Annotated in this window: 53 protein-coding genes, 1 tRNA gene and 1 riboswitch (2 of these 55 cut by a window edge); of the genes, 48 read left to right on the forward strand and 6 right to left on the reverse strand. The window is 45.3% G+C overall.

Going from position 1 to position 57,671, the window contains the following annotated elements:
- Positions 1 to 1,363, reverse strand: the 5' portion of a protein-coding gene (locus tag FZC78_RS16310; protein WP_148941186.1) for a spore germination protein. The gene continues 167 nt to the left of window position 1, outside the view; 1,363 of the gene's 1,530 nt are visible here — the first part of the coding sequence; its start codon is at positions 1,361 to 1,363; the stop codon falls past the left edge of the window.
- A gap of 159 nt (positions 1,364 to 1,522) precedes the next feature.
- On the opposite strand from FZC78_RS16310, the gene FZC78_RS16315 reads away from it, so the two are divergent.
- From FZC78_RS16315 to FZC78_RS16340, 6 genes are all read left to right on the forward strand, one after another.
- Positions 1,523 to 2,107, forward strand: a complete 585-nt coding sequence (locus tag FZC78_RS16315; RefSeq protein ID WP_148941187.1) for a hypothetical protein — start codon at positions 1,523 to 1,525, stop codon at positions 2,105 to 2,107.
- A complete protein-coding gene (locus tag FZC78_RS16320) occupies positions 2,100 to 2,690 on the forward strand; it encodes a peroxiredoxin family protein (RefSeq protein WP_148941188.1) in 591 nt (196 codons plus the stop codon). Before FZC78_RS16315 ends, FZC78_RS16320 begins: the two co-directional genes overlap by 8 nt.
- 180 nt (positions 2,691 to 2,870) lie before the next feature.
- Positions 2,871 to 4,004: a trans-sulfuration enzyme family protein gene (locus FZC78_RS16325; RefSeq protein ID WP_148941189.1), complete on the forward strand. Its 1,134-nt coding sequence runs from the start codon at positions 2,871 to 2,873 to the stop codon at positions 4,002 to 4,004.
- A 1,522-nt stretch (positions 4,005 to 5,526) separates the two neighbouring features.
- Positions 5,527 to 5,639: riboswitch (SAM riboswitch) on the forward strand.
- A gap of 111 nt (positions 5,640 to 5,750) precedes the next feature.
- The gene (locus FZC78_RS16330) at positions 5,751 to 7,049 is read left to right on the forward strand and encodes an O-acetylhomoserine aminocarboxypropyltransferase/cysteine synthase family protein (RefSeq protein WP_148941190.1); all 1,299 of its coding nucleotides are present in this window, start codon (positions 5,751 to 5,753) and stop codon (positions 7,047 to 7,049) included.
- 3 nt (positions 7,050 to 7,052) lie between these two features.
- Positions 7,053 to 8,093, forward strand: coding sequence for a homoserine O-acetyltransferase MetX (gene metX, locus FZC78_RS16335; RefSeq protein WP_148941191.1), 1,041 nt, complete (start codon positions 7,053 to 7,055; stop codon positions 8,091 to 8,093).
- A 146-nt stretch (positions 8,094 to 8,239) separates the two neighbouring features.
- On the forward strand, positions 8,240 to 9,682 hold the full coding sequence (locus FZC78_RS16340) for a S41 family peptidase (RefSeq protein WP_148941192.1): 1,443 nt from the start codon (positions 8,240 to 8,242) through the stop codon (positions 9,680 to 9,682).
- A 34-nt stretch (positions 9,683 to 9,716) separates the two neighbouring features.
- Here FZC78_RS16340 and FZC78_RS16345 read toward each other — a convergent pair whose 3' ends face one another.
- Positions 9,717 to 10,259: a DUF402 domain-containing protein gene (locus FZC78_RS16345; protein ID WP_148941193.1), complete on the reverse strand. Its 543-nt coding sequence runs from the start codon at positions 10,257 to 10,259 to the stop codon at positions 9,717 to 9,719.
- A 196-nt stretch (positions 10,260 to 10,455) separates the two neighbouring features.
- Here FZC78_RS16345 and FZC78_RS16350 point away from each other — a divergent pair, with 196 nt between their 5' ends.
- The 13 genes from FZC78_RS16350 (at position 10,456) to FZC78_RS16410 (ending at position 26,290) form a co-directional block, all read left to right on the forward strand.
- Complete coding sequence (locus FZC78_RS16350; protein ID WP_148941194.1) at positions 10,456 to 11,661, forward strand: PDZ domain-containing protein; 1,206 nt, start codon at positions 10,456 to 10,458, stop codon at positions 11,659 to 11,661.
- Between the two features lie 291 nt (positions 11,662 to 11,952).
- A complete protein-coding gene (locus FZC78_RS16355) occupies positions 11,953 to 12,486 on the forward strand; it encodes a BsuPI-related putative proteinase inhibitor (RefSeq protein ID WP_148941195.1) in 534 nt (177 codons plus the stop codon).
- A 147-nt stretch (positions 12,487 to 12,633) separates the two neighbouring features.
- Entirely contained in the window at positions 12,634 to 13,506 is an 873-nt protein-coding gene (locus FZC78_RS16360) for a GNAT family N-acetyltransferase (protein WP_148941196.1), read from the forward strand.
- Positions 13,507 to 14,765: 1,259 nt separating this feature from the next.
- The gene (locus tag FZC78_RS16365; RefSeq protein ID WP_148941197.1) at positions 14,766 to 15,536 is read left to right on the forward strand and encodes an alpha/beta fold hydrolase; all 771 of its coding nucleotides are present in this window, start codon (positions 14,766 to 14,768) and stop codon (positions 15,534 to 15,536) included.
- Positions 15,537 to 15,592: 56 nt separating this feature from the next.
- Positions 15,593 to 16,243 carry an HD domain-containing protein gene (locus FZC78_RS16370; RefSeq protein WP_148941198.1) on the forward strand — a complete coding sequence of 217 codons (651 nt, stop codon included), beginning with the start codon at positions 15,593 to 15,595 and terminating at the stop codon, positions 16,241 to 16,243.
- A 64-nt stretch (positions 16,244 to 16,307) separates the two neighbouring features.
- Complete coding sequence (locus tag FZC78_RS16375; protein ID WP_148941199.1) at positions 16,308 to 16,541, forward strand: CsbA family protein; 234 nt, start codon at positions 16,308 to 16,310, stop codon at positions 16,539 to 16,541.
- 247 nt (positions 16,542 to 16,788) lie between these two features.
- Entirely contained in the window at positions 16,789 to 17,778 is a 990-nt protein-coding gene (locus FZC78_RS16380; RefSeq protein ID WP_148941200.1) for a serine hydrolase domain-containing protein, read from the forward strand.
- A gap of 841 nt (positions 17,779 to 18,619) precedes the next feature.
- On the forward strand, positions 18,620 to 20,602 hold the full coding sequence (uvrB, locus tag FZC78_RS16385) for an excinuclease ABC subunit UvrB (RefSeq protein ID WP_148941250.1): 1,983 nt from the start codon (positions 18,620 to 18,622) through the stop codon (positions 20,600 to 20,602).
- A 6-nt stretch (positions 20,603 to 20,608) separates the two neighbouring features.
- Complete coding sequence (uvrA, locus tag FZC78_RS16390; RefSeq protein WP_148941201.1) at positions 20,609 to 23,488, forward strand: excinuclease ABC subunit UvrA; 2,880 nt, start codon at positions 20,609 to 20,611, stop codon at positions 23,486 to 23,488.
- Between the two features lie 726 nt (positions 23,489 to 24,214).
- Complete coding sequence (locus FZC78_RS16395) at positions 24,215 to 24,529, forward strand: DUF4870 domain-containing protein (RefSeq protein ID WP_148941202.1); 315 nt, start codon at positions 24,215 to 24,217, stop codon at positions 24,527 to 24,529.
- A 20-nt stretch (positions 24,530 to 24,549) separates the two neighbouring features.
- Positions 24,550 to 25,692, forward strand: a complete 1,143-nt coding sequence (locus FZC78_RS16400) for a DUF4097 family beta strand repeat-containing protein (protein WP_148941203.1) — start codon at positions 24,550 to 24,552, stop codon at positions 25,690 to 25,692.
- A 35-nt stretch (positions 25,693 to 25,727) separates the two neighbouring features.
- Positions 25,728 to 25,910: a PspC domain-containing protein gene (locus FZC78_RS16405; RefSeq protein WP_148941204.1), complete on the forward strand. Its 183-nt coding sequence runs from the start codon at positions 25,728 to 25,730 to the stop codon at positions 25,908 to 25,910.
- A gap of 17 nt (positions 25,911 to 25,927) precedes the next feature.
- Positions 25,928 to 26,290 (forward strand): phage holin family protein, encoded by a 363-nt coding sequence (locus FZC78_RS16410; protein WP_148941205.1) that lies wholly within the window; start codon positions 25,928 to 25,930, stop codon positions 26,288 to 26,290.
- 106 nt (positions 26,291 to 26,396) lie between these two features.
- Here FZC78_RS16410 and FZC78_RS16415 read toward each other — a convergent pair whose 3' ends face one another.
- On the reverse strand, positions 26,397 to 27,062 hold the full coding sequence (locus FZC78_RS16415; RefSeq protein ID WP_148941206.1) for an N-acetylmuramoyl-L-alanine amidase: 666 nt from the start codon (positions 27,060 to 27,062) through the stop codon (positions 26,397 to 26,399).
- Positions 27,063 to 27,314: 252 nt separating this feature from the next.
- Here FZC78_RS16415 and hprK point away from each other — a divergent pair, with 252 nt between their 5' ends.
- The 5 genes from hprK to FZC78_RS16440 all read left to right on the forward strand — a co-directional run bounded on the left by hprK (position 27,315) and on the right by FZC78_RS16440 (position 31,444).
- Entirely contained in the window at positions 27,315 to 28,250 is a 936-nt protein-coding gene (gene hprK / locus FZC78_RS16420; protein WP_148941207.1) for an HPr(Ser) kinase/phosphatase, read from the forward strand.
- A 162-nt stretch (positions 28,251 to 28,412) separates the two neighbouring features.
- Positions 28,413 to 29,234 carry a prolipoprotein diacylglyceryl transferase gene (gene lgt / locus FZC78_RS16425; protein WP_148941208.1) on the forward strand — a complete coding sequence of 274 codons (822 nt, stop codon included), beginning with the start codon at positions 28,413 to 28,415 and terminating at the stop codon, positions 29,232 to 29,234.
- 82 nt (positions 29,235 to 29,316) lie between these two features.
- Complete coding sequence (locus tag FZC78_RS16430; RefSeq protein WP_148941209.1) at positions 29,317 to 30,264, forward strand: nucleoside recognition domain-containing protein; 948 nt, start codon at positions 29,317 to 29,319, stop codon at positions 30,262 to 30,264.
- Positions 30,261 to 30,914 carry a pyrophosphatase PpaX gene (ppaX, locus tag FZC78_RS16435; RefSeq protein ID WP_148941210.1) on the forward strand — a complete coding sequence of 218 codons (654 nt, stop codon included), beginning with the start codon at positions 30,261 to 30,263 and terminating at the stop codon, positions 30,912 to 30,914. Before FZC78_RS16430 ends, ppaX begins: the two co-directional genes overlap by 4 nt.
- Complete coding sequence (locus FZC78_RS16440; RefSeq protein ID WP_148941211.1) at positions 30,911 to 31,444, forward strand: acyltransferase; 534 nt, start codon at positions 30,911 to 30,913, stop codon at positions 31,442 to 31,444. The genes ppaX and FZC78_RS16440 overlap by 4 nt, the downstream gene beginning before the upstream one ends.
- A gap of 562 nt (positions 31,445 to 32,006) precedes the next feature.
- On the opposite strand, the gene FZC78_RS16445 is transcribed toward FZC78_RS16440, so the two are convergent.
- Entirely contained in the window at positions 32,007 to 32,249 is a 243-nt protein-coding gene (locus FZC78_RS16445; protein WP_148941212.1) for a hypothetical protein, read from the reverse strand.
- An 851-nt stretch (positions 32,250 to 33,100) separates the two neighbouring features.
- On the opposite strand from FZC78_RS16445, the gene FZC78_RS16455 reads away from it, so the two are divergent.
- The 13 genes from FZC78_RS16455 (at position 33,101) to FZC78_RS16515 (ending at position 45,870) form a co-directional block, all read left to right on the forward strand.
- On the forward strand, positions 33,101 to 34,288 hold the full coding sequence (locus FZC78_RS16455) for an ATP phosphoribosyltransferase regulatory subunit (RefSeq protein WP_148941213.1): 1,188 nt from the start codon (positions 33,101 to 33,103) through the stop codon (positions 34,286 to 34,288).
- The gene (hisG, locus tag FZC78_RS16460; protein ID WP_148941214.1) at positions 34,285 to 34,920 is read left to right on the forward strand and encodes an ATP phosphoribosyltransferase; all 636 of its coding nucleotides are present in this window, start codon (positions 34,285 to 34,287) and stop codon (positions 34,918 to 34,920) included. Before FZC78_RS16455 ends, hisG begins: the two co-directional genes overlap by 4 nt.
- Before the next feature lie 15 nt (positions 34,921 to 34,935).
- Positions 34,936 to 36,204, forward strand: coding sequence for a histidinol dehydrogenase (gene hisD, locus FZC78_RS16465; RefSeq protein WP_148941215.1), 1,269 nt, complete (start codon positions 34,936 to 34,938; stop codon positions 36,202 to 36,204).
- Between the two features lie 112 nt (positions 36,205 to 36,316).
- Entirely contained in the window at positions 36,317 to 36,910 is a 594-nt protein-coding gene (hisB, locus tag FZC78_RS16470) for an imidazoleglycerol-phosphate dehydratase HisB (RefSeq protein WP_148941216.1), read from the forward strand.
- Entirely contained in the window at positions 36,911 to 37,540 is a 630-nt protein-coding gene (hisH, locus tag FZC78_RS16475) for an imidazole glycerol phosphate synthase subunit HisH (RefSeq protein ID WP_148941217.1), read from the forward strand.
- Complete coding sequence (hisA, locus tag FZC78_RS16480) at positions 37,537 to 38,262, forward strand: 1-(5-phosphoribosyl)-5-[(5-phosphoribosylamino)methylideneamino]imidazole-4-carboxamide isomerase (protein ID WP_148941218.1); 726 nt, start codon at positions 37,537 to 37,539, stop codon at positions 38,260 to 38,262. The genes hisH and hisA overlap by 4 nt, the downstream gene beginning before the upstream one ends.
- Positions 38,256 to 39,014, forward strand: coding sequence for an imidazole glycerol phosphate synthase subunit HisF (hisF, locus tag FZC78_RS16485; protein ID WP_148941219.1), 759 nt, complete (start codon positions 38,256 to 38,258; stop codon positions 39,012 to 39,014). The genes hisA and hisF overlap by 7 nt, the downstream gene beginning before the upstream one ends.
- Positions 39,011 to 39,652, forward strand: coding sequence for a bifunctional phosphoribosyl-AMP cyclohydrolase/phosphoribosyl-ATP diphosphatase HisIE (hisIE, locus tag FZC78_RS16490; protein ID WP_148941220.1), 642 nt, complete (start codon positions 39,011 to 39,013; stop codon positions 39,650 to 39,652). The genes hisF and hisIE overlap by 4 nt, the downstream gene beginning before the upstream one ends.
- 184 nt (positions 39,653 to 39,836) lie before the next feature.
- Complete coding sequence (locus FZC78_RS16495) at positions 39,837 to 41,351, forward strand: tetratricopeptide repeat protein (protein ID WP_148941221.1); 1,515 nt, start codon at positions 39,837 to 39,839, stop codon at positions 41,349 to 41,351.
- A gap of 201 nt (positions 41,352 to 41,552) precedes the next feature.
- Entirely contained in the window at positions 41,553 to 42,500 is a 948-nt protein-coding gene (gene trxB / locus FZC78_RS16500) for a thioredoxin-disulfide reductase (protein WP_148941222.1), read from the forward strand.
- A gap of 1,029 nt (positions 42,501 to 43,529) precedes the next feature.
- On the forward strand, positions 43,530 to 43,988 hold the full coding sequence (locus tag FZC78_RS16505; protein WP_148941223.1) for an NUDIX hydrolase: 459 nt from the start codon (positions 43,530 to 43,532) through the stop codon (positions 43,986 to 43,988).
- Positions 43,989 to 44,005: 17 nt separating this feature from the next.
- Entirely contained in the window at positions 44,006 to 44,899 is an 894-nt protein-coding gene (gene rapZ / locus FZC78_RS16510) for an RNase adapter RapZ (protein WP_148941224.1), read from the forward strand.
- Positions 44,896 to 45,870, forward strand: a complete 975-nt coding sequence (locus FZC78_RS16515) for a gluconeogenesis factor YvcK family protein (RefSeq protein ID WP_148941225.1) — start codon at positions 44,896 to 44,898, stop codon at positions 45,868 to 45,870. The genes rapZ and FZC78_RS16515 overlap by 4 nt, the downstream gene beginning before the upstream one ends.
- A 113-nt stretch (positions 45,871 to 45,983) precedes the next feature.
- Here the strand turns inward: FZC78_RS16515 and FZC78_RS24350 are convergent, their stop codons facing one another.
- The gene (locus tag FZC78_RS24350) at positions 45,984 to 46,283 is read right to left on the reverse strand and encodes a hypothetical protein (protein WP_252183650.1); all 300 of its coding nucleotides are present in this window, start codon (positions 46,281 to 46,283) and stop codon (positions 45,984 to 45,986) included.
- Positions 46,284 to 46,317: 34 nt separating this feature from the next.
- Here FZC78_RS24350 and whiA point away from each other — a divergent pair, with 34 nt between their 5' ends.
- Together whiA and FZC78_RS16535 are read left to right on the forward strand one after the other, a co-directional pair.
- Positions 46,318 to 47,265 carry a DNA-binding protein WhiA gene (whiA, locus tag FZC78_RS16530; RefSeq protein WP_148941226.1) on the forward strand — a complete coding sequence of 316 codons (948 nt, stop codon included), beginning with the start codon at positions 46,318 to 46,320 and terminating at the stop codon, positions 47,263 to 47,265.
- A gap of 28 nt (positions 47,266 to 47,293) precedes the next feature.
- Entirely contained in the window at positions 47,294 to 47,551 is a 258-nt protein-coding gene (locus FZC78_RS16535) for an HPr family phosphocarrier protein (protein WP_148941227.1), read from the forward strand.
- A gap of 401 nt (positions 47,552 to 47,952) precedes the next feature.
- On the opposite strand, the gene clpP is transcribed toward FZC78_RS16535, so the two are convergent.
- On the reverse strand, positions 47,953 to 48,552 hold the full coding sequence (gene clpP / locus FZC78_RS16540; protein ID WP_148941228.1) for an ATP-dependent Clp endopeptidase proteolytic subunit ClpP: 600 nt from the start codon (positions 48,550 to 48,552) through the stop codon (positions 47,953 to 47,955).
- Between the two features lie 1,120 nt (positions 48,553 to 49,672).
- Here clpP and FZC78_RS16550 point away from each other — a divergent pair.
- From FZC78_RS16550 to gpmI, 9 genes are all read left to right on the forward strand, one after another.
- Positions 49,673 to 49,744 (forward strand) — tRNA-Arg (locus tag FZC78_RS16550).
- Between the two features lie 170 nt (positions 49,745 to 49,914).
- Positions 49,915 to 50,574 carry a DsbA family oxidoreductase gene (locus FZC78_RS16555; RefSeq protein WP_286365502.1) on the forward strand — a complete coding sequence of 220 codons (660 nt, stop codon included), beginning with the start codon at positions 49,915 to 49,917 and terminating at the stop codon, positions 50,572 to 50,574.
- Positions 50,575 to 50,822: 248 nt separating this feature from the next.
- On the forward strand, positions 50,823 to 52,109 hold the full coding sequence (gene rpoN / locus FZC78_RS16560; protein ID WP_148941229.1) for an RNA polymerase factor sigma-54: 1,287 nt from the start codon (positions 50,823 to 50,825) through the stop codon (positions 52,107 to 52,109).
- Positions 52,102 to 52,359: a glutaredoxin family protein gene (locus FZC78_RS16565; RefSeq protein ID WP_148941230.1), complete on the forward strand. Its 258-nt coding sequence runs from the start codon at positions 52,102 to 52,104 to the stop codon at positions 52,357 to 52,359. Before rpoN ends, FZC78_RS16565 begins: the two co-directional genes overlap by 8 nt.
- A 141-nt stretch (positions 52,360 to 52,500) precedes the next feature.
- Positions 52,501 to 53,523 carry a sugar-binding transcriptional regulator gene (locus tag FZC78_RS16570; protein ID WP_148941231.1) on the forward strand — a complete coding sequence of 341 codons (1,023 nt, stop codon included), beginning with the start codon at positions 52,501 to 52,503 and terminating at the stop codon, positions 53,521 to 53,523.
- Positions 53,524 to 53,576: 53 nt separating this feature from the next.
- Positions 53,577 to 54,584 carry a type I glyceraldehyde-3-phosphate dehydrogenase gene (gap, locus tag FZC78_RS16575; RefSeq protein WP_148941232.1) on the forward strand — a complete coding sequence of 336 codons (1,008 nt, stop codon included), beginning with the start codon at positions 53,577 to 53,579 and terminating at the stop codon, positions 54,582 to 54,584.
- Between the two features lie 187 nt (positions 54,585 to 54,771).
- On the forward strand, positions 54,772 to 55,956 hold the full coding sequence (locus FZC78_RS16580; protein ID WP_148941233.1) for a phosphoglycerate kinase: 1,185 nt from the start codon (positions 54,772 to 54,774) through the stop codon (positions 55,954 to 55,956).
- A gap of 16 nt (positions 55,957 to 55,972) precedes the next feature.
- Positions 55,973 to 56,734 carry a triose-phosphate isomerase gene (gene tpiA / locus FZC78_RS16585; RefSeq protein WP_148941234.1) on the forward strand — a complete coding sequence of 254 codons (762 nt, stop codon included), beginning with the start codon at positions 55,973 to 55,975 and terminating at the stop codon, positions 56,732 to 56,734.
- Positions 56,727 to 57,671: the 5' portion of a 2,3-bisphosphoglycerate-independent phosphoglycerate mutase gene (gene gpmI / locus FZC78_RS16590; protein ID WP_148941235.1), read on the forward strand. The gene runs 591 nt beyond the window's last position; the window shows 945 of its 1,536 coding nt (coding positions 1-945); it begins with the start codon at positions 56,727 to 56,729; the stop codon falls past the right edge of the window. Before tpiA ends, gpmI begins: the two co-directional genes overlap by 8 nt.

Genomic DNA, 57,671 nt, shown 5'->3' on the forward strand with positions numbered 1-57,671 from the left:
CTGTAGACAGATAGCCAATGCATAATGTGATACAAATGCCCAAACCGAGAAACCCCCATAAACTTCCAAATAACAAAAAAATATAGGTTGATAATCTGATCATGTAATTGAAGGAGAGATTAGGTACTGCGAAAGAGGCCAGCCCCGTCACTGCAATGACAATGACAAGGATCGGACTGATGATATTGGCTTCTACTGCAGCCTGCCCCAGGATTAAAGCTCCTACAATTCCGATTGTAGGACCGATGGGATTAGGCACCCTGACTCCCCCTTCTCTTATCAGTTCAAAAGCCAGCAGAAGCATTATCACTTCAAAAATAGCCGGGAAAGGAACTTCTTCCCTTGTCGCCGCGATAGCTAGAACTAGATCAGTTGGCAGCATTTCGATATGATAATTGGTCACCGCTATATAAATCGCAGGAGTCAGAATGGTAATGAAGATAGCTGCGATTCTTAGCAGTCTTGTAAAGTTTCCATAAACCCATCTTGCATAGTAATCCTCTGAAGTGTGAAAAAATGACCAAAATGTCACAGGTGCAATCAGGCTGCTGGGTGAACTGTCCATTAATAAGACGACATGCCCTTCATTAATGAAACTGACAGCTCTATCCGGCCTTTCTGTGTACAAAACAGTAGGAACCAGCGAGTAGGGGCGCTCCTCAATATGCTGTTCCAGGAGGCCGAGATTCTGCACTTCATCAGCTTTGATTTCCTTTAAGCGTTTTTTCATTTTTTCTATCAGCGTGGGGTTTGCTACATCTTTCAAGTACAGAATTGCAATTTGGCTCAAGCCTTTTTCACCGACGGTTACATACTCTGTAGTCAGTTGGGATGAACGAAGCTGTTTACGGACAAGCGAAATATTAACGGCTATTGACTCGATGAAAGCTTCTTTAGGACCTTTTAAAATATTTTCATCTTCTGCTTTTTCTACTCCACGTTTTTCAAAACCTGATGTTCCAAAGATGTAAGCTTCCTTTTTTCCATCTATAAATAGAATGGCGTTTCCCAATAATAGTTGGTTGACCACCTTGCTGTATGTGTATTCTTCTTTGATGTCACTTAGAGGGATATGATTTGACATGTATTCTAAAGTTAATTCGGAATCTGTTACATTGAGTGAGAGCAGGTTAGGGATCAGCACTTTTCCAATGATGTCCTCCGCACACATACCGTTGAGAAAATATAAGACAGCTTTTCGATTACATCCGGAAAGTGTCAGTTTTCTTACTGAAAAGTCTTGATTAATAGGAAAGTTGAAAACAGCTTGAATTCTTTTTGCTTTCTCCTCTAAAGACACTGGAATTTCTGATTCGTCTTGTTGTTTTTCTTCGTGAATCTTGCGACGATTTGATTTAAACATGCTTCCACCTCCTCTAGTCTTTAGAATGTACATTAATTGCTTAGTTATGTAATTCTTGGTACCGGAATGTTTTTGACTTTGTTCATAAAATAATGGCTGGTTCAGATCCTCCTGCTGGTATGATGTAAGAAAGAGACTTTTCGTAGGGATGGTGTAAGTTTGCAGTGGTACAGTATTGGGGCGTTCACGTTTCCTTCGTCATGGGGAGGACTGGCAGCGGCGTTTGTTGTAACAGGTTTATTTCTATGGCTTTATTATGGGAAAAGTAATGGAGAATGGTTTGGAAATAGTGTATTTTGGTTTATTGTTACCTGGAAATTCAGTGTGATTTTATTTGACTTTTCCGGATTCCTTCAACAGCCTTTGACAGCTCTCTATTTTAACGGTGGTTCTAAGGGATTTTGGCTTGGTATGACAGTTGCGTTGGTATACATATACTTCAAAGGGGGACAGCAGGTGATCAGTGCATGGCTGCTGGTTGTCCTGGTGTATGAGGGGGCTTCTGAATTTCTTGCTGACAGCGGTTCGGTCCTGAGCGCTGTAAATAGTCTGATCGGCTTCTCTCTGTTTTATCTTCTTTTAAAAAAAGGGAAAGAGGAAATATGGCTTTCGATATTCATTGTCATTCAGCTGCTGGTCAATTTTCTGCAAGGGAGCATAGCCTCTGCAGAAAGTACGGCTTATATAGTGGTTACGATTGCTGTGCTCTCCATCAGCAGGTTAAGGAGGGATTTTCATGAATAAAAGAATTTTGGGGATAGGTTTAATCGCGGTCCTTGTCGGGCTTTTTGTCGTTAATATCATTCAAAATCAAGCTTCGCAGAAGAAGATGGAAGAGCAGGTAGCAGAGCAATTGGAATCAGGGCTTGATGTGGGGATTGGAAGTGAAGGCCTAGGTCTAGGTGAGGGGGATAAGGCGCCGGATTTCACGCTAACGACTTTAGACGGCAGGGAAGTGTCTCTGTCTGATTTCGAGGGGCAGAAGGTGATTCTGAATTTCTGGGCGACATGGTGTCCGCCTTGTAAAGCGGAAATGCCGCATATGCAGGAGTACTATGGACAATACCATGAGAAAGCCAATGTCGAAATGCTTGCTGTGAATTTAACCACTATCGACAATGGAAAAGAAGCAATTGAAAAATTTGCCGGGGAATATGGATTGACCTTCCCGATCCCGCTGGATGAGGATGGGGTGCAGGGCACCGTCTATCAGGCCCAGACTATTCCTACCTCGTATATGATCGACACCGACGGAATCATCCGCCACAAGATCCTCGGACCCATGAACAAAGAAATGATGATTCAGCTTGTCGAGAATATGGATTGAAAGTGTCCTTTATCCGGGTAAAGCGCTGAGGGGGACAGTCCCCTGTGTTACTTTAAAGTATCACAGGGGACTGTCCCTCTTCGTGCGCTGATGCGTTAATGTGATAAAGACTGACAGGTGTAGAATCTTGTCGTATAATGGAGAAAAAGGCATTTCTATCGAAGAAGGGGTTTTTTACAGATGAAGTTTGATACAAAAGTCGTTCACAGTACATTGCATAACCGCAGCATCAAAAGCAAATCCACACCGATATATCAAACCTCTGCGTTTACCTTCTCATCCCTTGAGGAATTGGAAGGCTTCTATGAAGGAAAATCTCCATATCTTTACTCACGGTCGGGCAATCCGAATACTGATGAATTAGGTGAAATGGTGGCTGCTCTTGAAGGGGCACCTGCAGGAGTGGCGGCTGCCTCGGGACTGGGAGCGATTCTTGCTGGCATTCTGGCTGTCACCGAAAGCGGGGACCATATCATTGCCGCCGAGGATATTTACGGCGGAACCTATCAGCTTTTAAATGAAGAGCTGAAAACCTTCGGAATCACCACTTCTTTTGTCGATTTCAGTATTCCGGAAGAGATCGAGAAAAGCATCACTCCGCAAACGAAGCTTCTGTATAGTGAAAGTATCACAAACCCCTTTTTAAGGGTGGAAAATATGGATGCTATGGTTTCGATTGCAAAGAAACATAAGCTTGTAACGATGATTGATAACACATTTGCGACTCCGTACCTGATGACTCCATACAGTAATGGAGTGGACATTGTCGCACACAGTGCAACCAAATATATCGGCGGCCACAGTGATGTGACGGCTGGTGTTACAGTCGGCAGCGAAGAGGTGATCGCTAAAGCGAGAACGAAGGTCATCAATCTAGGCTTTAATCTTAGTCCGCACGAAGCGTGGCTGACGGCCAGGGGCTGTAAAACACTCTCTCTCAGGATGAAACAGCAATGTGTGAATGCTTCTGAATTAGCGGAAGCCCTTTTAGGATATGACGGAATAAAAAAAGTTTACTATCCTAAGGATGCTGCGGAAAAAGGAAGCGGCGCCATCGTGACGATCGAGCTTTCAGAACAAAATGATATCCACAGGTTTTTCACAGGATTAAGCTGGGTTAAAATTGTCCCGACCCTTGCCGGCGTGGAAACGACTGTATCCTACCCGCAAGGAACCTCACACCGCGCATTGTCGCAGGAAGCAAGAGAGAAAATCGGCGTGAACCAGCAGGTTGTCCGGATTTCTGTCGGAATTGAGGATTCAGGGGACATCATCCAGGCGTTCAAGGATGCTGTGGATTATTCGAGGTTATAAGAAACTGGCTTGTTAAGAACCTAGTGGAGCGTTTTGTTTAAGGATATCCCGCTGATTCAGCCGCCGGATGGGTACATGAGTGAGTCTTTTTGGAGAGAGATATGTATCCAGCCGGGGCGAGTGGGTACATGAGTGAGTCTTTTTGGATAGAGATGTGTATCCGCTCAGGGCGGGTGGATACATGAGTGAGTCTTTTGGGTTAGAGATATGTATCCAGCCGGGGCGAGTGGATACATAAGTGAGTCTTTTTGGATGGAGACGTGTATCCACTCAGGGCGGGTGGATACATGAGTGAGTCTTTTTGGTTAGAGATATGTATCCAGCCGGGGCGAGTGGATACATGAGTAAGTCTTTTTGGAGAGAGATATGTATCCAGCCGGGGCGAGTGGATACATGAGTAAGTGTTTTTGGAGTGAGATATGTATCCAGCGAGGGCGAGTGGATACATGAGTTGTCTCTTTTGTAAGGAGATATGTATCCAGCGAGGGCGAGTGGGTACATGAGTAAGTCTTTTTGGTTAGAGATATGTATCCAGCCGGGGCGAGTGGATACATGAGTTGTCTCTTTTGTGAGGAGATATGTATCCAGCGAGGGCGAGTGGATACATGAGTAAGTGTTTTTGGAGTGAGGTATGTATCCAGCCGGGGCGAGTGGATACATGAGTAAGTGTTTTTGGAGTGAGATATGTATCCAGCGAGGGCGAGTGGATACATGAGTTGTCTCTTTTGTGAGGAGATATGTATCCAGCAAGGGCGAGTGGATACATGAGTGAGTCTTTTTGGTTAGAGATATGTATCCAGCCGGGGCGAGTGGATACATGAGTAAGTGTTTTTGGAGTGAGATATGTATCCAGCGAGGCCGAGTGGATACATGAGTTGTCTCTTTTGTAAGGAGATATGTATCCAGCGAGGGCGAGTGGATACATGAGTAAGTGTTTTTGGAGAGAGATATGTATCCAGCGAGGGCGAGTGGATACATGAGTTGTCTCTTTTGTAAGGAGATATGTATCCAGCGTGGGCGAGTGGGTATATGAGTAAGTCTTTTTGGAGAGAGATATGTATCCAGCCAGGGCGAGTGGATACATGAGTGAGTCTTTTTGGTTAGAGATATGTATCCAGCCGGGGCGAGTGGATACATGAGTTGTCTCTTTTGTGAGGAGATATGTATCCAGCCGGAGCGAGTGGGTACATGAGTAAGTCTTTTTGGAGAGAGATATGTATCCAGCGAGGGCGAGTGGGTACATGAGTAAGTGTTTTTGGAGTGAGATATGTATCCAGCCAGGGCGAGTGGATACATGAGTAAGTCTTTTTGGAGAGAGATGTGTATCCACAGAAGCCGAGTGAGTACATAAGTTGCCAATTATGTGGGGAGATATGTATCCACCCAAGGCAAGTGGATGGGAAAACAATAATCCCTGCCTATGAAAAGAAAATGAAAAATTCAGAATAATTATTGACCTTACAAAAATACTCAGTTATAATCCAATTCATACGACATATATATTTTCATAAGCAATTCGATACTCTTATCGAGAGCGGCGGAGGGAATAGGCCCGATGAAGCCCGGCAACCAACAGGCAGTACTGCTTGGAAAGGTGCTACATCCTACAGGCTCGTGCAGTCTGGAAGATAAGAGGAGGAGCATTGATCTTTCAAGCCCTCTTCTTAGCGGAGAGGGCTTTTTATATTGAAAAAAACCTCTTTGCGTCAGGCTAAATTTTTTAAAAAATTTGAGGAGGAACTAATTATGACAAATCATCAATTCGACCCGGAAACTTTATTATTGCATGGAGGCCAGGAGCCGGACCCTGTCACGGGGTCCCGTGCTGTACCGATTTACCAGACCACTTCCTATGTTTTCAACGATACGGAGCACGCACAGAATCTCTTTTCCTTGAGTGAGCCTGGAAATATCTACACAAGGATCGGCAATCCGACCGTGGATGTTTTTGAAAAAAGAATTGCGCTTCTTGAAAAAGGGGTGACGGCAGTGGCGGTGTCATCGGGAATGGCGGCAATCTCGCTGGCAATTTTAAACTTAGCGGGTGCGGGTGATGAAATTGTCGCCTCTTCCAAGCTTTACGGAGGTACCTATAATTTGTTTGCGGTCACCCTTCCACGCTATGGCATCAAGGTGAAGTTCGTTGATAGTACGAATCCCGAAAGTATCCAGGACGCCATCACAGAAAAAACAAAAGCGGTGTTTGCCGAAACGATTGGAAATCCCAGCTTGAATGTGCTTGATATCGAAAAAGTGGCAGACATCGCCCACGCAAATGGCATTCCCTTGATTATTGATAATACATTCCCGAGTCCGTATGGCTGCCAGCCGATTCAGTATGGAGCCGATATTGTCATTCATTCGGCCACCAAATGGATTGGCGGACATGGAACAGCGATCGGCGGGGTGATTGTGGATGGAGGAAAGTTTGATTGGGACAGCCCGAAATTTAAGGATTTCACTGAACCGGATCCAAGCTATAAAGGCCTTCGCTATGTGGACGTCGGTGAAGCGGCTTATGCAGTCAAACTGCGTGTCCAGCTGCTGCGAGACCTGGGTGCCTGCATAAGCCCGCACAACGCTTTCCTGCTGCTGCAGGGACTGGAAACCTTACATTTGCGAGTGCCGAAACATAACAGCAATGCATTGGAGATCGCTCGTTATCTTGAGAATCATCCATCAGTAGACTGGGTCAGCTATCCAGGGCTGGAAAATCATCAGGCGAATGCCCTTGCCGAAAAATATCTGTCACATGGCCACGGCTCCATTGTGAATTTTGGCATTAAAGGCGGAAGAGAAGCGGGCAGGAAGCTGATTGACAATATCACGCTGTGGTCGCATGTGGCCAATGTCGGTGATGCGAAGTCACTGATCATCCATCCTGCTTCCACCACTCATCAGCAGTTAAGCGGTGAGGACCTGAAAACGACGGGCGTGACAGAGGAATTGATCCGCTTGTCCATTGGACTGGAATCTGTAAAAGATTTGCAGGCTGATCTCGATCAGGCGATCACCAAAGCGACGACTGCCGCTGCTTCTGTATAAAAGATGGATGAGTACATCTATGAAACGGGGACTGTTCCCACAGGATTTCTGAAGCTTGAAAACGGCAAGTCCCTGCATGAAACCTGTCTTAGTTATGAACTGTGCGGAAGGAAGGACGGTCCTGTCATTCTTGTGTGCCATGCATTGACTGGGAGCCATCTCAGTGTCGGCACGGAAGAAAATCGGGGCTGGTGGAGGGGGTTGATCGGCCCTTCTGCCCATATCGATACTAGCAAGTACTTAGTTGTCACATTTAATGTTCTGGGAGGCTGTGACGGTTCAACTGGTCCTGCATCTCTTAATCCGGAAACAGGGGAAGCTTACCGGACCTCTTTTCCGGATGTGACTGTCAGAGACATCGTCCATGCTCAATATAAGGCTTTGAAAGTACTGGGTATTTCCTCTTTAGAAGCAGTCATCGGCGGTTCGCTGGGAGGAATGCAGGCTCTGGAATGGGGCCTGCTTTATCCTGCGCTTATGCGGAAAGTGTTCTTGCTGGCGGGCACACCTTATTTTTCCGATTATGGGATTGCATTCAATATGATCGGCAAAACCGCGATTACGTCAGATCCCCATTGGCAGAATGGACATTATGAAAGAGCTGAAGAAATATCGGGTTTGAAAGTCGCCAGGATGGCCGGCATGGTCACCTACCGCTCTCCGGAACTCTTTGAAAAAAGGTTCCATCGCAGCAAGGCTGATAATGGATTATTTCAGGTGGAATCCTATCTGGCATATCAGGGAGAGAAGCTGGCCAAACGGTTTGATCCCAACAGCTACCTGTATCTGATGGAGGCAATGAACAGCCATGATATCGGCAGGGGGCGGGGAGGATGGAGAGAGGCAGTTTTAGAGTTCCAGCCTGAACTGATCTCCCTTGCCTACAGGGGCGACTTGATTTACCCTCCGTCTGTAATCAGTGAGTTTGCCGGACTTGTCCCTAATTCGTCCTTCTATGAAGTAGATACGCTCTTCGGCCATGATGGCTTTTTGACCGAATTTGAAAAATGGGGAAATTTTATCAGACAGCATTTAGAAAGTTAGATAACGAGACTCATAACTTGTCCCTCACTGGCATATAGTTTCAATAGCAAAGACATCGCACCGCTTTCAAGCATTTTTTGTGTGGTGTCTTTTTTATCCGGAAATTGGGATGGATGCTGAGAAGCTTAACTATAGGAGGGAACATAATGGAGCAGCGGAAAGGACTGATTATAATCACGGCCGCCTCTCTTTTGGCAGGGGCAGGGGGAATGTATGGGGGCATGAGTTTGCTGGATGCCTTTGAGCGGGATACGGAGGATGGAGTTGCCATTGAAGGCGGTCCATTGAGTGACAGACTGCATAAAGTGGAAGTCGCCTATGATCTTATAGCAGATAAGTATGTGGAAGAAGTGGACAAGGGAGAGCTTGTGGAAGGGGCGATCCAGGGAATGCTGGATACACTTGAGGATCCGTATTCGGTGTACATGGATGCCCGCACCGCTTCACAATTCAATGATTCGCTTGGATCGTCTTTCCAAGGTATCGGAGCGGAAGTCACCGTCATGGATGGGAAGCTGCTGATCGTGGCGCCTTTCAAAAATTCTCCAGCCGAAAAAGCAGGTCTGCGCCCCAACGACCAGATCTTGAAAGTGGATGGTGAAACTATTACTGGTCTCGATCTATATGAAGCTACTTTAAAGATCCGTGGTGAAAAAGGTTCCAAAGTAGAGTTGGAGATCATGAGGGAAGGACTGTCCGATCCTGTGAAAGTCAATGTGAAAAGAGATGAGATCCCTCTTGAAACGGTCCATTCCGATGTGAAGAATGAAAACGGAAAACACTATGGTGTAATCGAAGTTTCTTCATTCTCGGAAAATACCTCTAAGGATTTTAAAAAGCAGTTGAGTGAACTAGAAGAGCACGGGCTAGCAGGGCTTGTAATCGATGTGCGGGGCAATCCAGGCGGCCTGCTGTCCAGTGTCAACGAAATGCTCGATGAACTGGTGACGAAAGACAAACCATACGTACAGGTTCAAGAGCGGAACGGCGACACCCTGAAGTATTATTCTGAAAACAAAGAGAAGAAGTCCTACCCGATCACTGTACTGGTGGATGAGGGAAGTGCGTCCGCTTCAGAAATACTGGCAGGGGCTTTAAAAGAAGCCGGAGACTATCCTTTGATCGGAACAAAAACGTTTGGAAAAGGAACAGTCCAGCAGCCGGTGCCAATGGGGGATGGAAGCAATATCAAGCTGACCATGTTCAAGTGGCTTACTCCTGAAGGCAACTGGATTCATAAAAAAGGAATTGAGCCCAACATTCACGTGAAACAGCCTGCCTACTTCTATGCTCATCCTCTCCAAGCCGAGAAGCCGCTCGTCCGGGAAATGAACAATGAACAGGTTAAAAATGCCCAGGAGATGCTCCAAGGCCTCGGCTATAAACCTGCCCGCAGCGACGGCTATTTCAATAACTCGACAGAAACAGCTGTAAAGAGTTTTCAACAGAAACATGGACTTGAAGCCAGCGGAAAAATTGACAGTGAAACAGCCTCCAAACTTCAGGAGGAAATTTATAAAGCTGTAAAAGATGAGAAGAATGATGTGCAGTTGAAGGCTGCTTTGGAGTATTTAAAGAGAGTGAATTAAGAAGGACCCGGAGGCATAGAAGCTCCGGGTTTCTTTAATAGTACTGCCTCTTTATTTCTTCTATAGTTCTTCCGGGGAAATCTTTCTGGTTCAATTTATGAAGAATGTGCGATAACGCGTTTAAACTATGCTCCACCTGCTCTCCAGAAAGGACTCCCAATCGATACGCCTCATGAAACTCATCCATATCGATCACATGATAGCTTCCGTCCTCAAACACCCGGATATCAATCAAGAGGTCATGCGCAAAGACCAGACCCGGAGTCTTTTGTTCAAACTGGACAATGTCAATCAGCCATCCTTCATGGGAACTTTTAAATCCGTAGGAAAACTGAAGTCCAAGATCCAGCATATAGATGATGATGAACTTTTTAGCGGAATTTCCAGGAGGAAGTTCGATGATTAGTGATTCTTCTAGCACCAGGAAACGGTTGCCGTTCTCATTTTTTAATGCATATTGTTCTTTTAAAGAAAGGGCTTTTGTAATGACATCTTCGCTATTTTTTCGAATATCTTTCGTGTATTTTAATCCGCCGTGCTCTCTTCCGACATGGTTCCAGTAAACTACGACATTCATTTGACATTCCTCCTGACAGCAATCACCTTATCTTTCGCCAGTTCTTTGCAATTTCCTTTATATTTCCCGGGAAAACTTATAAATGTCGAGTGCTGGAAAATTTAGTAGGGTAAGAAAGACAAATTTAAATAGGTTTTATAGAGTCTATTTGTTAAAATGATAGAAAAGGGTAACACGTTGAGGATGGTGAATACCATTGGTACAGCTTTGGCTAACGGAGGTTTTGGGAGCAGCAGGAAAACTGTTTCTGAATCCGATGCTCTACTTTTCTATTATAATCGCTTTGTTCATCGGCTTTTTTCGTGTGAAACGAGAAAGGCGTGAACTGAAAACCAGGATTTTTGATATGTATCACGAGCTGCGTTTTTTATTTCCGATGGGAGTTCTGCTGGGGCTTTGTTTTTCGCTCTTGACTGTCGGAGCCGGCCTTGTCATCCCGTTTGGGGGACTATTGGTGATAGGTACTGTCACATTCCTTTTGGCATTGACCTTTCAAACCAGGCTGCTTACACCGGCATTCACTGTCGGAATAGGTTATTTATTGCTGCTTGCTTTGCGGTATTTCAAGATTGATATGCCATTTTTCAATACATATTTCGAGCAGCTGAATGATGGCTTGCTGAATGCTGTTGTCGTATTGCTGGGGGCTCTTCTTTTAATTGAGGGAGTACTGATCAATCTAAGCGGCTGGAAGAAAACTTCTCCCCGGCTGATAAAAAGCTCCCGGGGCCTTAAAGTGGGTGCCCAAGAAGGAAAGAAGCTTTGGGTGGTGCCTATGTTCCTTCTTATCCCAATCGGATCATTGGAGCTGCCTTGGGGGTGGTGGCCCGTCTTTACATTAGGATCCAACACCTACTCTCTGATTCTATTTCCGTTCCTGTTAGGGTTTCGGCAGATGGTTGGAAGCACTCTTCCACAAATCAGCATCAAGGAAACAGGAAACCGTGTCTTCTGGCTGGGTGCTCTTGTCTTGACGGTCGCCGTGGCTGGCTATTATGCTCCCTATATTTCAATTGCGGGAGCGGTCATAGCCATTGCCGGGCGTGAATGGATTTCTTACCGACAGCGAAAGCAGGACAGCGAAAAATCCTACTTTTTCTCAAGGAAATCTCAAGGCATTATGATTTTGGCGATACTGCCTGGTTCACCAGCTGAAAAAATGTCACTGGTTTCCGGAGAAATGATTACCAAAGTGAATGGATTCCGGGTACAGACAGAAGAGGAGTTTTACGAAGCTCTTCAGCAGAACCGGGCCTATTGTAAACTTGAAGTGATTGATACTAACGGACAAATCCGCTTTGCACAAGGAGCCCTTTACGAAGGTGATCACCATGAATTGGGAATCATCTTTGTGGAGGAAGATCGTGAATGGTTATCTGAAGTCGGCTATCATTTTGTTTAAAGGCTCTTTTCGTAAACTTTTTTGCTAGTTGATATCGCCATAATTCACCTGATATAACCTGGTACTAAGAAAGAATAGTATCTAGGGAAAATTCCAGCTCTTGGGGTTTTTCCGGAAGCAACAATTAATACGAAAACAGCCTATTTAAAACAGAGCCTTATGGGAGAAATGCTTCTCATAAGGCTTTTGGTTTATATCAGCCTGTTTTCAGAGAAATATGTAACTTTATTCGTCTGGTATCGTCAACTTTAATAATAAGGTTTCTTATAATAGAAAGGAGTGTAAATATATATGATAAAACGTTTTTTTGCATTAATGATGCTCCTCTTTATGATTTCCATGACAGCAGCATGCGGTATGAGCGTTGAGCATGGAGAAGATTCAGGAGTGGAAGAAGTGAATAATGGATCAGAGAATGATGAAGATGATAGCAAAGAGGATAGTGAAGAAGAGGAAGTTAATAAAGAAGATGGGGGGCAGGGCATAGTGGCAGGTGAGATCGAACCAAGCATTACTAAAAATGAGAATGGCCAATTTGTTTATACAGTAAAGAACCAGACGGAAAAAGAAGTGACTTTCGAATTTTCGAGTTCCCAGCGATATGATTATGCGGTGAAAAATTCTTCAGGTGAAACCGTGTTTCTCTACTCAAGCGCTACAGCTTTCATGCAGGTTTTAGGTTCAGAGACATTGGCACAGGGAGAAGAGCTTTCTTATACAATTGAGCTTCCTCCGGGTGAAGATTTTGAAGGCGCAACATCCCTGGAAGTGTGGCTGACACCTAAAGGCGGAAAAAAAGCACCTATTTCAACTACACTGAAATAAACAAAAAACCGCAGTCTTGGCTGCGGTTTTGTTTGTGAAAAGCAGCGAAGGCAGGAGACTTTACAACTCTGCCAAACTAAAAGGGGCAGGCCCTTACATGGAGTTAATAAGAAACTAACTGACTTTTTATGATTGGGGAAAGCAGCAATGAATGGATACACTTTTGTTAAAGGTTATAGAGACAACATTTCCTTGAGAAAGAGTTTTAATTCCCTGGCTTCTCAAGTTTTTGGAATCAACTTCGAAAAGTGGTATGAGAGAGGGTTCTGGACCGGCAAGTATGAGCCTTACTCCCTTGCTGACGGCGATAAGGTCATCGCCAATGTCTCGGTGAACAAAATTAATCTGGTCATTGAGGGTGAGCGGAAAAGTGCTGTGCAGCTCGGCACCGTTATGACTCATAAGGATTACCGCGGTAAAGGTTTATCCGGAGTTTTAATGAGAAACGTTTTGGAAGAGTTCAAGGATGTTGACTTGATATACCTTTTTGCCAACAACACTGTTTTAGAGTACTATCCTAAATTTGGCTTTCATGCTGTGGAGGAGCAGCAGCCTGTCATGGAGCTTGCCGGAAAAGGACAAAGCGTTACATTGAAAAAGCTGGATGGGCAAAGTGATGAGGATATCAAATTCATCTTTCATTTGGCGAAGAGTAAAATGCCTTTAGCTGATCGGTTCAGCACAACAGATACTGCTGAACTGCTGATGTTCTATTGTACATATGTGTTTCCTCAGAACATCTACTATTGGCCGGAGAAGGAAATGATCATCCTTATGACCATCGAAGGAGAAACTCTCCATATATATGATGTGATCACCAATAAAAAGGCGGATCTGCAAGAGACCGCAGCCAGAGTTGCCCCTCCAGAAGTGAAAAAGGTGCGTTTCCACTTCACCGTCCCCGTCTCATCACAGATAAAGAAAGAGGCTTTTCGGGGAGATGAAGTGCTGTTTGTGAGACCGGCTTCAGGCTTGGTGCTCCCGAACAATTTCAAGCATCCAGTTACTTCGCAAGCATAATAGTATAACTGAGAGGCCCGAGTGGCGCTAGGTAAAGAAATAACCTCTGCGCCTAACGGGTTTGTACTTATTGGAAAGGGCTTGGACTATAAGGTTGAGGCTGCTCTCTGATCTAGGTGACCGCATCCTTATACAAGTTTGATGGAAATGCGTCTCTCCTGACCGAATCCGTCCCAACATCATACATATCTCGTCGGAAATACATCTCTCCCAACCGAAGCGGCTCCATCTTTGTGCATATCTTGCCGGAAATGCGTCTTTTCCCGACCGAAGCGGCCCCAACATCGTACATATCTCAGCGAAAAAACATCTCTCCCGACCGAAGCGGCCCCAACATCGTACATATCTCGTCGGAAATACATTTCTCCCGACCGAAGCCGCCCCAACATCAAACATATCTCACTAAAAATACACCTCTTACGGCTTCTCCATACCTGTCTTGCTGAAAAAGCCACCTTCCAGCCTAGGAACAAAAAACTCCTAAATCATAAACTAAAGGCCTTTCTTAATAGATTGTTGCTTTTATTCCTGATTACCCTCCCTCTATCCTTTTGTATTGGAGAGGAAATCCAGAACGCTTATACAGCAACAATCCTTGTGAAAAGAGCCAAAAGACAAGAGACGACACTGAATATCTACTGAATTTTAGATAGGAAAAGGAACAGTAATCAGTGACACTTATCAGCAAGGTTCAATGTATTTTAATAAATAGAGGGAAAAATTCCCCTTATTTACTTAAAAGCCCTTAAAAACAGCTTAAATAAAGGGAAAATTTCCCCTTATTTGAATTAAAACACTAAAAAATAGGTGATTTTTTTCATATAAGGGGAAAAACTCCCTCTATTTACTCCAGTATGAGCTGCAAATTACAATTTAGCGGGAAAATCTCCCCTTATTTTTTGGCTGGATACTTAATCAAGGAGCAGACGGCTTCCGCTATAAAGGCCACTCCGTCGTACTCCTACTGAAATGAAAACTCTTTTTAGGACCTGAAGTGAAAAAGGCAGAATCACTCTCTGAAATGAGCGATTCTGCCTTTTTACTTATTGTTGGACTTTTTCAGTGCCCTTAGAAAAGACTGCCTTTTTCTCCAAAGAAGAGTTACCTGTCAGGACTAAAAGGGTTCTTGCGCTTTTTTAAACTAATAGGGAGGGAAGCTTGGAGAGGTATACTTCAGCTCTTTATAGTACTAAAGCTTGTATGTTCTCAGTTCCTTCTGCCAAAGCTAAGAGTATTGCAAAGGATTGGAGGGGAATGGAATGGGGTATTGTGACTTCGGGGACAGGGAGCTGTATTTTGAAGATTACGGAGAAGGGACACCGATTGTAATGATTCATCCGCCCGGGCTCGGCAGGAAATCATTCATCTATCAGAACCCTTTAAAGGAACAGTTCCGGTTAATCATTCCCGATCTCAGCGGGCATGGGGATTCCAATAATGAAGAGGACTATGTCAGTATTGATACATATGTCGAGGAAGTGAAAGCCATCCTCGATTTTCTGGACATTTCGAAATGTGTTCTTCTCGGCTATTCGGCCGGGGGAGTGGTTGCCCAGGAATTTATCTACAAGTATATGGAGAAGGTCGAGCTTCTCATCCTTGCGGGAGGATATCCGAAAGTGCAGACTGTCCGGCTGAAGGTGATGCATATCCTTGGGATGAAGACCATTAAAGAGCGGCCGCAGCTGATGATGTCGATTTTATCCAAAGCTCACGCCAAAACGCCTGAAGCGGAGCAGGAACTCTATGAACATATGGAGAAAGCGAACCGAAGCATTTGGTATCACTTTTACAAACAATCGTTATATTATAATTGTACGGACCGCATCCTTGATCTGAAAGTACCGCTCCTGCTCATCTATGGAGCAAAATCAGATTGGATCAACAACCAATACAAACTGTACAAGGAGCATCCCCTGCATGAGCTCGTCATTATAGAAAAAGCCAAGCACCAGCTTCCAACCCTTTTCTCTAATTCCTTCAACAAAGCCGTCTTTTACTATGTTAAAAAAATGTTGAACAGGGAATGAAAAGGGGTATAATGAATAATCAAAATAGAGACTAGTTACACAGGGAGGAGGATTTTATGGGGATTCATCATTATTTTAAAAGTCTCTCAGACGTGGAAAAGCTTGTCCGCTGTCCGGGAAGATTTAAATATCAGGATCATAATGTTGCAAGCCACTCATTTAAAGTCACCAAAATCGCACAATTCTTAGGGACGGTCGAAGAGCATAAAGGAAATGCCGTCAATTGGAAGGCGTTATATGAAAAAGCATTGAACCACGATTACGCGGAGCTTTTTACAGGAGATATCAAAACACCGGTTAAATACGCCTCCGAGGAGCTGCGGAGGCTGTTCAGCGAGGTAGAAGAAGAAATGATCGGCAAGTTTATCAAGCAGGAATTCCCTCAAGAGTATCAGGATGTATACCGCGACCGATTTAAAGAAGGCAAAGATTCGAGCCTTGAAGGGCGAATACTCTCGGTAGCCGATAAGATTGATCTACTATATGAATCGTTCGGTGAAATTCAAAAAGGAAATCCTGAACCGCTGTTTCTGGAAATTTACGAAGAAGCACTCGCCACGATTTTGAAATTCCATGAAATGGACAGTGTGCAATACTTCTTGAATGACATCCTTCCTGATATGCTGTCTGAAAAAAACATTCCTCATGAGCAGCTCAGCGAAATGACGAAAAAAATCGTTGAAGGATTCAACTCCCCGAAAGAATAAGTATCTCTTCCAAATCGAAATCTGTTAAAATGGAAGTAATGGATTTTCTGAGGAGAGAGTTGAAATGATTTCAAAATATATATTGGGCCTTTTTCTGCCAGGACTGCTTGTTGTTCTATTTACAAGGGTGACCTATAACCATATTGTCGGGTTAGTGCTGACAGTTGCCTTGATAGCGGCATCCGTTTATAAAGGGTATACCGACACATGGGCCCTGATCGTTGTGGATGCAGCATCCCTGACGGCAGGCTTTTGGTACAGCAACCGAATGAGAAATAAAGCGAAAAATCACAGCTGAAGCCCTGATTCTATCAGGAGCTTTTTTATTTATCTGAAAAGTGGATAACTATCGAAAAAATGTGGATAACAAGTAGTTACTCACATTTTTTTAAATCAAAATGAAAGTAACCACAACTTATTAACAATACGACAAAGTTATTCACAAATAGTCCACATAATCAACAGGTTATCAACAGAGTTATTAACAAGGTGTGGGGATTTCTTTCTAGAACAAAGTATGTATCGCTAAAAAGGGGAGATCACCTATGTATGAAAAACTTATTTCGTGGGTTGAGCATATCAAAGAAAAAAATCACAGCTCGGGAGCTGCATTATTTATTATAAAAGATAACCAGACGGTGCTTGAACATTACAGCGGCACTCAATCTAATTATTTGGGTGCGAAACCAGTCACGAGGAATACGAGATTTAATATCGCTTCTGCCCGTAAAAGCTACCTGGGGCTTGCAGGCGCTTTTGCCGTACATGAGGGTAAGATTGGAAGTCTCGATGACTTTGCCCTGAATTATTTTCCAGAATGGGATCCAGATTTGCTTGGAAGTACAACCATCCGGCACCTCCTCACCCATTCACATGGATTGGATACTACACAGGAAGGAGTGCCTTTCCGTGAGTTTTCACCTGGCGAAAACTGGGCGTACAGGGGCATCAACATTAGAATGATGACGGAGCTGGTGGATAGATTGTATCAAAAAAGCTTTCCGCAGCTGCTGAAGGAAAGAGTCTTTGATCCAATGGGGTTTTCGGAGACAGGCTGGGAAACAGCACCCCATGAAAATCTGGCCGAAGTGATTGTGGAGCCTGAGGAAAGAGCTGATTCAAGCCTTGGGTCAACAAAAGATGGAATGGATAAGAACCTTTTTGTATCAGCAAGAGAATTAGCGCGGTGGGGAAATCTTCATATGAATATGGGGAAGGCAGCTGGAAAGCAGATTGTACCTGAAGAAGTAGTAAGGCTTGCCACGACCATTCAAAGTCCTGTCTATGAAAATAAGGATCTTCCGCAGAACGGATTTTTCTGGTTTGTACAAGGAGAACCTGCCCTTCAAAGTGAACTGGGTGAGAAGGTACCTGGAGGTTCTTATCAAATACTGGGAGTGACCGGTCCCACCGTTCTTGTCATACCCCATCAAAATATGGTGATCGCCAAGATGTATAACAAACGGTACAACTATGGAGGAGAAAATTATCTCCATTACTTGAGGGAATTCAGCAATTTGGCGGTGTCACTTTAACCCTTTAGAGCGCGAAAAGGGAAATTTCCTTTTTATGTTTAAAGCACGAAAGAAAAGTCCAAAGGGAAGCTCTATATAGATGTGGGAAAGGAACCTGATCTACAGGGTAGAGAAGAAAAGTAGCCTAGTAATAAACAGGGGAGTCTCCTTTTCAGCAAAATCATTCAGGTAACCAAGGATTTTATTATCCACCCCTGAAAAACCAGAAGAGTAAAAACGCGAACTTTTGTTCGCTTATTATTGGTTATTTGTACATAGCCTGTGGTAGAATGAGAGTAACAGAAAATTGGGTGATCATTACGCAATACATGCGTTTACCAACCGAACGGCAATAAGATAGCTTGAATTTGTGACCAGGTATTGTACTTCTAAGAATACATTCAGAAAGTCCTTTTTAAAGTCTTTTTCTAAAAGCTTGCTGCATTTGAATGCTATTTTTCCTTATTCCCTCTTGTATACAGGTGATTGGAGCGGAAGACGCCAGATCTCCTGCGGGACTAGCGGGACAGATGAGATCCCGCAGGCGAAGCTGAGGAGGCTCACCGCCCGCCCCGCGGAGTCGGGCGGCTGGGGCGGAAATCCATTACTTTTCCAGCCGCATTCTTTGCGAAAAGAGCGATTCTAAAAGTTTATTCACACTTGGGAGGATGATTAAAGCGGAAATGTAAAGCATCCTATGTGATCAGCAGGCGTTTAATTTACCGCTAAGAATACACCCGGCAGCAGCATTGCCTATGAAATCAGCCATACAAAAGTGCTTATTTTCAAACGAAAGCTTTAGAGCAGCTGTTAACAGGGTATATTTTATATATATAAGTTTAGTTGAACGGGAGGCAGGATGGTGAAAGATCAATTTCAGTTAAAGTCTCATTATGAACCGCAGGGTGACCAGCCCGAGGCAATCAAAGAAATCACCAAGGGGATCCGCGATGGAAAAAGGCATCAGACCCTCCTTGGCGCGACAGGAACAGGTAAAACCTTTACCGTTTCCAACGTCATCAAGGAAGTCAATAAGCCGACGTTGGTCATTGCCCATAATAAAACGCTGGCAGGACAGCTGTACAGCGAATTTAAAGAGTTTTTCCCTGACAATGCGGTTGAGTATTTTGTCAGTTATTATGATTATTATCAGCCGGAAGCCTACGTTCCGCAGACAGATACATTTATTGAAAAAGATGCCAGCATCAATGATGAAATTGATAAACTCCGGCATTCGGCAACCTCTTCTTTATTCGAAAGGAAGGATGTCATTGTCATTGCCAGTGTTTCCTGTATATACGGCCTGGGTTCTCCTGAGGAATACAGGAATCTTGTCGTCTCATTAAGAGTAGGGATGGAAATCGAACGCAATCAGCTGTTACGAAAGCTGGTCGATGTTCAATACGCGAGGAATGACATCGACTTCAAACGTGGTACTTTCAGGGTCCGCGGAGATGTTGTCGAAATATTCCCGGCATCAAAAGATGAGCACTGCATGAGGATTGAATTTTTTGGAGACGAAATTGACCGCATCAGAGAAGTAGATTCACTGACAGGCGAAATCATCGGAGAACGAGATCATGTCGCGATTTTCCCAGCTTCTCACTTCGTTACCCGTGAAGAAAAAATGAAGATCGCAATTGGAAATATTGAGCAGGAACTTGAGGAACAGCTGAAAGTGATGAGAGAAGAAAATAAACTTCTTGAAGCGCAAAGGCTTGAGCAGAGAACAAGGTATGACCTCGAGATGATGAGGGAGATGGGCTTCTGTTCAGGAATCGAGAACTATTCCCGCCATTTGACTCTTCGTCCTGCGGGATCCACTCCTTATACGCTGCTGGATTACTTCCCGGATGACTTCATGATTGTCATTGATGAGTCTCACGTGACCCTCCCGCAGATAAGGGGAATGTTCAACGGTGACCAGGCGAGGAAAAAAGTATTGGTTGATCATGGGTTCAGGCTGCCTTCTGCCATGGATAACCGCCCGCTGCGGTTTGAAGAATTTGAAGGAAAAGTGGATCAGCTTGTTTATGTTTCAGCGACACCAGGACCTTATGAAGAAGAGCACAGCCCTGAGATGATTCAGCAGATCATCCGCCCTACAGGCCTGCTGGATCCGACGATCGATGTCCGTCCGATTGAAGGACAGATCGATGACATGATTGGAGAAATCAATGAGCGGATCGAAAAGAATGAACGGGTTCTTGTAACAACTCTGACGAAAAAAATGTCTGAAGACTTGTCAGCCTACCTGAAAGAAATCGGTATAAAAGTGCAGTACCTTCACTCGGAAATCAAAACTCTAGAGCGGATTGAAATCCTGCGCGATCTCCGGATGGGCAAGTATGATGTCCTGGTCGGGATCAACCTGCTAAGGGAAGGCCTGGATATCCCAGAAGTCTCACTTGTAACGATTTTGGATGCAGACAAAGAAGGGTTCCTCCGCTCGGAGCGTTCCCTTATCCAAACCATTGGGCGTGCTGCCCGTAATTCCAACGGCCACGTCATCATGTATGCAGACAAAATCACTGATTCCATGAGAAAGGCGCTTGATGAAACAAGCCGGCGCCGTGAAATACAAACTGCTTATAATGAGAAGCATGGGATTACACCTCAGACGATCAAGAAGAACATTCCTAATCTTATACGTGCCACCTATGCGGCAGAAGATCAGGCAGAGTATGAAGGAACATCGAAGAAAACGGCAAAGCTTACAAAACCAGAGAGAGAAAAGCTTATTGCAAGCTTAGAAGGAGAAATGAAGGAAGCAGCGAGAGCGTTGGACTTCGAACGTGCCGCACAGCTGCGTGACACAGTTCTAGAGTTAAAAGCGGAAGGATGACCAGTAATGGCTAAAGACCAAATTGTAGTACAAGGAGCTAGAGCTCATAATCTGAAAAATATAGATATTACCATTCCAAGGGATAAACTTGTCGTGTTGACGGGTTTGTCGGGTTCGGGGAAATCCTCCTTGGCCTTCGATACCATTTATGCCGAAGGCCAGCGAAGGTATGTCGAGTCACTGTCTGCTTATGCCAGGCAGTTTCTTGGGCAAATGGATAAACCTGATGTAGACGCCATAGAGGGCCTGTCTCCGGCGATTTCAATTGACCAGAAGACAACTAGCCGAAACCCGCGTTCAACAGTCGGGACGGTAACGGAAATCTATGATTATCTTCGTTTGCTGTATGCCCGTGTCGGCAGGCCGATCTGCCCGATTCATGGAATCGAAATCAGTTCCCAGACGATCCAGCAAATGGTTGACAGAATCATGGAATATGACGAGCGGACCAAGCTCCAGGTATTGGCACCGATTGTATCCGGCAGAAAAGGGACCCATGTCAAAACGCTGGAAGATATCAAAAAACAAGGATATGTCAGGGTCCGGGTCAACGGAGAAGTCCTTGATCTTGGTGATGATATTGAACTTGAGAAAAATAAAAAACATGACATAGAGGTCATCATCGACCGGATAGTGGTGAAAGAAGGCGTGGAGGCACGTCTTTCCGACTCTCTTGAAACAGCTTTGCGGCTGGCTGATGGGCGGGTCTTGATTGATGTCATGGGTGAAGAAGAACTTTTATTCAGTGAACACCATGCCTGTCCGATATGCGGATTTTCTATTGGTGAACTGGAACCAAGAATGTTTTCATTCAACAGTCCTTTTGGCGCCTGCCAAAGCTGTGATGGGCTGGGTTCCAAACTGGAAGTCGACGAGGACTTGATCATCCCGATCTGGGACAAGACGCTTAATGAACATGCGATTGCCCCATGGGAACCGACAAGTTCTCAGTATTATCCTCAGCTGTTAAAGGCAGTCTGCAATCACTTTGGCATCGACATGGATGTCCCAGTGAAGGACCTGCCAAAGCATCAGCTTGATAAGGTTCTTTACGGCTCTAAAGGCGAAGAGGTTTACTTCCGGTATGAGAATGACTGGGGACAAGTGCGTGAAAACTATATCGAATTTGAAGGTGTCGTCAGTAACGTGGAACGCCGTTACAAAGAGACCAGTTCCGACTACATCCGTGAGCAGATGGAAAAATATATGGGCCAAAGGCCATGCCCTAAGTGTAAAGGTCATCGTTTGAAAACAGAAAGCCTGGCTGTAAAAGTAGACTCTCTCCATATTGGTGAAGTGACTGCTTTCTCCATTGAAGAAGCAGAAGGATTTTTCGCCGGGTTGGAACTGTCAGAAAAAGAAATGAAGATTGCTAAATTGATTCTGCGTGAAATCCGTGAGCGCCTTGGTTTCCTTAATAACGTAGGATTGGATTACCTTACGCTCAGCAGGGCCGCCGGAACCCTTTCAGGAGGGGAAGCCCAGCGTATCAGGCTTGCAACACAAATCGGTTCGCGCTTAACAGGTGTCCTGTATATCCTGGATGAACCGTCCATCGGGCTTCATCAGCGTGATAACGACCGCCTGATTTCCACTCTGCAGAATATGCGTGATATCGGAAACACCTTGATTGTCGTTGAACACGATGAGGATACCATGCTTGCAGCAGATTATTTGATCGATGTCGGTCCTGGAGCGGGAGTCCATGGCGGTGAAATCGTCTCTGCCGGAACACCGCAGGAAGTCATGGACGATTCCAAATCCCTGACAGGTCAGTATCTCAGCGGTAAAAAATTCATTCCGCTTCCAGTGGAACGTAGAAAACCGGACGGCCGCTTTATTGAAATTATGGGAGCAAAGGAAAATAACCTGAGAAATGTGAAAGTGAAAATTCCTTTGGGGATCTTTACATCTGTAACAGGGGTATCAGGGTCTGGCAAAAGTACGCTGATCAACGAAATCCTGCACAAATCTCTTGCACAGCAGCTTCATAGAGCCAAATCGAAACCGGGTGAGCATAAGCAAATCAAAGGGGTCGAGCATCTTGATAAGGTCATCGATATCGACCAGTCTCCTATTGGAAGGACGCCAAGATCTAATCCAGCTACCTATACGGGAGTGTTTGACGATATTCGTGATGTTTATGCGACTACCAATGAGGCGAAGGTGCGCGGCTATAAAAAAGGCCGTTTCAGCTTCAACGTAAAAGGAGGACGCTGTGAAGCCTGCCGTGGAGACGGAATCATTAAAATAGAAATGCACTTCCTTCCAGATGTGTACGTGCCTTGTGAAGTTTGTCATGGCAAGCGGTATAACCGTGAAACACTGGAAGTGAAATACAAAGGCAAAAATATTGCCGATGTACTGGAAATGACGATTGAAGACGCTCTTCAATTCTTTGAAAACATTCCGAAGATCAGCCGCAAGCTGCAGACTATTGCGGATGTTGGCCTGGGATATATTAAGCTTGGCCAGCCTGCAACAACCTTATCCGGAGGGGAAGCTCAGCGTGTTAAGCTTGCGTCAGAACTGCACCGCCGTTCAACCGGGCGTTCGCTCTATATTCTTGACGAGCCGACAACCGGTTTGCATGTCGATGACATTTCCCGTCTGCTCGTCGTGCTTCAACGCCTGGTAGAAAACGGAGATTCAGTACTTGTCATTGAGCATAACCTGGATGTCATCAAAGCCTCTGACTATCTCATTGACCTCGGTCCAGAGGGAGGGGACAAAGGGGGAACGATCGTTGCTTCCGGAACCCCGGAAAAAGTGGCAGAAGTACCGGAATCCTATACAGGAAAATACCTGAAGCCGGTTCTGGAACGTGACAGAGCCCGCATGGAGAAGAGAATCAAAGAAACAGAAGAAGTCGGCAGCAGCCGATAAAAACAAAAAACAAGCCCTCGGGTCGGTATCGAGTTACGGGTTCAGTTTTCTAGTATAAAATTAAAAAATGCACATCAAAAGGAGTGTCAAATTTGACACTCCTTTTTTCTTAATATAAAGGTGTTTTTGGCGGCGAGTCTGTGAAATTAGTAATACAAAATGCACCCTAGATAGCAAGTGACAGAACTTTTTGTTCTTCAAAATTTGTGGCACAATTTCCTATACACTTCCAATCCCCAAATTTATATGAAGGAGGAGTTATTAATTATTAATAATGCAGTAATGATTTGATTGGAACGGAAGGTGCGTGATCTCCTGCGGGACTAGCGTGACAGGTGAGACCCCACAGGCAAAGCCGAGGAGGCTCACCGCACGCCCCGCGGAGTCACGCATCTGGAGTGGAAATCATTAGACATTGTTATCGGGTACGAATCACTCAACCATTTCTTTAGTTAATTAGAGGCATGTACTTCAAAAAAGAACCCGTTAGGTACCGAGGGCTTGTTTTTTGATATAGAGAACTGTCCCTTCTAACGCTTTAACCCTCTAAAGTATAAAACAGCAAAACACATCCTGGTACTTACCGTTTATCAGCCTGAAGATGGAGGGAGAATTGAAGGGAATATGGGATGATGGTGTTAAGGGAAAAAACAAAAGTTGTTTCAAGAGTGAAACTTTTGGGCAGCTGAAACGTAAATAGTAGTATCAGAGAGAGGAGTGACATCCTTGGATACCAACAGATTGCTTTCATCTCTTAGTTACTTCAGCATCTTCTTTGCAGGGTTTATTTTTCCGGTCATAGTGTATTTCCTGGTGGATGACCCTGAAACAAAGAGACATGCAAAATCTGCTTTTCTATCTCACTTGCTCCCGTTGATTGCGGTGCCGCTTGTGGTTGCCGGCGTCTTTTTTGACCTCGGGGTCTTAGCGGTCGGAAGCGGTATACCGATTTTCATTTTTATAACTATAGGTTTTTCGCTGCTCATTTCACTGATTGTTGTTATCTGGAATGTTTATAAGGGAATAAAGGTACTGCTATAACTTTGAAGGAGTGAAGAAGTATGAATGAAGAACGCAAACGAATTCTCGATTTGGTGGAAAAAGGACACCTGTCTACAAAAGAAGCCCTGACATTGCTGGAGGCATTGGACAAAGAGGGAGCTCCTCACAAGGAAAAACAGTCGTATAAAGAGAAGGACACGTATCTCCTCGATGAACTTGCAAATCTGTTTACAGGAGAGAAAACCAATCATCAAAGTGAGAAAACGACTTACTCTCACAACAACGGCAAGGATAAGCTGATTGATTTTTTCCAGTCTGCTTTGAATAAGGTTAAAAATTTCGACTTAGATTTCGAATTTAATAAATCCATAGAACTTTCACATGTTTTTCAGGAAACTGAAGTGGGCTCACTGAAAGAAGTTGCCGTCGATGTAGCAAACGGCAAGGTGGACGTCCTGCCTTGGGAGCAAGATGAGGTAAGAGTGGAATGTCAGGTCAAGGTGTACCGGACTGACGATATCGAAGAGGCACGCAGATCTTTCCTGGCCAATACTGATTTTTATATAGAAAATGAGAAACTGCGCTTGTCCACAGAGTTGAAGTGGATGAAGGTGAATACGAAAGTGTATCTCCCTGCTTCTCAGTACGAGAAAGTTTCGATTAAAGTATTGAATGGAGCCGTTAAATCCGAGAGGCTGAAGGCAGACTCTTTTAAAGTGCGGTCTGGGAATGGAAAAGTTGAATTGAACGACATGACAAGCAAGAAGATCGAAGTCGATACTTCCAATGGCGCAATTCATTTGGCTAATATTTATTCCGACAGTGTGGAAGCAGAATCCATCAACGGAAAAGTGTACTTGGAAGGTGATGTCGTCGAGACCGATCTTCAGTCACTGAACGGAACGATCGTCTGCAGCCTGAGAGGTGAGAGGGCAGACACGCTTCATGCCAAGGCTGTGACAGGCGGAATCGACCTTTATGTACCGGATTCCATAGGCATCAAAGGTGAAGCAAAGTCCAATCTCGGCAGTTTTAAAATCGAGATGGAGGGTATAAATATAGTAGAAGAAAAAAATGAAGTGGTACAAAAGCATGTTCACTTTTCTAAAGAAAGTGATTCAGATAAGAAGCTTCATATCTTTGCTCACACAAAAACAGGTTCTGTTCTCATAAAAAAATCAGAAGTGAAGAATGATATATAGGACAGAACATAAGCTTTAAGAGAGGATGATAATGAATGGCATTAGCTCGTTCACGAACAAATAAGGTCTTGGCAGGAGTGCTTGGCGGTATCGCTGAAAAAACCGGCATGAGCGCAAACCTATTGAGGATCATCTTCGTCATTCTGCTTTTCCCGACAGGATTTTTCCCGTTAGGTCTTGCTTATATTATCGCTGCGTTTGTACTCCCTAAAAGTTAAGAAGGGGTAAAACTTGGATGAGATGGCTGATCGGTATTTTAATCAATGCGGTGGTCTTTGTCAGTCTTGCCGGATATTTTGATGGGTTCGAAGTCTCCAGTTTCGGGGCGGCTGTCATTGCCAGCTTCATTCTGGCAATCTTAAATGTGCTGGTGAGGCCGATCCTGATTCTGCTGACACTGCCCGCCACCATTTTGACACTGGGACTGTTCCTGTTCGTCATTAATGCCATTACACTATGGCTGACGGACGGCATAATGGGAGACAGCTTTGAAATGGATGGATTCGGCATGGCGTTACTGGCCGCTGTCATACTTTCCATCGTCAATATCGCGATCCAAAAAGTGATTATTGAACCGATGAAAAAGAAAAAAGAGTGAGAGGCAGGACGACTGCTTCTCGCTCTTTTTTTGCTGAATTCAGATTTAGCCACGGGGCTCTCCTGGAGAAGTGCCATAACATGCGCATCTTTTTATGCAGCATGGGTCAGTTTGTAGATATGAATCCATCAAACCCGGCGTCTTTCAACCTGCTCAGAAGACTCTCGGCATTTTCCCTTTTTGAAAAGGCCCCGGCCTGAACCCTGTACAGCCTGTTGTCTTTTTTAGAGAGCTTATAGTGCTCGGCCAATGCGTGTGCGACGGCCTGTCCACACACTGTGCGGTATAAAGATGTTTGGAGAAGAGCAGCTTCTTTTTTGTTGGTCATAAATCCGCATTCCACGAGAACGGCGGTCATCTTTGTTTCCCGGAGAACATGAAAATCAGCCGCCTTAACTCCTCTGCTTGCAAGTCCTGTCCTGGCTGCCAGCTTTTTCTGGATGATGGCTGCCAGACTGAGCGCCGCAGCCGGTTTCGTTTGGTGTACATATGTCTCCACCCCATGTGCCTCGTTCCAACTGCTGCCAAAAGCATTGGCATGTATGGAGATGAACACATCAGCTTTGATTTTGTTTGCCAGGTCGGTTCTCCTTTTTAAACTTACATCCTCCTTATCCAAATGGGTGAAATACACTTCTGTATTTTCATAAGAAAGGAGTGTCTCTTTTGCAGCCAAAGCTGCCTCTCTGTTAAATTCATACTCCCTCATTCCAGAAGGGCTCCGCTTTCCTGGTGTGCTGTACCCGTGTCCTGCATCAATTATGATTTTCATTTTTTCCACCTCTTCTCCTTATTTTCAATCTCTATATAGGAGTTCAAGTCGATATTGGACACCTACTCCTTAAAAAGAAGGTCTGCCAAGGTGGTAGTGCGCCGTTGAAAAGTGCTAAAATGGGTTAGAATAATTTTTTTAGCGGCTGCACGTCGGAAAATTGATTGAAGCACCCGCAGCTGGTAAAAATAAATCTGATGGAAAACGTTCGATACATATAAACGTTGAGGATTAAAAAAGGAGGACTTCTTTTTGGCAAAAGTACGCGCAAAAGATATTGTTGAGAAGTTTAAACTTGAATTGGTGAGCGGTGAAGAAGGCCTTCACCGCCCGATCGTCACGACAGATATCTCACGGCCGGGATTGGAAATGGCCGGTTATTTCGATTATTATCCAGCAGAAAGAATACAGCTTCTTGGTAAAACCGAATTGAGCTTCCTCGAAAAACTGGATGATACTAAGCGGAAATCAAGGATGGATCAGCTTTGCACGGACATTACTCCGGGCATTATCATCAGCCGTGATATGGAGATTCCGCAGGAGCTTATTGAAGCATCCAACCGGAGTGACGTACCTGTCATGAGAACGCCGCTGAAGACCACAGGGTTTTCCAGCCGGCTGACGAATTATCTTGAAAGCAAGTTAGCGCCCACCACTGCCATTCACGGTGTCCTTGTTGATATTTACGGCGTCGGTGTCATGATTACAGGAAAAAGCGGTGTCGGTAAAAGTGAGACTGCCCTTGAACTTGTTAAAAGAGGGCACCGCCTTGTTGCAGATGACTGCGTGGAAATTCGCCAGGAGGATACGGATACACTTGTCGGAAGTTCCCCGGAGCTGATCGAACATCTGCTGGAGATCCGCGGCCTCGGCATCATCAATGTCATGACGCTGTTTGGAGCGGGAGCAGTCCGCAGCTACAAGAGGATCACTCTTTGCATCAACCTTGAGCTTTGGGATAAAACAAAGCAGTATGACAGACTTGGTCTGGAAGAAGAAAAAATGCGCATCATCGATACCGATATCACGAAATTGACAGTTCCGGTCCGTCCCGGGCGAAATCTTGCTGTCATCATCGAAGTGGCTGCCATGAACTTCCGCCTGAAAAGAATGGGAGTCAATGCCGCCGAACAATTCACCAACCGCCTGAGTGACGTCATTGAAGACGGAGACCAGGAAGATTTCTAAAAATAGTTTTACTCCTTTAAAGCGCTGAAAGGGACAGTCCCTTTCAGTGCAGTAACGCGTTGCAGTGTTGAAAGGGACAGTCCCTCTTAGTGAGGCAGCCCGTTACTGGACTAAAGGAGCATTAAGTAATGATTTGATATGTAGAATGGGAGTGTTTGAGGTATGGAGTCTACGATTACACCGATTAATCCGGTTGCGTTAGATCTTGGTCCGATTCAGGTACATTGGTACGGGCTGATTATCGGGCTGGGCATTGCATTGGCATTATATTTCGCAGTTAAGGAAAGCGACCGGATGGGATTGCCGAAAGATACATTCATCGATTTGATTGTGTGGGCGATTCCGATTGCCATCATTTCTGCCCGTATTTACTATGTTGCTTTTGAATGGGAGCACTATTCACAAAACCCTGGTGATATCATCAAAATCTGGAACGGCGGGATTGCCATTCATGGAGCCTTGATTGGATCTGTCGCAACTGCCTATTTTTTTACAAGGGCAAAAGGCTTGTCCTTCTGGAAGCTGGCTGATATTGCGGCACCAAGTATCATCCTTGGCCAGGCTATCGGCCGCTGGGGGAATTTCATAAATCAGGAAGCCCACGGCAGGGAAGTCAGCCGCCAATTTCTTGAAAACCTGATGCTTCCTGACTTTATCGTGAATCAAATGTATATAAACGGTACTTACTATCACCCTACTTTTTTATATGAGTCGCTCTGGAATATTGCCGGGTTCATTTTGCTGCTGGTCATCCGCCGGAAATTGAATCTTAGAGTCGGGGAACTCTTCCTGTCTTATGTTATCTGGTATTCAATCGGCCGTTTCTTCATTGAAGGGATGCGTACGGACAGCTTAATGCTGACGGAAATGCTCCGCATCGCCCAAGTCATCTCCATTGTATTGGTTTTGCTTGCGGTCGGTTTGTGGATCTTCAGAAGAATGAAAGGTTATGCGGCCAAGCCTTATAATGATGTGGAAGCCTAGAGAAATTTAACAAGAACTGTTTGATATTAAGCAAGTCACCAGACAAACTTGATGAAAAACAGTTTTAAGGGGAGTAAGGAAAATGCTTGGAACATCTGTAAAAAACGGTGGGCTTGCCGGCCTGAAGACAACCTGGTCATTGGGGAAAGTCATTTTTCCCATCACCATGATCGTCGTGCTGCTGCAGCATACACCGATTTTACCGTGGATCATCGATAAGATTTCACCATTCATGCGATTGTTCGGCCTTTCCGGGGATGCGGCGATTCCGCTCGTTCTCGGAAACTTCCTGAACCTTTATGCAGCCATTGGAGGGATCCTTTCCCTTGATCTTACTGTAAAAGAAGTTTTCATCGTTGCAGTGATGCTCAGCTTCTCTCATAATCTGCTGATTGAATCGACGGTTGCTGCTAAAGTCGGTGTGAAAATTTGGATTATTGTCATGGTCAGACTTGGGCTGGCCATCATTTCAGCCATAGTAATCAACCTGGTCTGGAATGGAGGCGGGGAATTGGCTCAGTATGGAATGGTTCCTCCACAGGGAGCTGATCCCGAAGGCTGGGGTGGAATCTTCCTTCTCGCGTTTGAAAAAGCAGCGTACGGAATTCTGCAGCTGGCTCTGATTGTCATCCCGCTGATGATCGCTCTTCAGATTATGAAAGATAAAAAATGGCTGGCGGCCTTCTCGAAGTGGATGTCGCCGTTCACCAGAGCAATGGGAATGAATGAAAACACATCAACCACACTGGCGGCCGGATTGCTGATCGGTCTTGCGTACGGAGCAGGGGTCATGATCCAGGCGGTGGAAGAGGATGGGGTAAGCAAGAAAGACGTAACCATTGCGTTCATCTTCCTTGTTGCCTGCCATGCGGTGGTGGAAGACACCCTCATCTTTATCCCGCTCGGCATCCCGGTGCTGCCGCTCTTGATCATCAGGCTGGTGACTGCCATTCTGCTGACACTCGCCGTCGCCTATATTTGGAGACGAGTCGAAGTGACTAAAGCCAAAGGAAAGGAAGCAACTCTATGAGCAAAAAAATTACAACAGTGCTGTTTGATTTGGATGGAACATTGATCAATACAAATGAACTGATCATTTCTTCCTTCTTGCATACCATGAACACCTATTTCCCTGACCAGTACAAACGAGAGGATGTCCTGCAATTCATGGGCCCTCCGCTCGAAGAATCTTTTATAAAAGTGAATCCGGATAGGGTCGAAGATATGGTCAAGACCTACAGAACCTATAATCTTGAAAAACATGATTCTCTCGTGACAGAATTCGAAGGTGTTTTTGAAACGGTTCAGACTTTGAGCCAGAACGGATACAAGCTGGCGATCGTTTCGACCAAAATTCGCGATGTGGTCATAAAGGGATTGAAACTGACGAATTTAGACCAATTCTTCGATGCCATCATCACGCTCGATGAGGTCGTAAATGCCAAGCCCGATCCGGAACCGGTACAGAAAGCATTGTTAGCCCTTGGTTCCACGCCGGAAGAATCGATTATGGTCGGAGATAACCACCATGACGTCCTTGCCGGGAAAAATGCCGGCACACTGTCTGCAGGGGTTGCCTGGAGTGCAAAGGGCCGTGAATACCTGGATCAATATAAGCCGGATTTCATGCTGGAAACAATGGCTGATCTTTTAGATGTTGTCGGGCTGGAAGAACGATGAGACGGACGACCCGTTATCGAGTTGACGGGGCTAATTCTCTCTGGCATGTGTATAAGACGGTTCCATTTGCAAAGGTGGTCAAGAACTTCGCTGTCATTCAGCTGGCAAGATACACACCTTTCCTAGGCATGAAAAATTGGATGTATAAAAAATTCCTGAGGATGGAAATCGGTAAAGAAACATCATTCGCCCTCATGGTTATGCTCGATGTCATGTTTCCAGAAAAAATATCCGTCGGGCGCAACACCGTGATCGGCTACAATACCACCATCCTTGCGCATGAATACTTGATAAAAGAGTACCGCCTCGGTGATGTCGAAATCGGGAGTGAAGTCATGATTGGTGCCAACACAACAATTCTTCCTGGTATAAAGATCGGCGACGGAGCTATTGTATCTGCGGGAACACTTGTCCATAAAGATGTTCCGGCTGGCGCTTTTGCCGGCGGCAATCCTATGAAGGTTATTTACACGAAAGAGGAACTTGCCGAACGATGGAAAGACGATGAGATATATGGAACGAATGAATGAAACGAACCCCCTTGGCTTTTGCCGAGGGGGTTTATTTTTAATTTTGGAGATTACTTAACAATTATATCTCCATGTCCAGCTGGTCTGTAACCGCTTGAACGGACTCCGTCTTTAATTACTGAAGAAAAAAAGGAGAGACGGCCTCTTCCTGTAGAGTATAAAGCGGCGCTTACACTGTTTCTAGTACACAACCGTAAGTTGTACATGTTCAGTAGCCGCTAATAAAGTTTGAATAATAAGGGGAGAAATTCCCTTTATTTAGGGAAAATCCCTAAAACCACGCTTGAATAGAGGGAGAAATTACCGCTATTTACTTAAATAACGAGAAATGGGCTCACTTTTCTTTGAATAAGGGGAAAATTTCCCCTTATATAACTGTATTTGAGGAGGATTTTTGCATTTAACGGGAAATTATCCCCTTATTTCCTTGGAACTGATTACTCAATTAAGGATAAGCCACTTAAAGGGTTACACCTCTATTGTATAAACCTGTTAGGTTGTTGCCTTTAGTAATTTTACTATTGAGAACTCTTCCACTTATCAGCCTAGTCTCATAAAGCAACTAAAAGAGCGAAAGTACGAGAATAATAAATATTGCTATACTTACGGTGAATATAATAAGGCTGGTGATTTTTCTACCTTCTTGGTGTGCTTCAAGCCCTCTAATGATAATCATTAAAATAAAGGCTGACAACATGACTTCACCAGAAAAAACCATTTCAGTTAATCCAACTAGTAACAGATATATTAATAATGAGATAGCAACTAATAGACCAATATTACTTATAGTGATAAGTTTTTTCATGAAAGCCCCCCAAGTGCATTTGAGTTATATAACTATTAATTGTAATCGAGGATTCTCTAATTTTAAACCGCATTTATAATAGTATTCAGTGAGTGAAAGGGAGATTATTACTAATTCAAGAGATAACCTTTTCTGTTCTTTCTATAAAATGCTCCTTTCTGAAAAATTGTTGTTTTTTAATAATATTTTTTCTCCCTCCCTTTTATATAAGGGGATTGGAGCGGAAGGCTTGTGACCTCTTGCGGGACTAGCGGGACGTCTAGTTCCAGCACCTAGCCCCTCGGGGTCAAATAACCTCAAGAGAATAAAAGGAAAGACCGCCTTTTTTCTCTTGAGAACATTTGCCTGTCGGGGCTGACCAAGGTGCTTCCACTTTTGATGACAGGTGAGACCCCGCAATCCAGTTGCAGCGCCCAGCCCCTCGGGGTCAAATAACCCGAAGAGAACAAAAGGAAAGAACGCCTTTTTTCTCTTCGGAACATTTGCCTGTCGGGCCTGATCAGGGCGCTTCCACTTTTTATGCAGGCGCAGCCGAGGAGGCTCAACGCCCGCCCCGCGGAGTCACGTGCCTGGAGCGGAACTCCATTACCTTTAACTACTACAATCTTTGAGAAAAGAGCGTATAAAAAAGTCATACTTTTCTTCGCAACCCACAAATGCCTTGCCCTAATTAAGCACAAACTACCCAAAGAAGTTTTTCGGTTGACGGAACATGGGGAAGGCGTTACACTACATATAACTTTAACTTATTAGCACATTAGCGAACTAAAGGGTTATAAATATTTTCAATAAAATGATTGCGGTGGGATAATGAATGGATACTGTAAAAATTCAGATAAAAGGTGGTTGTCATGTCAAAGCTGTTCATGTTTGAAAAACCGTTGGGGATGAGAGATACATTCCCGAATCTCTATCAAGCAAAAGCATCATTGAAAACGAAGATGGAAGAAACAATGAAAGCCTGGGGTTATCAGTTTATTGAAACGCCTACCCTCGAGTACTTTGAAACTGTCGGCGAGGCATCCGCCATCCTGGACAGGCAGCTGTTCAAGCTCCTGGATCAGCAAGGGCACACACTTGTGCTGCGTCCCGATATGACAGCTCCGATCGCAAGGGTAGCCGCTTCTAAACTGCTGCAGAATAAGCAGCCTTTAAGGCTTGCGTACTGTGCGAACGTCTTCCGCGCCCAGCAGAGAGAAGGCGGACGTCCTGCAGAATTCGAGCAGGTCGGAATCGAATGCATCGGGGATGAAACCATCTCTGCGGACGGTGAAGTGATTTCCTTGATGATTTCCTCCTTAAAAACGGCGGGATTGAAGAATTTCACGATTTCCATCGGGCACATTGGGTTTGTCAGGGAACTCTTCAAAGAAATTTTAGGAACGGAAGAACGGGCCAATACATTAAGCCGCTTCCTCTATGAAAAAAATTATGTCGGATTCCGAGACCATGTCAACCAGTTGTCTCTTTCTTCGATTGATAAGCAGCGCCTGCTTTCTTTTTTGAAGATAAGGGGCGGAAAAGAAGTGCTTCAGGAAGCGTATCTCCTTATGGAGGGGCAGGCTGGCAGGGAAGCAATCGGGCAGCTGGAAGAGTTATCAGAGCTTCTTGAAGATTACGGCTTGGCTGAGTTTGTAAAATTTGACCTCAGTCTTGTCAGCCATATGAGCTATTATTCAGGAATACTGTTTGAAACGTACGCCGAGAATGTCAGTTTTCCGATAGGGAACGGCGGACGATACAATAAATTGATGGAAAAGTTCGGCAAGGAATCAGGTGCGACGGGTTTTGCCCTTAAGCTGGATCATATTTTGGAAGGCTTGGGTTTCGCTGAAAGTCCTGTCACTGATCATTGCGTGCTCTTCAGCAGAGAACGAAGAGGCGAAGCGATTTCCTTTGCACAGGAATTGAGAAGCGAGGGGAAAAGTGTGGTGCTTCAGGATTGGAAAGGAATTACGGATGTTGACGAGTTTTCCAAGGAGTTCACAGAGGTCAGTTATTTTATCGGAAAGAATGGTAAAGGCGGTGAAGATCGATGACAGATTTGACGATTGCAATGCCAAAGGGGCGGATTTTTGACGAAGCACTGGAACTGATGAGGCGTGCAGGATTCAATCTTCCGCCTGAATTCGATGATTCCCGCAAATTGATCATCGAGGTTCCTGAAGAAAAGCTGACATTCATCCTTGCCAAGCCGATGGATGTTCCTACCTATGTGGAGCATGGGGTAGCTGATCTCGGCATAGCCGGGAAGGATGTCATGCTTGAGGAAGAAAGAGACGTTTATGAGCTTCTGGATTTAAAAATATCTGAGTGCTATCTGGCGGTTGCCGGGCTTCCCGGAACGAAAATGAATGAGGTGGCACCGAAAATCGCGACAAAATATCCAGCTATAGCGTCAGGGTATTTCCGTGAACAGGGTGAGCAAGTCGAAATCATAAAGCTGAACGGTTCCATCGAACTTGCACCGATGATCGGGCTGGCGGACAGGATCGTTGATATTGTTTCCACCGGCAGGACCTTGAAGGAAAACGGGCTGGTCGAGTATGAAAAGATTGTCGGTATTACCTCCAGGCTGATTGTGAATCCGGTCAGTTACCGGATGAAAGATGAACGAATCGATGAGCTGGCAGAGAGGTTAAGAGAAGTTGTCAGCAGCATCAGCGTGTAAAAGGAGGGAATTTTTATGAAGATTATAAAGGCAGAAGGAAGCTTATCGATTAAGCGCTCAATCGACAGCGGCACAGAAGAACAGCGGAAAACGGTTCAGGAAATTCTGCGGGAAGTGAAATCGCAAGGCGACAAAGCGCTTTTAGATTACACCGAAAAATTTGACCGGGTGCGGCTAAAAGAGCTGCGTGTTTCTGTAGAAGAAATCGATGCGGCGGTAGAAGAAGTTGGGCCTGAAATGATGGAAATTATTGAAGAGGCTGCCGAAAACATTTCTCGTTTTCATGGGATGCAGCGGAGAAATTCCTGGTTTGATACCGATGAAAATGGAACTCTTCTCGGGCAGAAAATCACCCCGTTGGATTCAGTTGGAGTTTACGTCCCGGGCGGCACAGCAGCTTATCCTTCCTCTGTTTTGATGAATGTTCTTCCCGCCAAGGTTGCGGGAGTGGAACGAATTGTCATGGTGACCCCTCCAGGAGACGACGGACGGATTCCCTCAGCGGTATTGGCAGCAGCTAAAACAGCCGGAGTAACCGAGATCTGGAAGGTCGGCGGCGCCCAGGCGATCGGTGCTCTCGCTTATGGAACAGAGAGTGTGGAGCCTGTCGATAAAATCGTCGGGCCGGGAAATATCTATGTGGCTCTTGCCAAGCGTGAGGTTTTCGGCGATGTGGCCATTGATATGATCGCCGGTCCGAGTGAGATCGTCGTTCTCGCTGATGAAAAGGCGCGAGCGGACGAAATTGCGGCGGATCTGCTCTCGCAGGCAGAGCATGACGAGAATGCCTCGGCTGTCCTGGTCACGGACTCAGGGCAGCTTGCGGAAGAAGTATCGAAGAAGGTTGAAGAGCAATTAAGTGACCTGCCGCGTAAAGAAATTGCAGGAGAATCGATTGAAAGGTTCGGTGCGATTTATCTTGTTGAAGACATGGAAAAAGGCGTGGAAGTTGTCAACGATCTTGCGCCGGAGCATCTGGAAATCATGACGAGCGATCCGATGGTGACAATGGCGAAGATCCGCCATGCGGGTGCGATATTCCTTGGTAGATATAGTTCTGAACCTGTCGGGGACTACTTTGCGGGACCGAATCACGTCCTTCCCACAAACGGGACGGCACGGTTCTCATCGCCATTAAACGTTGATGATTTTACGAAAAAGTCATCGGTTATATCTTACAGCGAGAAAGCTCTACAAGACAATTACAGTAAAATCGCCAAACTGGCCCGCCTCGAAGGACTGGAAGCTCACGCGAGGGCGGTTGAATCTCGGTTCAAGAAATAAATGAATACTTTAACGCATTAACGCAGCGGAAGGGACAGTCCCTCTTCGTACGGTAACGCGTTAAAGCGCAAAGAGGGACTGTCCCTTTTAATACGGTGAAGGAGTGAAGAGCATGGAGAACAGCAGGAGAGCGGAGCTGGTCCGCAAGACGAATGAGACCCAGATTGAACTTGATTTTACGATAGATGGAAGCGGAAGTGGAAAGATTGAAACGGGTGTACCGTTTATGTCGCACATGCTGGATCTGTTCACGAAGCATGGCCAGTTTGATCTTAATGTGAATGCCAATGGAGATGTTGAAGTGGATGACCACCATACAACAGAGGATATCGGGATTTGCCTTGGGCAGGCACTGCAGAAAGCCCTTGGAGATAAGAAAGGCATCAAGCGCTACGGAAATGCATTTGTTCCTATGGATGAAGCATTGGCGCAGGTGGTCGTCGATTTGAGCAACCGTCCGCATCTTGAAATGCGCGCAGAATTTCCAAGCCAGAAAGTAGGCACGTTTGACACGGAGCTGGTGCATGAGTTTTTATGGAAGCTTGCTTTGGAAGCGAGGATGAACCTCCATGTCATCGTCCACTACGGCCACAATACACACCACATGATTGAAGCGGTGTTCAAGGCTTTGGGACGCGCTCTTGATGAAGCGACAACCATTGATCCGAGAATTCAAGGAGTTCCATCTACGAAAGGAATGTTATAAATGATCGGGATTGTCGATTATGGGATGGGGAATCTGTTCAGCGTCGCGAAGGCTCTGGAGCGGCTGGATGTTCCTTATTTTATCAGTGAGGATAGAAGGGAACTGGAAAAAGCGGACGGACTTCTCCTTCCCGGAGTCGGGTCATTCCGCGATGCCATGACTCTTCTGGCAAGGCAGGAGCTTATTGGATTCATAAAAGAGTATGCCGCGGGGGGAAAGCCGCTGCTGGGTATCTGCTTAGGAATGCAGCTTCTTTACGACGAGAGTGAAGAGAATGGCTCCACAGAAGGGCTGGGGCTGTTAAAAGGGCGTGTCATCCGCATTCCGAGACAGACGGAGGAAATGAAGATTCCTCATATGGGTTGGAATAAGCTCAAATTCCTTCACGATTCACCGCTGCTGGAAGGACTGGAGGAAGACCATGTCTACTTTGTTCACTCTTACTATGTTTCTGAGGAGGATCCTGAGGAAGTAGTGGCTGCTGCTCAATATGGAGTAGAAGTTCCGGCGGTTGTTGGAAAAGAAAATGTTTTTGGTATGCAGTTTCATCCTGAAAAAAGCAGTGAGCTTGGCATGAAGCTGCTTCGTAATTTTACAAAACTGGCGTTAGAACGGGAGGGAGTTCAATGAGTTTCACTATTTATCCGGCAATCGACATGAGGGGCGGCAAATGTGTCCGCCTTCTGCAGGGAGATTACAGCAAGGAAACTGTGTACGGAGATTCTCCTTTTGAGATGGCGAAACGGTTTGTGGACGAAGGTTCTGAGTGGATTCACATGGTCGATTTGGACGGAGCGAAGGAAGGAAGCCGTGTGAACGATCAGTTCGTTCTCGCTGTGGCCAACGACCTTGGTGCGAAAGTCCAGATTGGCGGGGGCATCCGTACCGAAGAGGACATTGAGTATTACCTCAACAACGGTGTTCAGCGTGTCATCATCGGCAGTCTCGCTGTTTCAGAGACAGAATTGGTGAAAAGCTGGCTCGCGAAATATGGAGACAGAATTGCCATTGGACTTGATGCAAAAGACGGATATGTGGCAACGCATGGCTGGATCGAAACGTCAGAAAAGAAGGCAGTTGACTTAGGGATTGAACTTGCGGATGCTGGTGCGGAAACGTTCATCTTCACGGACATCGCAACAGACGGAATGCTCTCGGGTCCTAATGTGAAGGCTGTTGTCGAACTCGCTGAAGCTACCGGTAAAGAAGTGATTGCATCCGGCGGAGTCAGTTCAATGGAAGATCTTCGTCTTTTAAAAGAAAGTGGTGTTGCCGGCGCGATTGTCGGAAAAGCAATTTATACTGGGAAATTCTCAGTGAAAGAAGCTGTGGAAGAGGTGTCGTCATGCTGACCAAACGGATCATTCCATGTCTCGATGTGAAAGAAGGCAGAGTCGTTAAGGGAGTCAGCTTCGTGGAGCTTCGCGATGCGGGAGATCCAGTTCAGCTCGCAAAGTTTTATGATGAGCAGGGAGCAGATGAACTGGTTTTTCTCGATATTTCTGCTTCTCATGAAGGCCGGAAAACGATGATTGATGTGGTCAAAGAAGTCGCTTCGGAACTGGCTATCCCTTTTACGGTAGGCGGCGGCATCAACTCGGTGGAGGATATGAAAAATATCCTGCGCTCAGGTGCCGATAAGGTTTCTCTGAATACGGCAGCTGTTTTGAGGCCGGAACTGATTTCTGAAGGTGCTGCTTACTTCGGATCGCAGTGCATCGTGGTGGCGATCGATGCCAAGTATGATGAGGAAAGTGATACGTGGAAAGTGTTCACGCACGGCGGCCGGAAAGTCACGGAGAAGGATGCAGTTTCCTGGGCAAAGGAAGCTGAGAAGCTGGGTGCAGGGGAGATCCTTTTAACAAGCATGGATAGTGACGGCGTGAAGAACGGCTTCAACCTTCCGCTGACGAAAGCCGTAAGTGAAGCGGTATCGATTCCAGTGATTGCGTCAGGCGGAGCCGGCAATGCGGAACACTTTGAAGATATTTTTAAAAATGGAAAGGCAGACGCTGCTCTGGCCGCTTCCATTTTTCATTACAAAGAAACCAGTGTTGGGCAGGTAAAAGAATTCCTGCGGGGAAAGGAGGTAGTGGTGAGATGAATGCTATCAAGGATACAATTAAATTTGACGAAAATGGACTTGTTCCGGCAATCGTTCAGGATGCCTCTACGAAGAAGGTGCTGACGCTTGCCTATATGAATGCAGAATCGTTAAGACTGTCCATAGAGAAAGGCGAGACCTGGTTTTACTCTCGTTCACGCCAGGAGTTATGGCATAAAGGGGAAACCAGCGGAAATACCCAGAGAATCATTGAAATGAAATATGACTGCGATCAGGATGCTGTCCTTGTGGAAGTGGAGCCAAAAGGACCTGCCTGCCATAAAGGAAGCGAAAGCTGTTTCGAAGAGAGTATTTACAGAGCAGAAAATGGAACTTCTAAGGCTGGAAGTGGAGGCAGTTCCATACTGACCACACTTGAAAAGCTGATTTCCGAGCGTTTTGACGAAAGGCCGGAGGGAGCTTACACAACCTATCTCTTTGAAGAGGGTGTCGACAAGATCCTGAAAAAGGTCGGAGAAGAAGCATCCGAAGTCATCATTGCGGCCAAGAACCGCGATAAAGAGGAATTGAAATGGGAAAGCGCGGATCTGCTTTATCATCTGCTGGTGCTGCTGAAGGAGCAGGGCCTCCCGTTAAACGAAATTCTGCAAACGCTGGAAGAGCGCCATAATAAATGACAGCTTAGTACTTTGAAGCACTAAGAGGGACAGTCTTCTTTCGCACGGTAATGTGTAAAAGGGGACTGTCCCTTTTAGCGGGCTAAAGGACTTATTTCCAGCAAATATCCTCTAGCGGTGGTTTAGCAACTGAAATATGTGTGTTATACTACTGTAGTTAATCTATACGTTTCGGAGGACTTTCATGAGAAAAGGTTCAAATGCAAGAAACGATAAAAGCAAAATTTTATCATTTGTCCCTACTGGCGAGTACTATTTCAATAAAGGAATCAAGGCTTACCACCGCCGGGAATTAAATAAATCAAAAAAATATCTTAACCGTGCTTTGCAGCTTGAGCCGTTAGAGCCGATGATCGCCTGCCAGCTTTCGATTGTGCACACGGAGATGGGCGAATATACACAATCCAACCAGCTTCTTCACCTCATCATCGACAGCCTGGACCCGCATATGACAGAATGCCATTACTTCCTGGCTAATAATTATGCTCACCTGGGCCTGTTCAAGGAAGCTTATACCCACGTGTCGAGTTATCTGGAAAAGGAAGAATACGGCGAATTCAGTGAGGATGCTGAAGAATTGCTGGAGATCCTTGAACTGGATTCAGACGAAGCGCTGGATACGCTTTATGAACATGACGAGTTGATTGCCAATCAGGATAAGGCGAGAAACCTGCTGGAATCAGGCAATTTCCAGAAGGCGGTCGATCTTTTGCAGGAAGTCATCAAGGACTTTCCGGAATATTGGTCAGCCTACAACAACCTGGCGCTGGCCTACTTCTATCTTGGCGACACAGATAAAGCAGCGGCTACACTGGAGGAAGTCATGGAGAAAAATCCAGGCAACCTTCATGCGTTGTGCAACACAGCTGTATTTTATTTTTATCAGCGAAGACATGAAGAGCTGCAGGATCTGGTCGAAGGGTTGGAAAAAATCCGTCCGATCCATTATGAGCAGCGTTACAAGCTTGGTGCGACATTCGCCTTGATTGGGCGTAATGAAAAAGCTTACGAGTGGCTGAAATCGCTCCAAAAGCTTGGCTTCCAGGGAGATGCCAGCTTCTATTACTGGCTCTCACACTCGGCTTATCATACGGGTCATGAGCAGACAGCAGAGCAGGCTTGGAAAAGGGTCCTGGAAGAAAATCCGGAAAAAGCCGGAATGGAACCATGGAGTGATGAAAATCCTCAAAGCGAAGGATTTGAAAATCACGTATCATCCATCCTGAAAAAGCTGAAAAGCGAATACCCGGAAGAGAGAATGTTCGGCCTGTTCCTGATTTCAGTGTCACGGCATCAGAAAGAAGTCCTGACTCATACTGATTTTGGCGCAGTCGATGACTTTACTCTGTCTGAAAAGCTTTATCTAGGAGAAATCTTGAAGGCGGATTCCAGAAAAGCAATTAAGAGCAGCAAGGAAATCAAGCATATTCATGAAACGGCATTGGAGCTTTATCAGCTGCATCATCCAATCAGTGCAGTGGACTCCGGTTTGTTCCTTACATGGTTCAGCATTGCCTGTAAACTGCTGGAGGCGGAAAAGTCTTTGAAGAACGCCAAAGCTTGTGCTGCGGCAACGGAATACATCTGGCACAGGCTGCGGGGAGAAAAGAAAACGAAAACCCTGATATCAGGAAAATATGGAATAACAACTGGCACTCTGAATAAATATCTTGAGACAGTAGAACTCTACTTGCCTTAAAATCGATGAATGAGCATATTCTTGGACGAATATGCTCTTCTTTTTATAGGATATGAGTAGATAGGAAATACTACAGAATAGCAGGATTTACAAAGATGAGCGCAGTGTAAGGATAGAGTGACAGGTTGCTCTGCCTTTTTTTTAGGGAAAAACCGGACTGCTTCTCTGTAAATTAAGACCTCGATTAAAGGAGTGTTCATTGTGTCAGAAGAAAAAATTTATGATGTCATAATCGTCGGCGCCGGCCCAGCCGGAATGACAGCTGCTGTATATACGTCCCGTGCGGCGCTTTCCACATTAATGCTGGAACGCGGCATCCCGGGCGGCCAAATGGCCAACACGGAAGAAGTGGAAAACTATCCGGGATTCGATCATATCCTGGGACCAGACCTTTCCAACAAAATGTTTGAGCATGCCAAAGCATTCGGTGCTGAATATGCGTATGGCGATATCAAGGAAATCGTTGATGGTGAAGAGTACAAGACGATCAAAGCTGGAGCAAAGGAATATAAAGCACGTGCCATTATTATCTCCACTGGCGCAGAATGGAAAAAACTTGGCGTGCCGGGCGAGAACGAACTTGGCGGCCGCGGTGTCTCCTACTGTGCAGTTTGTGACGGCGCATTCTTCAAAGGAAAAGACCTTGTGGTTGTCGGCGGAGGAGACTCTGCAGTCGAAGAAGGCGTATACCTTACACGCTTTGCCAACAAAGTGACGATCGTCCACCGCCGTGAAGAGCTGCGTGCGCAGAAGATCCTTCAGGACCGTGCGTTCAACAATGAAAAAGTTGATTTCATCTGGAACCATACGGTAAAAGAAATCAATGATAAAGACGGAAAAGTGGGAAGCGTAACATTGGTTTCCACAGAAAACGGCGAAGAAAAGCCATTCGATGCAGACGGTGTGTTCATCTACATCGGAATGCTGCCATTGACTAAGCCGTTCAGGGAATTAGGCATCACAAATGATATGGGCTACATCGAAACAAACGACAGAATGGAAACAAAGATTCCAGGAATCTTCGCTGCCGGAGATGTCCGTGAAAAAATGCTGCGCCAAATCGTGACAGCAACAGGTGACGGAAGCATTGCGGCCCAAGCGGCACAGCATTACGTTGAAGAACTTGTGGAAAAGCTGGAAGGAAAGTAAGATACAAATCTGACAAAAGTCTGTCGGAAAATCTGTAAGACGACATATAGAAAAAGGAAGAGAGCCTTAGAAATACAAGGCTCTTCCCCATTCGACAGCCTTTGTCTAAAATTACGGAAACTTGTTTAGAAATAATTAACAATCCGTAATAGCGTCTTAAACGTACTGTAACATTAGTGCAACACATTCCGGGTAATATAGATAATAAGAAATTGACCCCCTTTTAAGAAATAAATCCCTTTAGGACACAGGAACCGCCTGTGTCCCCTTTTTTTTATCCCTTTACTTTATTTCACTAACGCATTAAAACGTATAGTACCTTTGCGTTGCTTTAAAAAGCGCAAAAGTTAGTCAAGGCAGTTCCAGCGGCCGAGTGTCCGTACCCACTGGAACGGACTTAGCTCCTCGGGATCAAATAAACTCAAGAGAATAAAAGGAAGAGCGCCTTTTTTTCTCTTGAGAACATTTGCCTGTCGGAGCTGAACGGGCCGCTTCCACTTTTTAGTCAATCCAGTTGCAGCGGCCGAGGGTCCGTACCCACTGGAACGGACTTAGCCCCTCGGGGTCAAATAACCCTCAGCGAATAAAAGGAAAGCCCGCCTTTTTTTCTCTTGAGAACATTTGCCTGTCGGAGCTGAACGGGCCGCTTCCACTTTTTAATCAATCCAGTTGCAGCGCCCAGCCCCTCGGGGTCAAATAACCCTCAGCGAATAAAAGGAAAGCCCGCCTTTTTTTCGCTGAGGAACATTTGCCTGTCGGTGCTGTTCAGGGCGCTTCCAATTTTTAGTCAATCCAGTTGCAGCGGCCAGCCCCTCGGGATCAAATAACCTCAAGAGAATAAAAGGAAGAGCGCCTTTTTTTCTCTTGAGAACATTTGCCTGTCGGAGCTGAACGGGCCGCTTCCACTTTTTAGTCACACATGGTAAGTGTTCGAACATTGTGGGAGCGGTACAATCATAGTATAATAAAGAGCATGACAAAACCGAAATTACGGTAATCCGAACAGAAGTAAAGCTTGAGGTGAAGTTAATGCAGCGAGTGACGAATTGTTTATATATGAATGAAGATAAAGTCCTTCTGCTTCAGAAGCCGCGCCGAAACTGGTGGGTAGCACCGGGCGGAAAGATGGAGCAGGGTGAATCGATCCGCGATGCGGTCATTCGGGAGTACCGCGAAGAAACAGGTATTTACCTGCGCAATGCTGACGTTAAAGGAATTTTCACTTTTATTATAAAAGACGGCGATAAAATTGTTTCAGAGTGGATGATGTTTTCCTTTTTTGCTACTGAAGCCGACGGCGTCAACTTGACAGAATCCGAAGAGGGCGTCCTGGAATGGCACGACCTTGAAGCGATCAAGAACCTGCCAATGGCAGAAGGAGACCGCCACATATTGGAATACATGGTGCATGGCAAAGGGACGATCTACGGAACCTTTACCTATACACCGGATTTTAAACTGCTCGCCTACAAACTGGATCCAAGTTAACCAAGGGGGAAGAGAACATGAGTACAGGTGCAACTAACGATGGTCAATTGGTGATCATAACCGGAATGTCCGGAGCGGGAAAGACCGTTGCCATACAAAGTTTTGAAGATTTAGGGTTTTTCTGTGTAGATAACCTGCCGCCCACTCTCCTTCCAAAATTCCTTGAATTGATGAAAGAATCAGGGACCAAGATGAACAAAGTCGCATTAGGAATGGATCTGAGAGGCCGAGAGTTCTTCGACCACTTGATCCAGGGGCTCGATGACCTGGGGGAAACCTCCTGGGTGAACCCGCAAATCCTTTATCTTGATGCAGACGACTCATCCCTGGTCAGGCGTTATAAAGAAACGCGGCGTTCCCATCCGCTTGCTCCATCCGGCTTGCCAATGGAAGGGATCAAGCAGGAAAGGCTGCTTTTGGAAGAGCTGAAAGGCCGCGCTCAGACCATATATAATACTTCATCCATGAAGCCAAGAGAGCTGAGGGAGAAGATCCTAAAGGAATTCTCAGTGAACAAACGATCGATTTTTACCGTTAACGTCATTTCTTTTGGCTTTAAGCACGGCATCCCAATCGATGCTGATCTGGTATTCGATGTAAGATTCCTGCCGAACCCTCATTATATTGACCATATGAGGCCGCGGACAGGCTTGGAGGAGGATGTATCCAAGTATGTCCTAAAGTGGAGTGAAACACAGAAGTTCCTTGAGAAAGTAACGGATCTCCTCACCTTCATGCTTCCGCACTATAAACGAGAAGGAAAAAGCCAGCTTGTCATCGCCATCGGCTGTACAGGCGGACAGCATCGTTCCGTGGCGCTGGCTGAATATCTCGGCCGCCACTTCGAGAATGATTACACTACCAAGATCTCGCACAGGGACATCAAGAAGAAACGGGAACCTCTGGCATGAAAAAAAACATTGATCCCAAGATAGTGATCATCGGCGGCGGGACAGGACTGCCTGTTCTTCTCAGAGGGCTTAAAACATATCCTTTAGATATAACGGCCATTGTAACCGTAGCTGACGATGGAGGAAGTTCAGGGCGCCTGCGCGATGATCTGAATGTTCCTCCTCCCGGTGACATAAGAAATGTCATTGCGGCTTTGTCAGAAGTGGAGCCGCTTATCGAGCAGATGTTTCAGCACCGATTTGAAACGTCCAACGAATTATCGGGCCATTCACTCGGCAATCTAATCCTGGCAGCTTTCACCTCGATAACAGGCGACTTTGTCCATGCCATTCAAGAAATGAGCAGGGTCCTGAACGTGAAAGGAAAGGTACTTCCCTCTGCGAACCAGAGCGTCGTTCTGAATGCGGAAATGGAAGACGGCACCATTGTTTCCGGAGAATCGAAAATTCCATTCTCCGGTAAAAAAATTAAGCGTGTCTTCCTGACGCCGGGCACCATCATTCCGGTATCAGAAACCATCCGTGCCATCCGTGAAGCCGACTTAATCGTCATTGGTCCAGGCAGCTTATACACCAGTATCCTGCCAAATTTACTGGTGCCGGAAATCGGCAAGGAAGTCAGCAAAGCTAAAGCTCAAAAGGTGTATATATGCAACCTGATGACACAGGCAGGGGAAACGCTCGATTTCACAGCCAGTGACCATGTGAAAGCCATCTACGATCATCTTCACGACGGTTTCATTGATACGATTATTGTGAACAATGAACAAGTGCCTCGGGAAATAGAAGCCCGCTACGAAGAAGAAATGGCGAAACCGGTCATCTTTGATTTTGAAAAATTGTCTTCCATGGGGTTAAAGGTCATAGAGGATGAAATCATTTCCTACTTCGAAGGTGTTATCAGGCATGATACCGGTAAAGTGGCAGAGATTATTTTCTCCCTTATCGATAAACCCCACCGGGTAGAATAAAGAATAACCACTGTACATGACAGCGGGAAAAAGTGTCTTAGCTTACGCAGTGAGTGCAAGCGTTTGTCCTGGTTTAGGTAATTTGATAGCCAACTGTGGATACATTAACCAAGTTATCCACATTCAGTCCTTCGGGATATTTGCCTGTCGGGGCTGAGCAGGCTGCTTACGCTTTTGTTTCGTCCAGCTTCAGCGCCTAGCCCCTCGGGGTCAAATAACCCTAAGAGAAGAAAAGGAAAGAGCACCTTTTTTTCTCTTAGGAACATTTGCCTGTCGGGGCTGATCAAGGTGCTTACGCTTTTGTTTCGTCCAGCTTCAGCGCCTAGCCCCTCGGGGTCAAATAACCCTAAGAGAAGAAAAGGAAAGATCGCCTTTTCTTCTCTTAGGAACATTTGCCTGTCGGGGCTGATCAAGGCGCTTACGCTTTTGTTTTAGGGAGGTGAAGAGATGTCGTTTGCTTCAGTGACAAAAAAAGAGTTAACCAATCTCGATTTGAAAGATTGCTGCTCGAAGGCGGAACTATCCGCTCTTATCAGGATGAATGGTTCACTATCCTTTGCCAACAAATCCCTGATCGTCAATATCCAGACGGAAAATGCAGCAATCGCAAGACGGATTTACTCTTTGATCAAGAAGAATTTCGATACGCCAGTGGAACTGCTGGTCCGCAAGAAAATGCGGCTGAAAAAGAATAATGTGTATATCGTACGATTGAATGAAGACACAAAGGAAATCCTCGAAGACCTTCATATTCTTGGAGAGGGATTCACCATCATCCATGATATCTCTGCACAGCTTGTCCAAAAAAAATGCTGCCGCCGCTCGTATCTTCGTGGCGCCTTCCTGGCTGGAGGATCAGTCAATAATCCTGAAACCTCATCCTATCACTTGGAAATTTTCTCCTTATATCAGGAGCATAACGAGGCACTTTCCGAACTGATGAACAGTTTCGGCTTGAACAGCAAAACCTTGGAACGCAAAAAGGGATTCATCACATATCTTAAAGAGGCGGAAAAAATCACCGAATTCCTGAATGTGGTTGGTGCGCATGGTGCCTTATTAAGATTTGAAGATGTGAGGATTGTAAGAGATATGAGGAATTCAGTCAACCGGCTTGTAAACTGTGAGACAGCGAACCTCAATAAAACAATAGGTGCTGCCCTAAGACAGGTTGAAAACATCCGGTATATCGAACAGACAGCGGGCCTTGGAATACTGCCCGACAAGCTCAGGGAAATCGCCGAGCTGAGAGTCACCTATCAAGACGTTACTCTGAAAGAACTTGGGGAAATGGTTTCAGGGGGGAACATCAGCAAGTCAGGCATCAACCATAGACTCCGTAAAATAGATGATATCGCAGAAAAACTGCGTGCTGGTGATAGAATCAAACACTAACTAAATATGAACAAAGGGGAGAAGGAGCATGTTTGAACAAAAAGTAGAGGTAAAATTAAAAACCGGCCTGCAAGCCCGCCCGGCAGCTTTATTCGTACAGGAAGCCAACCGCTTTTCATCAGAGGTTTTCCTAGAAAGGAACGGTAAGAAAGTCAACGCCAAAAGCATCATGGGATTGATGAGCCTTGCCGTAAGTTCCGGAACTGAAATCAGCTTGATCGCTGACGGTTCAGACGAAGAAGAAGCTGTAAAACACCTCGCTCAATTTGTACAGAAAGAAAGCTGATTAGGAGAACCCGCCCTTTTTATAGGTTGGGTTCTTTATTTTTGAGAGCATGCGTGCTGCTGCGGTGGATTGCTGTTATGGAAGTCTTGCTATCAACGATAATGGAGATCCTATCAACGAAATCGCTTGTCCTATCGCCGAAATGGCAGTTCTATCAACGATTTCCGTACTCCTATCGACGAAAACCTAAAGTCTATCAACGAACCGCAACTACTTAATGAACCTTTAATAGATCAAACCATCGTTTGTCCCCCAGCCGAGCTGGGGCTTCTGACAGCTTGCCTGCTGGAAAGAAGCGGAAGCGGTCACTTGTGAATGAAAGATCATCGTATTTAGCCCAGTAAGAAAATGAACAAAGAAAAAAAGAGCACCCGAGTTAACGGATGCTCTTCAAAACTTGATTATTTATTTTCATTCATATCATTTCTTGTGATGATGCGGTCAATCAAACCGTACTCAAGCGCTCTTTCAGCTGTCATGAAGTTGTCGCGGTCTGTATCTCTTGAAACCACTTCTAGAGACTGGCCAGTGCGGTCAGCAAGGATTTGGTTAAGCTTTTCACGCAAGAACAAGATGCGTTTTGCAGCGATTTCGATTTCTGTTGCTTGACCTTGTGCTCCTCCAAGCGGCTGATGGATCATGACTTCAGCATTTGGAAGGGCGAGGCGTTTGCCTTTCGCACCTGCAGCAAGCAGGAATGCACCCATGGATGCGGCCATACCGATACAGATCGTTTGTACATCAGGCTTGATGTATTGGATTGTATCGTAGATAGCCATACCAGCAGTGATGCTGCCGCCAGGGCTGTTGATGTAGATGGAAATATCCTTTTCAGGGTTTTCTGATTCTAGGAATAGCAATTGCGCAACGATGGAGTTGGCAACATTATCATCAATGCCGCTTCCCAGCATGATAACGCGGTCTTTCAGCAGGCGGGAATAAATATCATACGCACGCTCGCCGCGGTTTGTTTGTTCAATAACTGTCGGAATTAAGTTCATCTTATTTCCTCCTTCGATCAATTAATGTTATGTTTGAAACATACAAATACTTTATGTACTGATATAATACACCAGTTGGTCAATAAAGGTCAAACGATTCAACCTCCCAGGGCATAAAAATCCTTCGACAATCCTTTCTACATGATACCCATCCATTCCTTTTTTAAACTATGCTTGTTATTATTGAAAAATTATTGTTTGTTTCAGTTAACAAATAATTTCCGATGTGATTTCCGCTTCAGGTACCCGACTCCGCGGGGCGGGCGTTGAGCCTCCTCGACTGCATAAAAAGCGAAAGCGGCCGTTCAGCGACGTACAGATTTTAGGGCTCTCGCATGAGATAAAGGAATCACGAAGAGCGTAAGCGATTCGATGATGACTTATCTATATAAAGTGGAATGGCCCCGCTCAGCGGCGTACGGACTGGACTGACTCCGCATGAGATAAAGGAAACACAACGAACATAGTGAGTTGATGTTGACTTATCGCAAGGAGGAGGCAGGGAAGTACGCTAGCCGCCTTAGGCCATGCAGCTAGATTAGCAAGGAGAGAGACCGAAATCTGCTAGTCGCTAAGTCCGTTCCAGTGGGTACGGACCCACGGCCGCTGGAGCTGGATTCGCCTGTATAAAAAGTGGAAGCGCCCTGATTAGACCCGACAGGCAAATGTTCCAAAGAGAAAAAAAGCGGTCTTTCCTTTTATTCTCTTGGGGTTATTTGACCCAGAGGGGCTGGGCGCTGCAACTGGATTGGGGGTATCACCTGTCCCGCTAGTCCCGCAGGAGGTCGGGTACCTTCCGCTCCAATCATACTAATATCATTGTTGTTAAAAAGCGTTAGTAACTAAACAGTGGGTAGCAAACCTTATTTAGACCCTAGCCCCCCTCTCATAATCTCTATATCAACAGAGTATAACCTGACCTTGCAAACCGCTGTCCAATAATACTCAAATGATTGATTTCATTGTTGTTGGCAAAGATTCATTTAGAGATTATTGGCAGTCAGGAGTAGGCAGCCTTGTTTTAATCTTTCACAATATCTTATCCTCCAATCCTCAAAACCTATTGCATTTCCACTGCTTCTGGACTATAATAAGATTTCGTACGCTTGTCGTACAGCTTGCCCTCGTGGTGCAACGGATAGCACGTAAGATTCCGGTTCTTAAAATGGGGGTTCGATTCCCTCCGAGGGCGTTGCCAAGGCTCCTGCGCATTTGCGCGGGAGCTTTTTTACTGTCTATTCACAGAGCAAATCACGTGTAAAAATTAACGTTGCACTCTATACTAAAGGAGAATATAGATTTGGAGGGATTAATATGTTGCACATCGAAATGTGGACTGACTTCGCTTGACCATTCTGCTATATTGGCAAAAGGCGTCTGGAGGACGCCATTAAGCAGATTGACCATCCGATTGAAGTAACTTACAGATGCTTTGAATTGGATCCGACAGCAGAGCGTGATATAAATGAAAATATATATGAAAAACTGGCTAAGAAGTATGGCATGAGCATAGAGGCAGCCAAAGCCAATACTCAAAATATGGTGAATATGGCAAAAGAAGCTGGCTTAGACTATCACATGGATACGATGGTACTGACCAATACGTTTGATGCTCACCGTTTGACAATGTATGCCAAAACCAAAGGCTTGATGAAAGAGATGACCGAGCGGATTTTACATGCGTTATTTACTGAATCCAAACATATCGGTGATCACGAAACATTAACAGATCTAGCGGCAGAGGTAGGATTGGACCGTGAAGCAGTGGCTAAAATGCTTGCCAGCGATGAAATGGCGGATGAAGTCCGTGCTGATGAGAGGGCTGCCCAGCAGATTGGCGTATCTGGAGTTCCTTTCTATCTTATCGATAAAAAATATGCATTAACAGGTGCCCAGCCAACTGAGGTATTTGTTCAAGCGCTGCAAAAAGTAATTGCAGAAAGCCAAATCACGGTATTGAACAGCGACAGCAGTGACGGAGTTATCTGTGACGAAAGTGGCTGTGAGATTCCGAAAAAATAACGGTTCTTTTATAAGAAGCCAGTTTCGTTTCTCTTAAAAGGAGAAACGGAGCTGGTTTTTCATTTGTTATTATTCCTGTTGGATACCGAAACCGCATGGCTTTATCTGCCTCACAATGAGTAAAAGTCCTCAGATTTATTCCTAAGGGTTCCAACCCGCCTAACTCACATCTTTCTTCACTCAACCCTACTTATTTCCATACACTGAACCGGCTTTCTGTTGTAGAATAAAGGAAGGAGGGATCAGGAATGAAGCTCAATACCGAATTATGGCAGGGGCAGTCATTGAAATTGAATATGACCCAGCAGCTGACACAGGCGATTGAATTGCTGCAATATTCCTCTCAGGAATTGAATGCTTATTTGGAAAACAAAGCTTTGGAGAATCCGCTTCTTCAGCTTGAGCCTGTTTCCCATGAGGAACGGAAAAGAAGCCGTGAGAACAGCGGTATGGGTATCGACTGGATTGAAGAAGTAGCAGTGCCTCAGTCTGCTCTTTGGGAGCACTTAATTTCGCAGTTTAACTTGAAAACGCTTACCAATGAGGATCGTAATATACTGTCTCTTTTGGTCGACAGTATGGATGAAAACGGATATTTACCATCTAATGTAGACAGTATTTTTGATGAGGCAGATTTCCCTCGATATATAGAAATGATTCATGGGTTGGAGCCGGCTGGAATCGGCGCGAGGAATTTGAAGGAATGCCTCCTGCTGCAAATTCGCAGGGATCCAGAAGCTCCTGAGCATGCCTATGCCATTATAGATGAACACTTTGTAGACTTTTGTGAAAAAACGTGGAAGAAGATTGCGAATGAGAAGGGGATTTCTTTAGCTGACATCCAAGTGACCGCCGATTATGTGAAGGCGCTTAATCCGCGTCCGGGTGCCAGGTTCTCGGTTGATCCCTCTCATTATATCCGCCCTGAAATGGTTGTCACCGCCAACAGGGATGGCCTGGATGTTGCTTTACTTCATGGAAATGTAATGAAAGTTTTATATAATAAAGGATATGAATCACTGATCTCTGCTTCGGAGGATGAAGAAGGTTTAAAGTTCCTCCGTGATAAACGACAGGAATTTCAGTGGATCCTCAGGATGCTGGATCAGCGCCGGTCTACTCTACTGAAAGTCGGCCGATCCCTGGTCGAAAGGCAGGAGGATTTTTTTAGGTTTGGACCGAAGAGGTTGAAACCTTTGACTCTAAGAGAAGTTGCGGAGACAATAGGGGTCCATGAATCCACCATCAGCAGGGCAGTCAGAGGGAAGTATATCGGTACTCCTTTTGGCACCTTTGAAATGAAAGCCCTGTTCGTGAGCGGTGTAGGAAAAGATGAAGATTCCTCATCGTCTGAGAGGGTCAAGGCGGAAATCATGAGTTTGGTAAATAAGGAAGATAAACAGAAGCCTTTATCAGACCAGGCAATTGCTGTGATGCTGAAGGAACACGGAATGAGCGTTTCGAGAAGAACCGTGGCAAAGTACAGGGACCAGTTGAATATTCCCTCATCTACAAGGAGAAAGAGATATGAATGAAGAGACTTTACCCATTATTACCTTTTATACGAGAAGCCGGTGCCCTCTATGCGAAGACGCCAAACTCATGCTCAATCTGATTAAAGATGATATACCTTTCGTTTTAAAAGAGTATGATATCGATGAAAGTGACGAGCTGACAGAGCGGTTCGGATTGATGATTCCGGTTGTGGAAATAAACGGGGAAATCATCCAATATGGGCAAATTGATTATTTTACAATTAGTAAACGGTTACATGAGAAATCTTGAGTTTTAATAGTTGAATTTTCGTTCGTCCCTTGCTAAACTTAGCTTTGAAAGCAGGGATGAATTTTTTTTGCACTAAGTGGGACATAATATGTCTATGATGGACATAATGAGTCCAGCTAAATAACTTTAAGGGGCTTTTCGATGGAATCAATCATTGATATACAAAAACGATTATTACCAGACCTGCTCCAGGTTATGCAAAAAAGACATCTCATTCTCAAATCGGTACGATTGATGCAGCCGGTCGGAAGAAGAAGCCTTGCCCATTCACTCGGCATGACTGAAAGAGTCCTGAGAAGCGAAGTCGAATTTCTCAAAGACCAGGATCTGATTGAGATCAAATCATCAGGCATGATCATTACCACCGAGGGGGAGCTGCTGCTAAAGAAGACCGCTGACATGATGAGAGAGATCACAGGAATCGATTCTATGGAAAAGAAGTTGAAGTCTTTACTCAATCTTCATGAAGTTTTTATCGTTCCTGGGAATAGTGATGAGTCTCCCTGGGTAAAAGAAGAATTAGGCAGATCTGCGGAAGCGCGTATGAAAAATCTTCTGGATGGAGATAATATCATCGCGGTAACCGGAGGATCGACTATGGCGGCTGTGGCTGAAAAGCTGACGCCGGAATTCTCTGAAGACCAGGTGCTTTTCGTCCCGGCTAGAGGCGGAATTGGCGAGGATGTTAAAAACCAGGCCAATACGATCTGTGCCAAAATGGCGGAGAGGACAGGCGCCAAACATAAGGTGCTGTATGTCCCGGATCAGGTGAGTACAGAAGTGTACAAGTCTTTCATCAAAGAACCGGACATCAAGGACGTGCTGGGCCTGATCAAGTCTGCTCATATCGTGCTTCACGGAATTGGCGATGCAGTCACAATGGCCGAGCGCAGAAGAACCAGTAAAGAGGTTTTTGATAGAATCCTTGCGGGGAAAGCGGTCGGGGAAGCATTTGGCTATTACTTCGACGAAGAAGGCGAGGTCGTACATAAAGTGACGACTGTAGGCTTGCAGCTGGAAGACCTGAAGGACAAATCGAACGTCATTGCGGTCGCTGGCGGCCGTTCAAAGGCGAAGGCCATAAGAGCCTACTTCAAAAGCGTCCCTCATTCGACGATCCTGATCACGGATGAAGGCGCGGCAAAAGAGCTTTTAAAAGGGTAATACCTTTTGAAATATAAAAATTTCCTTAACCATTCTAAAGGAGGACATTATTCATGACAGTAAAAGTTGGAATTAACGGATTTGGACGTATCGGACGCGTAGTATTCCGCGCAGCACTTAAGAACGATAACATTGAGGTTGTAGCAGTTAATGACTTAACAGACGCTAACATGCTTGCACACCTTTTACAATATGACACTGTACACGGAAAGCTTGATCAAGAAGTATCTGTAGACGGTGACTACTTGGTAGTCGGCGGCAAGAAAGTAAAAGTATTGGCTGAGCGCGATCCTGCTCAACTTGGATGGGGAGACCTTGGCGTAGATGTTGTAATTGAATCTACAGGCCGTTTCACTAACCGTGCAGACGCTGCGAAGCATCTTGATGCAGGCGCTAAAAAAGTTATCATCTCTGCTCCGGCTAAAGATGAGGATATCACAGTCGTTATGGGTGTTAACGAAGACAAATACGATGCTGGAAGCCACCATGTAATCTCAAACGCTTCTTGTACAACTAACTGTCTTGCTCCTTTCGCGAAAGTACTTAATGACAAATTCGGTATCAAACGCGGTATGATGACAACTATTCACTCTTACACAAATGACCAGCAGATCCTTGACCTTCCGCACAAAGATTACCGTCGTGCTCGTGCAGCTGCTGAAAACATCATCCCAACAACAACTGGTGCTGCAAAAGCAGTTTCCCTTGTTCTTCCTGAACTTGAAGGCAAATTGAATGGTGGAGCAATGCGTGTACCGACTCCAAACGTTTCTTTAGTTGACCTTGTTGCGGAACTTGATAAAGACGTAACAGTTGATGAAGTGAACAGCGCTCTTAAAGAAGCGTCTGAAGGCAAGCTTAAAGGTATCCTTGGTTACAGCGAAGAGCCGCTTGTATCCACTGACTACAACGGCAACCCTGATTCTTCTACTATCGATGCCCTATCTACAATGGTAATGGAAGGCAGCATGGTTAAAGTAATCTCTTGGTACGATAACGAAAGCGGATATTCCAACCGTGTTGTAGATCTTGTTGATTACATCGCTTCTCAAGGTCTGTAAGATATATTTTAAAAAGTGATATCCTAAATGATGCAATGTGACATAATTTATTGGGCAATTGTTGGATAAATTATGTCCCAGCATCTATAATGAAATGGGATGAAGGGGAGCGGGGAGGATTCCCCGCTCTTCTTTTTTCAAATAACGGGGTTAATTGTCCCGATTATCCAGAAGGAGGCCTTTTGAAATGAACAAACAAACAATCAAGGATCTCGATTTGAAGGGTAAACGCGTATTTTGCCGTGTTGACTTCAATGTACCGATGAGTGAAGGGAAAGTGACGGATGAAACGCGCATCAAAGCCGCGCTTCCAACAATCCAATACTTGTCCGAGCAGGGGGCAAAAGTAATTCTTGCCAGCCATCTTGGGCGTCCAAAAGGCCAGGTTGTTGAAGAGTTAAGATTGACTCCTGTTGCGAAACGCCTTTCAGAACTGCTTGGAAAAGACGTGGCAAAAACAGACGAAGCTTACGGAGATTCCGTTAAGGCTGAAATCGAAAAAATGAGTGAAGGCGATGTCCTGCTGCTTGAAAACGTCCGATTCTATCCAGGCGAAACGAAAAACGATCCTGAGCTTGCCAAAGAATTCGCGGCACTTGCAGATGTATACGTGAACGATGCATTCGGAGCTGCCCACAGAGCGCATGCTTCCACTGCTGGTGTTGCGGAACATCTTCCGGCAGCAGCTGGCTACCTGCTTGAGAAAGAGCTGGAGGTCCTGGGCAAAGCACTGACTACTCCGGAAAGACCTTTCACTGCGATTATCGGAGGAGCGAAGGTAAAAGATAAAATTGGTGTTATTGATAACCTGCTGGATAAAGTAGATAACTTAATCATCGGCGGAGGACTTGCATACACATTCGTGAAAGCACAAGGCCATGAGGTTGGAAAGTCCCTGCTGGAAGAAGATAAAATTGATTTAGCCAAACAATTCATGAAAAAAGCAGAAGAAAAAGGCGTCAAATTCTATATGCCTGTTGATGTGGTGGTCGCTGACGATTTCTCTAACGATGCGAACACGAAAGTTGTTCCAATTGAAGAAATTCCTTCTGACTGGGAAGCATTGGACATCGGTCCTAAGACACAAGAGCAATATGCCAGTGTCATTAAAGATTCCCGCTTAGTCATCTGGAATGGACCAATGGGTGTATTTGAAATTGAAAAGTTTGCGAATGGCACAAAGGCCGTTGGTCAAGCTTTAGCCGATGCTGCAGATACATATTCTGTCATTGGCGGAGGCGATTCAGCCGCAGCGGTTGAAAAATTCGGCCTGGCTGATAAGATGAGCCACATCTCCACTGGCGGCGGTGCTTCCCTTGAATTCATGGAAGGAAAAGAACTTCCGGGAGTAGCAGCACTAAACGATAAGTAAGGAAAGGATGATTAATATGCGTAAACCGATTATTGCAGGAAACTGGAAAATGAATAAAACAATGTCAGAGGCAAAAGCTTTTGCTGAAGAGGTAAATGGTCTTGTACCTTCCTCCGATAAAGTGGAATCAGTGATCTGTGCACCAGCATTGTTCCTGGACCGTTTAGTAGAAAGCACGGCTGACTATCAGGTGGAGGTCGGCGCTCAAAACATGCACTTTGAGGAAAGCGGCGCCTTCACAGGGGAAACAAGCCCTAAAGCGTTACAAGACCTAGGTGTGAAATACGTGATCCTAGGACATTCCGAACGCCGTGAACTTTTCGGTGAAACGGATGAGTCTGTGAATAAAAAGACTCTTGCGGCATTTAACTACAACCTCACTCCAATCGTGTGTGTCGGAGAAACGTTAGAACAGCGTGAAGGTAATGAGACAAAAGAAATCGTCGGCGGCCAAGTGAATAAAGCACTTCAAGGCCTGACAGAAGATCAAGTAAAATCAACTGTCATTGCTTACGAGCCTATCTGGGCAATCGGAACAGGCAAATCTTCTACAGCAGAAGATGCCAATGAAGTCTGCTCTCACATCCGCCAGACGGTCGCTGAGCAGTTCTCACAAGAAGCAGCAGATGCGCTTCGCATTCAATACGGCGGAAGCGTTAAGCCTAACAATATCGGTGAATATATGGCACAATCAGATATCGATGGAGCGCTTGTAGGAGGAGCGAGCCTTGAGCCGCAATCTTTCTTGCAGCTATTGGAGGCAGGTTCCAATGAGTAAGTCTCCTGTTGCTCTAATCATCTTAGATGGATTTGCACTGCGTCAAGAGGACAAGGGTAATGCTGTCACACAAGCAAATAAACCGAATTTCGATCGTTACTGGAACAAGTTTCCGCATAGCACTCTGAAGGCGAGCGGCGAAGCAGTCGGCCTGCCTGAAGGGCAAATGGGCAACTCCGAAGTCGGCCACCTGAACATCGGTGCTGGACGTGTGGTCTATCAAAGTTTGACGCGCGTTAATGTTTCCATCCGCGAAGGCGAGTTTGAGAAGAATCAAACTTTCGTTGATGCGATCGAACATGCAAAAAGCAAAAACAAAGGACTCCATATTTTCGGCCTGTTGTCTGACGGCGGCGTCCACAGCCACATTGAGCATTTATTTGCTCTATTGAGAATGGCTGCTGCCGAAGGGTTGAAAAAAGTGTATGTACATGCATTTCTTGATGGCCGTGATGTGTCTCCGAAATCAGCTGAGACATACATTATGCAAACAGAGGAAGTTATGCGTGAACTGGGCGTGGGTGAATTCGCAACCATCTCTGGCCGTTACTATTCCATGGACCGCGACAAGCGCTGGGACCGTGTCGAAAAAGCGTACCGTGCCATGGTTTATGGCGAAGGCCCGGAATACTCAAACCCATTGGAAGTCGTTGTCGATTCTTACGACAATGGAATCTTCGATGAATTCGTACTTCCATCCGTCATTAAAAAAGAAAACGGTGAACCGGTTGCGACGATTAATGAAGAAGATGCAGTCATCTTCTATAACTTCAGGCCGGACCGCGCCATCCAGATTTCAAATACATTTACAAATGATGATTTCCGTTCCTTTGAGAGAGGTCCGAAACATCCCAAGAACCTTCACTTTGTGTGCCTGACACACTTCAGTGAAACAGTTGACGGCTATGTCGCATTCAAATCAGTGAATCTGGATAAC

Origin of the sequence: Rossellomorea vietnamensis (assembly GCF_008180415.1) — a bacterium.
Lineage (GTDB): Bacteria > Bacillota > Bacilli > Bacillales > Bacillaceae_B > Rossellomorea > Rossellomorea vietnamensis_C.

Coding starts and splice junctions, on each gene's coding strand:
- hisIE (WP_148941220.1), top strand. CDS start 39,011: ATGAATGCTATCAAGGATACAATTAAATTTGACGAAAATGGACTTGTT.
- hisD (WP_148941215.1), top strand. CDS start 34,936: ATGAAGATTATAAAGGCAGAAGGAAGCTTATCGATTAAGCGCTCAATC.
- FZC78_RS16360 (WP_148941196.1), top strand. CDS start 12,634: ATGAATGGATACACTTTTGTTAAAGGTTATAGAGACAACATTTCCTTG.
- FZC78_RS16340 (WP_148941192.1), top strand. CDS start 8,240: ATGGAGCAGCGGAAAGGACTGATTATAATCACGGCCGCCTCTCTTTTG.
- metX (WP_148941191.1), top strand. CDS start 7,053: ATGGATGAGTACATCTATGAAACGGGGACTGTTCCCACAGGATTTCTG.
- FZC78_RS16375 (WP_148941199.1), top strand. CDS start 16,308: ATGATTTCAAAATATATATTGGGCCTTTTTCTGCCAGGACTGCTTGTT.
- gap (WP_148941232.1), top strand. CDS start 53,577: ATGACAGTAAAAGTTGGAATTAACGGATTTGGACGTATCGGACGCGTA.
- FZC78_RS16455 (WP_148941213.1), top strand. CDS start 33,101: ATGTCAAAGCTGTTCATGTTTGAAAAACCGTTGGGGATGAGAGATACA.
- FZC78_RS16440 (WP_148941211.1), top strand. CDS start 30,911: ATGAGACGGACGACCCGTTATCGAGTTGACGGGGCTAATTCTCTCTGG.
- ppaX (WP_148941210.1), top strand. CDS start 30,261: ATGAGCAAAAAAATTACAACAGTGCTGTTTGATTTGGATGGAACATTG.
- FZC78_RS16505 (WP_148941223.1), top strand. CDS start 43,530: ATGCAGCGAGTGACGAATTGTTTATATATGAATGAAGATAAAGTCCTT.
- FZC78_RS16405 (WP_148941204.1), top strand. CDS start 25,728: ATGGCATTAGCTCGTTCACGAACAAATAAGGTCTTGGCAGGAGTGCTT.
- rpoN (WP_148941229.1), top strand. CDS start 50,823: ATGAAGCTCAATACCGAATTATGGCAGGGGCAGTCATTGAAATTGAAT.
- FZC78_RS16400 (WP_148941203.1), top strand. CDS start 24,550: ATGAATGAAGAACGCAAACGAATTCTCGATTTGGTGGAAAAAGGACAC.
- FZC78_RS16495 (WP_148941221.1), top strand. CDS start 39,837: ATGAGAAAAGGTTCAAATGCAAGAAACGATAAAAGCAAAATTTTATCA.
- lgt (WP_148941208.1), top strand. CDS start 28,413: ATGGAGTCTACGATTACACCGATTAATCCGGTTGCGTTAGATCTTGGT.
- clpP (WP_148941228.1), bottom strand. CDS start 48,552: ATGAACTTAATTCCGACAGTTATTGAACAAACAAACCGCGGCGAGCGT.
- FZC78_RS16365 (WP_148941197.1), top strand. CDS start 14,766: ATGGGGTATTGTGACTTCGGGGACAGGGAGCTGTATTTTGAAGATTAC.
- tpiA (WP_148941234.1), top strand. CDS start 55,973: ATGCGTAAACCGATTATTGCAGGAAACTGGAAAATGAATAAAACAATG.
- FZC78_RS16515 (WP_148941225.1), top strand. CDS start 44,896: ATGAAAAAAAACATTGATCCCAAGATAGTGATCATCGGCGGCGGGACA.
- FZC78_RS16570 (WP_148941231.1), top strand. CDS start 52,501: ATGGAATCAATCATTGATATACAAAAACGATTATTACCAGACCTGCTC.
- hisH (WP_148941217.1), top strand. CDS start 36,911: ATGATCGGGATTGTCGATTATGGGATGGGGAATCTGTTCAGCGTCGCG.
- FZC78_RS16320 (WP_148941188.1), top strand. CDS start 2,100: ATGAATAAAAGAATTTTGGGGATAGGTTTAATCGCGGTCCTTGTCGGG.
- FZC78_RS16330 (WP_148941190.1), top strand. CDS start 5,751: ATGACAAATCATCAATTCGACCCGGAAACTTTATTATTGCATGGAGGC.
- hisB (WP_148941216.1), top strand. CDS start 36,317: ATGGAGAACAGCAGGAGAGCGGAGCTGGTCCGCAAGACGAATGAGACC.
- FZC78_RS16415 (WP_148941206.1), bottom strand. CDS start 27,062: ATGAAAATCATAATTGATGCAGGACACGGGTACAGCACACCAGGAAAG.
- FZC78_RS16325 (WP_148941189.1), top strand. CDS start 2,871: ATGAAGTTTGATACAAAAGTCGTTCACAGTACATTGCATAACCGCAGC.
- rapZ (WP_148941224.1), top strand. CDS start 44,006: ATGAGTACAGGTGCAACTAACGATGGTCAATTGGTGATCATAACCGGA.
- FZC78_RS16370 (WP_148941198.1), top strand. CDS start 15,593: ATGGGGATTCATCATTATTTTAAAAGTCTCTCAGACGTGGAAAAGCTT.
- FZC78_RS16430 (WP_148941209.1), top strand. CDS start 29,317: ATGCTTGGAACATCTGTAAAAAACGGTGGGCTTGCCGGCCTGAAGACA.
- FZC78_RS16345 (WP_148941193.1), bottom strand. CDS start 10,259: ATGAATGTCGTAGTTTACTGGAACCATGTCGGAAGAGAGCACGGCGGA.
- FZC78_RS16380 (WP_148941200.1), top strand. CDS start 16,789: ATGTATGAAAAACTTATTTCGTGGGTTGAGCATATCAAAGAAAAAAAT.
- FZC78_RS16355 (WP_148941195.1), top strand. CDS start 11,953: ATGATAAAACGTTTTTTTGCATTAATGATGCTCCTCTTTATGATTTCC.
- hisG (WP_148941214.1), top strand. CDS start 34,285: ATGACAGATTTGACGATTGCAATGCCAAAGGGGCGGATTTTTGACGAA.
- uvrA (WP_148941201.1), top strand. CDS start 20,609: ATGGCTAAAGACCAAATTGTAGTACAAGGAGCTAGAGCTCATAATCTG.
- hisF (WP_148941219.1), top strand. CDS start 38,256: ATGCTGACCAAACGGATCATTCCATGTCTCGATGTGAAAGAAGGCAGA.
- FZC78_RS16445 (WP_148941212.1), bottom strand. CDS start 32,249: ATGAAAAAACTTATCACTATAAGTAATATTGGTCTATTAGTTGCTATC.
- whiA (WP_148941226.1), top strand. CDS start 46,318: ATGTCGTTTGCTTCAGTGACAAAAAAAGAGTTAACCAATCTCGATTTG.
- FZC78_RS16410 (WP_148941205.1), top strand. CDS start 25,928: ATGAGATGGCTGATCGGTATTTTAATCAATGCGGTGGTCTTTGTCAGT.
- FZC78_RS16580 (WP_148941233.1), top strand. CDS start 54,772: ATGAACAAACAAACAATCAAGGATCTCGATTTGAAGGGTAAACGCGTA.
- FZC78_RS16565 (WP_148941230.1), top strand. CDS start 52,102: ATGAATGAAGAGACTTTACCCATTATTACCTTTTATACGAGAAGCCGG.
- hisA (WP_148941218.1), top strand. CDS start 37,537: ATGAGTTTCACTATTTATCCGGCAATCGACATGAGGGGCGGCAAATGT.
- FZC78_RS16535 (WP_148941227.1), top strand. CDS start 47,294: ATGTTTGAACAAAAAGTAGAGGTAAAATTAAAAACCGGCCTGCAAGCC.